55 protein-coding genes (1 of these 55 cut by a window edge) are annotated in these 55,975 nt (G+C 68.8%); 23 read left to right on the top strand and 32 right to left on the bottom strand.

Annotation, left to right across the window (positions count from 1 at the left end; genetic code table 11):
- The 11 genes from BOX37_RS30955 to BOX37_RS30905 form a co-directional block, all read right to left on the bottom strand.
- Positions 1-692, bottom strand: the 5' portion of a protein-coding gene (locus BOX37_RS30955) for a thioesterase family protein (RefSeq protein WP_071930698.1). The gene continues 103 nt to the left of window position 1, outside the view; only the first 692 of its 795 coding nucleotides appear in the window; it begins with the start codon at positions 690-692; the stop codon falls past the left edge of the window.
- A gap of 193 nt (positions 693-885) precedes the next feature.
- Positions 886-1,290 (bottom strand): response regulator transcription factor, encoded by a 405-nt coding sequence (locus BOX37_RS30950; RefSeq protein ID WP_071930697.1) that lies wholly within the window; start codon positions 1,288-1,290, stop codon positions 886-888.
- A complete protein-coding gene (locus BOX37_RS30945; RefSeq protein ID WP_071930696.1) occupies positions 1,265-2,383 on the bottom strand; it encodes a sensor histidine kinase in 1,119 nt (372 codons plus the stop codon). Before BOX37_RS30945 ends, BOX37_RS30950 begins: the two co-directional genes overlap by 26 nt.
- Entirely contained in the window at positions 2,347-3,270 is a 924-nt protein-coding gene (locus tag BOX37_RS30940) for a serine hydrolase domain-containing protein (protein WP_071930695.1), read from the bottom strand. The genes BOX37_RS30945 and BOX37_RS30940 overlap by 37 nt, the downstream gene beginning before the upstream one ends.
- 191 nt (positions 3,271-3,461) lie before the next feature.
- Complete coding sequence (gene thiC / locus BOX37_RS30935; protein WP_071930694.1) at positions 3,462-5,096, bottom strand: phosphomethylpyrimidine synthase ThiC; 1,635 nt, start codon at positions 5,094-5,096, stop codon at positions 3,462-3,464.
- A gap of 175 nt (positions 5,097-5,271) precedes the next feature.
- A complete protein-coding gene (locus BOX37_RS30930) occupies positions 5,272-7,539 on the bottom strand; it encodes an MMPL family transporter (protein WP_071930693.1) in 2,268 nt (755 codons plus the stop codon).
- 215 nt (positions 7,540-7,754) lie between these two features.
- On the bottom strand, positions 7,755-8,948 hold the full coding sequence (fahA, locus tag BOX37_RS30925) for a fumarylacetoacetase (protein WP_071930692.1): 1,194 nt from the start codon (positions 8,946-8,948) through the stop codon (positions 7,755-7,757).
- 37 nt (positions 8,949-8,985) lie between these two features.
- Complete coding sequence (locus tag BOX37_RS30920; RefSeq protein ID WP_071930691.1) at positions 8,986-10,185, bottom strand: homogentisate 1,2-dioxygenase; 1,200 nt, start codon at positions 10,183-10,185, stop codon at positions 8,986-8,988.
- A gap of 65 nt (positions 10,186-10,250) precedes the next feature.
- The gene (locus BOX37_RS30915) at positions 10,251-11,066 is read right to left on the bottom strand and encodes an exodeoxyribonuclease III (RefSeq protein ID WP_071932027.1); all 816 of its coding nucleotides are present in this window, start codon (positions 11,064-11,066) and stop codon (positions 10,251-10,253) included.
- Positions 11,067-11,211: 145 nt separating this feature from the next.
- Positions 11,212-12,159 carry an N-acetylglutamate synthase, CG3035 family gene (locus BOX37_RS30910; protein ID WP_167660013.1) on the bottom strand — a complete coding sequence of 316 codons (948 nt, stop codon included), beginning with the start codon at positions 12,157-12,159 and terminating at the stop codon, positions 11,212-11,214.
- 156 nt (positions 12,160-12,315) lie between these two features.
- A complete protein-coding gene (locus BOX37_RS30905) occupies positions 12,316-12,903 on the bottom strand; it encodes a peptide deformylase (protein ID WP_071930689.1) in 588 nt (195 codons plus the stop codon).
- A 180-nt stretch (positions 12,904-13,083) separates the two neighbouring features.
- Here BOX37_RS30905 and BOX37_RS30900 point away from each other — a divergent pair, with 180 nt between their 5' ends.
- From BOX37_RS30900 to BOX37_RS30880, 5 genes are all read left to right on the top strand, one after another.
- Positions 13,084-13,419, top strand: coding sequence for a DUF3263 domain-containing protein (locus BOX37_RS30900; RefSeq protein WP_071930688.1), 336 nt, complete (start codon positions 13,084-13,086; stop codon positions 13,417-13,419).
- Between the two features lie 114 nt (positions 13,420-13,533).
- Complete coding sequence (locus BOX37_RS30895) at positions 13,534-14,088, top strand: LytR C-terminal domain-containing protein (RefSeq protein ID WP_071930687.1); 555 nt, start codon at positions 13,534-13,536, stop codon at positions 14,086-14,088.
- 86 nt (positions 14,089-14,174) lie between these two features.
- Complete coding sequence (gene sodC / locus BOX37_RS30890) at positions 14,175-14,849, top strand: superoxide dismutase[Cu-Zn] (protein ID WP_071930686.1); 675 nt, start codon at positions 14,175-14,177, stop codon at positions 14,847-14,849.
- 10 nt (positions 14,850-14,859) lie between these two features.
- The gene (locus BOX37_RS30885; RefSeq protein WP_071930685.1) at positions 14,860-16,002 is read left to right on the top strand and encodes a glutamate--cysteine ligase; all 1,143 of its coding nucleotides are present in this window, start codon (positions 14,860-14,862) and stop codon (positions 16,000-16,002) included.
- A gap of 50 nt (positions 16,003-16,052) precedes the next feature.
- Positions 16,053-17,420, top strand: a complete 1,368-nt coding sequence (locus BOX37_RS30880; protein ID WP_084760413.1) for a phosphatase PAP2 family protein — start codon at positions 16,053-16,055, stop codon at positions 17,418-17,420.
- Positions 17,421-17,584: 164 nt separating this feature from the next.
- Here the strand turns inward: BOX37_RS30880 and mnhG are convergent, their stop codons facing one another.
- From mnhG to BOX37_RS30840, 8 genes are all read right to left on the bottom strand, one after another.
- Positions 17,585-17,887 carry a monovalent cation/H(+) antiporter subunit G gene (gene mnhG, locus BOX37_RS30875; RefSeq protein WP_071930684.1) on the bottom strand — a complete coding sequence of 101 codons (303 nt, stop codon included), beginning with the start codon at positions 17,885-17,887 and terminating at the stop codon, positions 17,585-17,587.
- Positions 17,884-18,144: a monovalent cation/H+ antiporter complex subunit F gene (locus BOX37_RS30870; protein ID WP_071930683.1), complete on the bottom strand. Its 261-nt coding sequence runs from the start codon at positions 18,142-18,144 to the stop codon at positions 17,884-17,886. Before BOX37_RS30870 ends, mnhG begins: the two co-directional genes overlap by 4 nt.
- Entirely contained in the window at positions 18,141-18,704 is a 564-nt protein-coding gene (locus BOX37_RS30865; RefSeq protein WP_071930682.1) for a Na+/H+ antiporter subunit E, read from the bottom strand. The genes BOX37_RS30870 and BOX37_RS30865 overlap by 4 nt, the downstream gene beginning before the upstream one ends.
- Entirely contained in the window at positions 18,701-20,299 is a 1,599-nt protein-coding gene (locus tag BOX37_RS30860; protein WP_071930681.1) for a Na+/H+ antiporter subunit D, read from the bottom strand. Before BOX37_RS30860 ends, BOX37_RS30865 begins: the two co-directional genes overlap by 4 nt.
- Positions 20,296-20,679, bottom strand: a complete 384-nt coding sequence (locus tag BOX37_RS30855; protein ID WP_071930680.1) for a Na(+)/H(+) antiporter subunit C — start codon at positions 20,677-20,679, stop codon at positions 20,296-20,298. Before BOX37_RS30855 ends, BOX37_RS30860 begins: the two co-directional genes overlap by 4 nt.
- A gap of 55 nt (positions 20,680-20,734) precedes the next feature.
- Positions 20,735-23,524 (bottom strand): Na+/H+ antiporter subunit A, encoded by a 2,790-nt coding sequence (locus tag BOX37_RS30850; RefSeq protein WP_071930679.1) that lies wholly within the window; start codon positions 23,522-23,524, stop codon positions 20,735-20,737.
- Positions 23,525-23,639: 115 nt separating this feature from the next.
- The gene (locus tag BOX37_RS30845) at positions 23,640-24,923 is read right to left on the bottom strand and encodes a hypothetical protein (RefSeq protein ID WP_071930678.1); all 1,284 of its coding nucleotides are present in this window, start codon (positions 24,921-24,923) and stop codon (positions 23,640-23,642) included.
- Positions 24,924-24,975: 52 nt separating this feature from the next.
- Positions 24,976-27,180, bottom strand: a complete 2,205-nt coding sequence (locus tag BOX37_RS30840) for an AAA family ATPase (protein WP_071930677.1) — start codon at positions 27,178-27,180, stop codon at positions 24,976-24,978.
- A 101-nt stretch (positions 27,181-27,281) separates the two neighbouring features.
- On the opposite strand from BOX37_RS30840, the gene BOX37_RS30835 reads away from it, so the two are divergent.
- Positions 27,282-27,659 carry a hypothetical protein gene (locus tag BOX37_RS30835; RefSeq protein WP_071930676.1) on the top strand — a complete coding sequence of 126 codons (378 nt, stop codon included), beginning with the start codon at positions 27,282-27,284 and terminating at the stop codon, positions 27,657-27,659.
- 1 nt (position 27,660) lies between these two features.
- On the opposite strand, the gene BOX37_RS30830 is transcribed toward BOX37_RS30835, so the two are convergent.
- The 5 genes from BOX37_RS30830 to BOX37_RS30810 form a co-directional block, all read right to left on the bottom strand.
- Entirely contained in the window at positions 27,661-28,014 is a 354-nt protein-coding gene (locus BOX37_RS30830) for a UBP-type zinc finger domain-containing protein (protein WP_071930675.1), read from the bottom strand.
- A gap of 138 nt (positions 28,015-28,152) precedes the next feature.
- On the bottom strand, positions 28,153-29,631 hold the full coding sequence (locus BOX37_RS30825; RefSeq protein WP_420811569.1) for an ATP-binding protein: 1,479 nt from the start codon (positions 29,629-29,631) through the stop codon (positions 28,153-28,155).
- Between the two features lie 52 nt (positions 29,632-29,683).
- The gene (locus tag BOX37_RS30820; protein ID WP_071930674.1) at positions 29,684-31,351 is read right to left on the bottom strand and encodes an NAD(P)/FAD-dependent oxidoreductase; all 1,668 of its coding nucleotides are present in this window, start codon (positions 31,349-31,351) and stop codon (positions 29,684-29,686) included.
- A 91-nt stretch (positions 31,352-31,442) separates the two neighbouring features.
- Positions 31,443-31,631, bottom strand: a complete 189-nt coding sequence (locus BOX37_RS30815) for a hypothetical protein (RefSeq protein ID WP_071930673.1) — start codon at positions 31,629-31,631, stop codon at positions 31,443-31,445.
- Between the two features lie 174 nt (positions 31,632-31,805).
- Entirely contained in the window at positions 31,806-32,834 is a 1,029-nt protein-coding gene (locus BOX37_RS30810; protein WP_071930672.1) for a beta-ketoacyl-ACP synthase III, read from the bottom strand.
- Positions 32,835-33,074: 240 nt separating this feature from the next.
- Here BOX37_RS30810 and BOX37_RS30805 point away from each other — a divergent pair, with 240 nt between their 5' ends.
- The 5 genes from BOX37_RS30805 (at position 33,075) to BOX37_RS30785 (ending at position 37,349) form a co-directional block, all read left to right on the top strand.
- The gene (locus tag BOX37_RS30805; protein ID WP_071930671.1) at positions 33,075-33,347 is read left to right on the top strand and encodes a GlsB/YeaQ/YmgE family stress response membrane protein; all 273 of its coding nucleotides are present in this window, start codon (positions 33,075-33,077) and stop codon (positions 33,345-33,347) included.
- 72 nt (positions 33,348-33,419) lie between these two features.
- Positions 33,420-34,133, top strand: coding sequence for a phosphatidylserine decarboxylase (locus BOX37_RS30800; RefSeq protein ID WP_071930670.1), 714 nt, complete (start codon positions 33,420-33,422; stop codon positions 34,131-34,133).
- The gene (locus tag BOX37_RS30795) at positions 34,130-35,011 is read left to right on the top strand and encodes a CDP-alcohol phosphatidyltransferase family protein (RefSeq protein ID WP_071930669.1); all 882 of its coding nucleotides are present in this window, start codon (positions 34,130-34,132) and stop codon (positions 35,009-35,011) included. Before BOX37_RS30800 ends, BOX37_RS30795 begins: the two co-directional genes overlap by 4 nt.
- 165 nt (positions 35,012-35,176) lie before the next feature.
- Positions 35,177-36,067 carry an RNA polymerase sigma-70 factor gene (locus tag BOX37_RS30790; RefSeq protein ID WP_071930668.1) on the top strand — a complete coding sequence of 297 codons (891 nt, stop codon included), beginning with the start codon at positions 35,177-35,179 and terminating at the stop codon, positions 36,065-36,067.
- An 82-nt stretch (positions 36,068-36,149) separates the two neighbouring features.
- Positions 36,150-37,349 (top strand): NAD(P)/FAD-dependent oxidoreductase, encoded by a 1,200-nt coding sequence (locus tag BOX37_RS30785; RefSeq protein ID WP_071932024.1) that lies wholly within the window; start codon positions 36,150-36,152, stop codon positions 37,347-37,349.
- Positions 37,350-37,485: 136 nt separating this feature from the next.
- Here BOX37_RS30785 and BOX37_RS30780 read toward each other — a convergent pair whose 3' ends face one another.
- Positions 37,486-38,742: a hypothetical protein gene (locus tag BOX37_RS30780; RefSeq protein ID WP_071930667.1), complete on the bottom strand. Its 1,257-nt coding sequence runs from the start codon at positions 38,740-38,742 to the stop codon at positions 37,486-37,488.
- 72 nt (positions 38,743-38,814) lie between these two features.
- Between BOX37_RS30780 and BOX37_RS30775 the strand changes: the two genes are divergently transcribed.
- Together BOX37_RS30775 and groL are read left to right on the top strand one after the other, a co-directional pair.
- Positions 38,815-39,555, top strand: coding sequence for a Clp protease N-terminal domain-containing protein (locus BOX37_RS30775; protein WP_071930666.1), 741 nt, complete (start codon positions 38,815-38,817; stop codon positions 39,553-39,555).
- 242 nt (positions 39,556-39,797) lie between these two features.
- Positions 39,798-41,423: a chaperonin GroEL gene (groL, locus tag BOX37_RS30770; RefSeq protein ID WP_071932023.1), complete on the top strand. Its 1,626-nt coding sequence runs from the start codon at positions 39,798-39,800 to the stop codon at positions 41,421-41,423.
- A 349-nt stretch (positions 41,424-41,772) separates the two neighbouring features.
- Here groL and BOX37_RS30765 read toward each other — a convergent pair whose 3' ends face one another.
- Positions 41,773-42,573: a DUF6585 family protein gene (locus BOX37_RS30765; protein ID WP_240505495.1), complete on the bottom strand. Its 801-nt coding sequence runs from the start codon at positions 42,571-42,573 to the stop codon at positions 41,773-41,775.
- A 151-nt stretch (positions 42,574-42,724) separates the two neighbouring features.
- Between BOX37_RS30765 and BOX37_RS30760 the strand changes: the two genes are divergently transcribed.
- A complete protein-coding gene (locus BOX37_RS30760) occupies positions 42,725-43,501 on the top strand; it encodes an alpha/beta fold hydrolase (RefSeq protein WP_071930664.1) in 777 nt (258 codons plus the stop codon).
- A 134-nt stretch (positions 43,502-43,635) separates the two neighbouring features.
- Here the strand turns inward: BOX37_RS30760 and BOX37_RS30755 are convergent, their stop codons facing one another.
- Positions 43,636-44,088 (bottom strand): SRPBCC family protein, encoded by a 453-nt coding sequence (locus BOX37_RS30755; RefSeq protein WP_071932022.1) that lies wholly within the window; start codon positions 44,086-44,088, stop codon positions 43,636-43,638.
- Between the two features lie 279 nt (positions 44,089-44,367).
- On the opposite strand from BOX37_RS30755, the gene BOX37_RS34490 reads away from it, so the two are divergent.
- From BOX37_RS34490 to BOX37_RS30745, 3 genes are all read left to right on the top strand, one after another.
- Positions 44,368-44,526, top strand: coding sequence for a hypothetical protein (locus BOX37_RS34490; RefSeq protein WP_156910635.1), 159 nt, complete (start codon positions 44,368-44,370; stop codon positions 44,524-44,526).
- 104 nt (positions 44,527-44,630) lie between these two features.
- Positions 44,631-45,263, top strand: coding sequence for a TetR/AcrR family transcriptional regulator (locus BOX37_RS30750; protein WP_240505118.1), 633 nt, complete (start codon positions 44,631-44,633; stop codon positions 45,261-45,263).
- The gene (locus BOX37_RS30745; RefSeq protein ID WP_071930662.1) at positions 45,263-46,132 is read left to right on the top strand and encodes an alpha/beta hydrolase family protein; all 870 of its coding nucleotides are present in this window, start codon (positions 45,263-45,265) and stop codon (positions 46,130-46,132) included. Before BOX37_RS30750 ends, BOX37_RS30745 begins: the two co-directional genes overlap by 1 nt.
- A 7-nt stretch (positions 46,133-46,139) precedes the next feature.
- Here BOX37_RS30745 and BOX37_RS30740 read toward each other — a convergent pair whose 3' ends face one another.
- Positions 46,140-48,203, bottom strand: coding sequence for a prolyl oligopeptidase family serine peptidase (locus BOX37_RS30740; RefSeq protein WP_071930661.1), 2,064 nt, complete (start codon positions 48,201-48,203; stop codon positions 46,140-46,142).
- Between the two features lie 78 nt (positions 48,204-48,281).
- A complete protein-coding gene (locus BOX37_RS30735; RefSeq protein ID WP_240505117.1) occupies positions 48,282-48,821 on the bottom strand; it encodes an AMIN-like domain-containing (lipo)protein in 540 nt (179 codons plus the stop codon).
- Between the two features lie 135 nt (positions 48,822-48,956).
- Here BOX37_RS30735 and BOX37_RS30730 point away from each other — a divergent pair, with 135 nt between their 5' ends.
- The 4 genes from BOX37_RS30730 to BOX37_RS30715 all read left to right on the top strand — a co-directional run bounded on the left by BOX37_RS30730 (position 48,957) and on the right by BOX37_RS30715 (position 52,985).
- Positions 48,957-49,937, top strand: a complete 981-nt coding sequence (locus BOX37_RS30730) for a dipeptidase (protein WP_071930660.1) — start codon at positions 48,957-48,959, stop codon at positions 49,935-49,937.
- An 88-nt stretch (positions 49,938-50,025) separates the two neighbouring features.
- Positions 50,026-51,429, top strand: a complete 1,404-nt coding sequence (gene lpdA / locus BOX37_RS30725; RefSeq protein ID WP_071930659.1) for a dihydrolipoyl dehydrogenase — start codon at positions 50,026-50,028, stop codon at positions 51,427-51,429.
- 486 nt (positions 51,430-51,915) lie between these two features.
- Positions 51,916-52,230, top strand: a complete 315-nt coding sequence (locus BOX37_RS35655; RefSeq protein ID WP_240505116.1) for a L,D-transpeptidase — start codon at positions 51,916-51,918, stop codon at positions 52,228-52,230.
- Positions 52,231-52,277: 47 nt separating this feature from the next.
- Positions 52,278-52,985 (top strand): polysaccharide deacetylase family protein, encoded by a 708-nt coding sequence (locus BOX37_RS30715; RefSeq protein ID WP_071930657.1) that lies wholly within the window; start codon positions 52,278-52,280, stop codon positions 52,983-52,985.
- Between the two features lie 120 nt (positions 52,986-53,105).
- On the opposite strand, the gene BOX37_RS30710 is transcribed toward BOX37_RS30715, so the two are convergent.
- Positions 53,106-53,531 carry a winged helix-turn-helix transcriptional regulator gene (locus BOX37_RS30710; RefSeq protein ID WP_071930656.1) on the bottom strand — a complete coding sequence of 142 codons (426 nt, stop codon included), beginning with the start codon at positions 53,529-53,531 and terminating at the stop codon, positions 53,106-53,108.
- A gap of 91 nt (positions 53,532-53,622) precedes the next feature.
- On the opposite strand from BOX37_RS30710, the gene BOX37_RS30705 reads away from it, so the two are divergent.
- Positions 53,623-54,471 (top strand): SDR family oxidoreductase, encoded by an 849-nt coding sequence (locus tag BOX37_RS30705; RefSeq protein WP_071932020.1) that lies wholly within the window; start codon positions 53,623-53,625, stop codon positions 54,469-54,471.
- Between the two features lie 40 nt (positions 54,472-54,511).
- Positions 54,512-54,898, top strand: coding sequence for a DoxX family protein (locus tag BOX37_RS30700; protein ID WP_156910634.1), 387 nt, complete (start codon positions 54,512-54,514; stop codon positions 54,896-54,898).
- Positions 54,899-54,901: 3 nt separating this feature from the next.
- Here the strand turns inward: BOX37_RS30700 and BOX37_RS30695 are convergent, their stop codons facing one another.
- Together BOX37_RS30695 and BOX37_RS30690 are read right to left on the bottom strand one after the other, a co-directional pair.
- Positions 54,902-55,279: a VOC family protein gene (locus tag BOX37_RS30695; protein ID WP_071930654.1), complete on the bottom strand. Its 378-nt coding sequence runs from the start codon at positions 55,277-55,279 to the stop codon at positions 54,902-54,904.
- 91 nt (positions 55,280-55,370) lie between these two features.
- The gene (locus BOX37_RS30690) at positions 55,371-55,916 is read right to left on the bottom strand and encodes a carboxymuconolactone decarboxylase family protein (protein ID WP_071930653.1); all 546 of its coding nucleotides are present in this window, start codon (positions 55,914-55,916) and stop codon (positions 55,371-55,373) included.
- Positions 55,917-55,975: the final 59 nt, after the last annotated feature.

The raw sequence follows: 55,975 nt of genomic DNA, 5'->3' as shown, positions 1-55,975 counted from the left end.
TGGGTGACCGCGTCCAGGCAGACCCATTCGCCGACCGGCTGACGGTGCAGGGTGACCGTCAGGTCGGTGTTGATGAACAGATACTTCGACCAGTCGAGGACCGCGCTCACGCCGTTGCCCGAATCGGCGGCCGCCAGGGTGCGTTCCAGCGGGCTCGGCATCGTACCGGCGACGATGGGGTACTTCAATCGAACCCAGCAGACCGCGGGTCCCGGTTCGCTGAACGAGCCGGTGCGGAACCAGTATTCGATGCCGGTGTGGAAGCCGATCGTCTGGGTGGAGGGGAACATCGCCGGTTCGGTCCCCGTGGGCATCGAGCGGTGACCGGTCGGCAGGAACTCCATCGGCAGGTCCAGCGCGGGCTCGGCCAACTTGAGCCGCCATGCGTTGGCTCGCATCACGGGCCCGCGTTCCGACGACAATGTCGCCTCGATCAGTTCCACGCTCCGCCCCGACCGCACCACTTTCGCCTGCGCGGTCAACGGCTCCAACGGCACCGGCCCGAGTATCTCCACCGCGACCCGCCCGACCTGGAACCCCGCGCGCGGCTCGCACCGCTCGATCACATGCCCGAGCAGGGCCGAAGGCGGTCCCGCGTGCTGAGCGTCGGGCGACCAGGGCCCGCGCGTCAGCTCGGTGGAGACGAACCGATTCGGGTCCGCCGGGTCGGGGAGATAGAAGGCATCGGCCACCCCGCCGACGCTACCCGCCTCGAGGTGAGGCCGACCACGGGACCGCCCACCGACCCCGGCCCCATGGGCGGGATGTTGGACCGTTGATCACCACGCTCTGCGGTAAGTATCGGCCGAGTGGCGGCGCCACCAGAGCGTGGTGATCAACGGTCCAGGTCGGGCTGGTACCCGGGCGACCCGACGCCGGTGCGCGCTACGAGTCGGAGAGGCCAGCTTCGTGGGCGAGGATGGCGGCTTGGACTCGATTGCGCAGCGCGAGGCGCCGCAGGATGGTGCTGACGTGGGCTTTCACCGTGGCTTCGGCGAGGAAGAGTTCGGTGGCGATGTCCTGGTTCGACAATCCTCGGCCAACGCGGGCGACCACCGCGATCTCGGGTGCCGCCGTACGCAATTCGGCGGCCGCCGCGAGACCGTCCAACCGGGGCATGCGCACATCCATCAGTACGACATCGGGCCGATGCGCCAACGCGGACTCCACCGCCGCATGCCCGTCCGCCGCCTCGGCGACGACCTCGATCCCCGGATCGGTACCGAGAATCGCCCGAATCCCCGCGCGGATCATGGCCTCGTCGTCAGCGAGCAGCACCCGGATGGTCATCGCTGCACCTCCTCCAGTGGGAACTGCGCCCGCACCACGAATGCCCCCTCCTCGACCCCCGCCGACAAGCTCCCACCCACGAGCCGGGCCTGTTCGCGCAGCCCCGCCAGTCCACTGCCGGCGGCGCTGTCGCACGCATTCGGTGCGCCGCCACCGCTCTGCGACGTGGGCGCCCGGCAATCCGTGCCGAGGTCGTGGCGTGGGTCGCCGGGGCCGGTCGGGGCGACGGCCCTCGCCTCATCGGCTGCCGGGATCGTGGGGCGGTTGGGTCGGTGGCGGCTGGATAGAACGCCACGCTCCTGAGCAGGGCGTCGTCGGCGATGGAGTGGGTCGCCGGATTGGCGACGGTAACGATGGCCGCGGTGGGTGTCGCGCCGAGCGCGACCGTGATCGGTGCACCAGGGGCAGGTCGGGCCGCGTTGGTGAGTGACTCCTGGACCACGCGATAGATCGCCCGATCGATCAAGGGCGGCAATGGTTTCCACGGTTCAGAGCGTTTGAGGCACACGGCCATCCCCGCGGCCTCGGCGCGCTCCACCAGCGCGGTGACCGATTCGTCGTGAGGCAGGTTCGGTGCGGATCCGGTGTCGCGCAGTACCGCGACGGTGCCGCGGAGGCGATCCGTGGCCATCACCGCGGATTCGCGAAGTCGCTGTGCGGCAGCCTGATACGTGCTGGGGAGATCTGGGGACAGTTCGAGAGCCCCGGCCTGCACGGCGATAAGCGCCAGTTCGTGGCCGAGGGAGTCGTGCATCTCGGCGGCGATGCGGGTCCGTTCACGCAGGGTGACCCGTTCGGCGATCAACGCCTGCTCCTGTTCGAGCTGAGCGACCCGATCCTGGCCCGCGGCGATCAGCGCGAGTACCCCCTCGGTCCACTGCCTGCCACCGCCGGGAATCTCGGGGTCCTCGCCTCGGCTCAGCGCCACCAGACCGCTGAGAATTTCGTAGGTGTCGTCATGGAGCGCGGCGCTGTTGGTGAGCACGGCGAAGCCGTAGCCGCTGGTGGGGTCGACGGCGGCGGCTGCGGTGTAGGTGAACAAGTTCCCGGAGTGGGTCAGCAGCGGGCCGCGTCGGCGGGTTCGAGCCCCCACCCCATCCCGTAATCACGCACCGGCGACGGCGTGTGCATGACGGTCAGGTTCTCCTCCGTCACCCGCTGCGGACCGCTGCCGGTCTGGCTGATCAGCCAGCGACCCCTGTCGGCAGCGGGGGTGATCACCCCGGCACTGCCACTCGCATCGAGAAGGCCCGGCAGTTCCCTCCGCGTGATCCACCGGCCGAACAGTGAATTGAAGCCCTGGGCAGGGTGGAGGGTTTCGTCACCGAGTGCGCTCTCGCTCATACCGAGTTGCGCGAAGATCCGCTCCCGTAGATAGTCACCGAACTCGCGCCCACTCACGACCTCGACCAGCCGCGCGGCCAGGTTGTAGTTGACATTGCTGTAGGCCCATCGAGTCCCGGGTTCGGCGGCGAGACGCGCGGTACGCAGCGTCGCGACGTACTGCTCGAGCGAGTCCACCGACTCGGTGGCGCGAATGTCGACGGTCGAATCGGCCAGCCCAGAAGTCTGATTCAGCAGGTGCCGCACGGTGATCCGATCCGAGCGCGAATCCCCGGTCCGAAAATCGGGAAGCTGTTCGACGACCGGCCGGTCGAGGTCGATCACCCCGTCCTCCACCGCGATCATCACCGCCATTGCCGTGAATGCCTTGGTCAACGAGGCCACCCGCATCGGCGTCCGCTCCGTCACCGCCGCCCCCGCCGAGTCGCGTCCGTACCCACCCGCGTGCACCACCTCGCCCCGGTGCGTGATCACCGCCGACACCCCGGGCAATCCCGTGGACTCGACTGCTCGCTCGAGGAAATCATCGAAGACCGAGGCGGACACCATCTCTCGCGTCGGCGCGGCCTGTCCCGTGGCCGCCGTCCCGAGGCCGATCCCGGCCATCCCCGCCACCACCATCGCTCTGATTCGCATGAGCCCAAGCTATGGTCGCCACGCTCCCCACCGAATCCGCCGATCGGAGCCGCCACCCCCGACGAAAGTCGATCGTCGCCCGAACAGCCCGAAGCCGAGTTGGGCGTTCGATCACCAGGCTCTGGTGCACGCGTCGGCCAAGAGGCCACCGCCACCCGAGCCTGGTGATCAACGGTCCAGGATGTCGACTGTCAGGAGACGACGGGCAGGTAGACCTGGCTGCCGTGGTCGGCGAATTCGGCGGACTTCTCGGCCATGCCCGCTTCGATGGCGGCCACGTCGGTGAGGCCCTGCTTTTCCGCGTACTCGCGCACGTCGGCGGAGATGCGCATGGAGCAGAACTTGGGGCCGCACATGGAGCAGAAGTGGGCGGTCTTGGCGGGTTCGGCGGGCAGGGTTTCGTCGTGGTATTCGCGGGCGGTGTCGGGGTCCAGCGACAAGGCGAACTGGTCGTGCCAGCGGAATTCGAAACGGGCCTTGGACAATTCGTTGTCGCGGTCCTGGGCGTGCGGGTGGCCCTTGGCGAGGTCGGCGGCGTGGGCGGCGATCTTGTAGGTGATCACGCCGACCTTGACGTCGTCGCGGTTGGGTAGGCCCAGATGCTCCTTGGGGGTGACGTAGCAGAGCATGGCGGTCCCGGCCTGGGCGATGATCGCGGCGCCGATGGCTGAGGTGATGTGGTCGTAGGCGGGCGCGATGTCAGTGGCGAGCGGGCCGAGGGTGTAGAACGGTGCCTCCTCACACAGTTCCTCCTCGAGCCGCACGTTCTCGACGATCTTGTGCATCGGCACGTGACCGGGGCCTTCGATCATCACCTGTACGCCAAAGGATTTCGCGATCTTGGTCAGTTCGCCGAGCGTGCGCAGTTCGGCGAACTGGGCTTCGTCGTTGGCGTCGGCGATGGAGCCGGGACGCAGGCCGTCACCGAGGGAGAAGGTGACGTCGTAGCGCGCCAGGATCTCGCACAGTTCCCGAAAGTGCGTGTACAGGAACGATTCCTGGTGGTGGGCCAGGCACCACGCGGCCATGATGGACCCGCCGCGCGAAACGATGCCGGTGACGCGCTTGGCGGTCAACGGGATGTAGCGCAGCAGCACGCCCGCGTGCACGGTCATGTAGTCGACACCCTGCTCGCACTGCTCGATCACGGTGTCGCGGTACATCTCCCAGGTGAGTTTGGTGGGATCACCGTTCACCTTCTCGAGAGCCTGGTATATCGGCACGGTGCCGATCGGGACCGGAGAGTTGCGCAGGATCCATTCGCGCGTCTCGTGGATGTTCTTACCGGTGGACAGATCCATGATGGTGTCGGCGCCCCAGCGCGAGGCCCACACCATCTTCTCGACCTCCTCGGCGATCGAGGACGACACCGCCGAGTTGCCGATATTGGCATTGATCTTCACCAGGAACTTCTTGCCGATGATGGTCGGCTCGAGTTCTGGATGCCTGTGGTTGGCCGGAATCACCGCGCGACCGGCGGCGACCTCCTCGCGCACCAGTTCGGCGGAGACGCCCTCGCGGGCCGCGATGAAGCGCATCTCGTCGGTGATGATGCCCTGGCGCGCCCAGTGCAGCTGGGTGCGCGGGCCGTCGACTTCCGGTGTGGTCCACTCGTCGCGCAGCTTCGGCAGCCCGGCCTCGAGATCGATCACCGCGTTGTCGTCGGTGTACGGGCCGGAGGTGTCGAAGACGTCGAACGTGTCGCCGTTGGTCAGGTTGATCCGGCGCACGGGAATCCGCAGGCCGTCGACCTCTTTGTAGTGCTTGACGCTGCCCTGGATCGGACCCGTGGTGACGGACTCGACCGAAGATATGGCTGTGCCCATGCTGTTTCCTCCCTACGCCGGCATTACCCGGTCAGGTTCATACGGTCGACGGCCCTGATCGCCCGAAAATGGGCTAGCCGTCCTCTCAGCCCGCTGGTGCGAGCCCCCGTTGGCGTGTGAAATTGTCCAGCCCGACCATACCTGCCCGCCCGGACAGCACCGGGCGGGCGGACGGCTACACCGACGCCTTGTCCAGCCGTGGCGGCTCGGCAGCTGCTGGTGCGGGGGTCGGATCGTCGTTCTCGTGCAGCCCGAACCTGTTGTGCAACACCACCAGTGGTTTGGGTGCCCACCAGTTCCAGCGGCCCATCATGCGCATCAGCGCGGGTGCGAGCAGTCCGCGGATGACGGTCGCGTCGCTGATCACCGCCAAGGCGCAGCCGAGACCGAACAGCTTCATCATCGACACACCGGAGGTGGCGACCCCGAGGAACACCACGCTCATCAGCAGCGCGGCGGCGGTGAAGATGCGTCCGGTGCGCGCCACGCCCATCGCGACGGCCTCGGTATTGCCCTCGGTGGTCTTGGGTCCGGCCAGCCATTCCTCGCGGATGCGCGAGAGCAGGAACACCTCGTAATCCATCGAGGCGCCGAAGGCCAGCGCGAACATGAGAATGGGCATGGCCAGGTTGAGCGTGCCGGTGGCGGTGAAGCCGAGCAGCCCTGCCAGGTTGCCCTCCTGGAAGATCCACACCATCGCGCCGAAGGTCGCCGCCAGCGACAACATGTTGAGCACGAGCGCCTTCACCGGCAGCACCACACTGCCGGTGAACAGGAACAGCAGAATCAGCGTGGCGACCGCGATGAGCGCACCGGCCAGCGGCAGCTTGCCGGTGATCGCGGTGACCGAGTCCTGGTTCAGCGCGGCCGGGCCGGTGACCAGGACATCCGAGGGCGCGGGAACAGCGCGCAGCGCTTCGAGCTGGGCGCGGCCCGCGTCGGAGTACGGATCGAGCCGGGTGCCGACAGAGAGATAGGCCCCGGCCTGCGGGTCCGACATCTCGGGGACTCCGGCGGCCACTCGCAGCCCGCCGCTGTACACCGCCTCGCTGCTGAGCACGGCGGGCACCTCTGGCACGGTGGACAGCTCGCGCGCGTAGGCGTCCAATTCAGCTGGGGCACCGTCGAACTCGGGCAGCACGATGGTCGCGCTCGAGGCGAGGTCGGCGTCGAACTCGGTGCGCAGGATGTCACCGACCGAGCGGCTGGCCACGTCGGTGGGCAGCGAGCGGTCGTCGGGGTAGCCGAACTGCACGCCGAGGAACGGCGAGCCGAGCAGCAGCAGGAACGCGGTGGTCGCCAGCGCGACCGGCAGCGGTCGCTTCATCACCGCGGTCACCAGCCGGTACCAGAACGTCTGCTGCGGCAGCTTCTCGCGCGGCGGCGGCCGCCGCAACAGCTTGCGCAGCGGGGCGCGCAGGTCCAGCGCGTTGATCCGGTCACCGACCAGGATGAGCAGCGCGGGCAGCACGATCACCGCCGCGGCGGTGGCGGCCGCGACCACGGCGATGCCCGCGTAGGCGAAGGACTTGAAGAAGTACTGCGGGAACACCAGCAGGGCCGACAGCGACAGCGCCACCACCAGCGCCGAGTAGACCACCGTGCGCCCCGCGGTCTGGATCGAGCGGATCACCGCCGCCGTCGGGGTGGCGCCGCCCGCGAGTTCCTCCCGGTACCGGCTGACGATGAACAGGCTGTAGTCGATCGCCAGCGCCAGCCCGAGCGCGGTGGTCATGTTCAGCGCGAAGATCGACACATCGGTCACCATGGTCAGCACCCGCAGGATGCCGAGGGCCGCCGCGATGGCGAACAAGCCGATCGCCACCGGCAGCGCGGCCGCCACGACGCTGCCGAACACCAGGGCGAGCAGCAGTCCGGTGATCGGAATGGCGATGGCCTCGGCCAGGATCAGATCCTTGCTGATCTGAGTGTTGATATCGGAGAAGGCGGCGGCGAGACCACCGGCCTTGATCGTGACCGGCCCGTCCTCGACCTGCAGTTCCTCGCTCAGCTTGCCCGCACGATCCGGCAGCTCGGCGTCATCGCCCTCGATGCTGGCCAGGATCAGCGCCCGCTGCCCGTCCTCGCTGCGCAGCGCCTGTTTGAGGTCGGGCCGAGCGGTCCAGTACGACTGCACCCCGCTCACGTCGGGATCGGCGTCGAGCTTGGCGACCACGGCATCGGCGGCGGCGCGCGCGGCGGGGGAGTCGGGGCCGCCCTCGGCGGTGACCGCGAGGACGTAGTTCGGCTCGCTGCCGGGAAAGTGCTCGCTCAGATACAGGCTGGCCTGGACCGATTCGAGATCCTCGGTGACGAACCCGCCCGACTTCATGTGCGAATGCACGGTGGCGCCGATCGCGCCGCACAGCACCATCAGCAACAGCGCGACCGCGACCACCAGGCGTGGGCGGCCCACGGCGGCGCGGGCGATTCTCGTCAACATCGTCGCGGACTCTCTCCTCGGTGAAACCTCGGAGGTCACCGTAGCCTGTGGGCAAAGCGGGTCGACACCGCCTGTGGGTGGAGCCACGGGCCGGACAATCTCCGCCCGTCGGTGGATTCGGACGGCTGGCTGTGCACTATCGGGAAGCTGTGCGCCGATATCGCCGGAAATTCCCGAAAGTGCCCGCGCGGTGCGGGCGGCTGTGGTGAAGGGGGTCAGCGGGCGGGCAGGATCAGGCCGCCGACCTCGCCGAGGCCGATGGGCCGGCCCGCGGTACCGGGGGCGGTGGCGGTGATCCGCACGCGGTCGCCGTCGGCGAGGAAAGCGCGGATCTCCCCGCCGACGGTGACCGGTTGTGTTCCGCCCCAGGACAGTTCGATGAACGAGCCGCGCTGGTCGGGCGCCGGTCCCGAGATGGTGCCCGAGGCGTAGAGGTCGCCGGGGCGCACCGACGCGCCGTTGGCGGTGAGATGGGCGAGCATCTGCGCCGGGGACCAGTACATGCGCGCGTACGGCGGGTGGGCGACGACCTCGTCGTTCCAGCGGACGGTCAGGTCGATGTCGAGGCCGTGGTCGTCGGAACCGCGCAGGTAGGGCAGCGGTGCCGGGGTCTGGGTCGGCAGTGGGACGCGGGCGTCGGCGAGCGCGTCCAGTGGGGTGATCCAGGCCGAGAGCGAGGTGGTGAACGACTTGCCGAGGAAGGGGCCGAGCGGCTGATACTCCCAGGCTTGGATGTCGCGGGCGGACCAGTCGTTGACCAGACCGACGCCGAAGACGTGCTCGGTGAACTCGTCGACGGTCACCGGCACGCCGAGAACCGAACCCGTGCCGACCACGAAGCCCAGTTCCGCTTCGATGTCCAAGCTGCGCGACGGCCCGAAATCCGTTGCACCGGAATCTGTTCGGCGCTGTCCCTTCGGCCGGACCACCGGAGTGTCCGAGACGACGACGGTGCCGGCCCGGCCGTGATATCCCACCGGCAGGTGTCGCCAATTCGGCAGCAGCGGTTCAGTGTCCGGTCGGAACAGCCTGCCGAGATTGGTGGCGTGATCGATGCTGGCGTAAAAGTCGACGTAGTCACCGATCCGAATCGGCAGCTTCATACGCACCGCGTGCAGTGGATGTTGCGCGTGGACCGGTAGCGCGGTCTCGGCGAGTTCGCGCACGCGGTCGCGGACCTCGCGCCACCGGGTCGGACCGGTGGCGAGAAGGGCGTTGAGGTCGGCGCGGAAGAATATCGGATCATCGAGCAGCGCGGCGAGATCGAGCACGGTGTCGCCCAGCCGGGCCCCGACCCGGTACCCACCCGCTGCCGGCGCGAAAACGCCGTACGGCAGGTTCTCCGGCCCGAACAGCGAGTCCTCGGGAATCGCGACTCGACTCGCCCCGCCCCGCCCGCCGCCGGTCATCGGCTGCGCTCGCTGCCGGAGCGCACTGCGCGGCAACTCATCCGAAGCCCGGCCCACGGCCCGACCACGTCCACGCGTACGCGGGGTCTTCACAGGCCAGCGCCCCCTCGCCGAGCTGCAACGGCCGGAAGGTATCCACCATCACCGCCAGTTCGTCGAAGAACTCCGCACCGACACTGCGTTCGTAGGCACCCGGTTGCGGGCCGTGCGCGTACCCTCCCGGATGCACCGACACCGACCCCTGCGCGATCCCGGAACCCTTGCGCGCCGCGTAGTCTCCGCCGCAATAGAACATGATCTCGTCGGAATCCACATTGGAGTGGTAGTACGGAACTGGAATCGACTGCGGGTGATAGTCGACCTTGCGCGGCACGAAATTGCAGATCACGAAATTGGTGGCCTCGAACGCCTGATGCACCGGCGGCGGCTGATGCACGCGCCCGGTGATCGGTTCGAAATCGGCGATGTCGAAGGTGAACGGATACAGGCAGCCGTCCCAGCCGACGACATCGAATGGGTGCGTCGCGTAGACCATCCTGGTGCCGACCACCTCCGCGCCCGCCCGGTGCTTGACCAGCACCTCGACATCGGAACCCTCGGCCACCAGCACCTCGGTCGGGCCGTGGATATCGCGCTCGCAATAGGGCGAATTCTCCAGTAGCTGACCGAATTTCGACAGATACCGCTTCGGCGGGGTGATGTGGCTCGACGCCTCGATGACATAGGCCCGCACCGGTTCCTCCCCGGTGGGCAGCCAGCGATGGGTGGTCGACCTCGGCATGAGCAGTTGGTCGCCCTTGCGCACCGGTAGCGCGCCGAACACGCTCTCCACCACGGCCGCACCGGATTCCACGTACACCAGCTCGTCGCCGATCGCATTGCGGTACAGCGGCGAGGCGGCCTCGGCGACCACATACGAGATCCGCACATCGGCATTGGCCAGCAGCAGCCTGCGCCCGGTCACCGGATCGGTGGCAGCCGGGGTGTCGCCGGGAAACAGCTCGGGCAGACGCAGGTGGCGGTGGCGCAGTGGATGATTCGGTGTCGTCGACTGGTCGGGCAGTTCCCAGACGGTCGCGTCCACGATCGCCGGGGGCAGCGCGCGGTGATAGAGCAACGAGGAGTCCCCGGAGAACCCCTCCTCGCCCATCAACTCTTCGTAGTAGAGGCCGCCGCGCTCGTCCCGATGCTGTGTGTGCCGCTTCGGCGGCACCGCTCCCATCGACCGATAGAACATGAGCACACCTCCCGCATCGTCGCAGGCCGGAAAGGTCCTGCTCCCACGGTACCGCTCGGGGCAGGTCAGTCGGTGAATTCGGCGATCACCGGGGCGTGGTCGCTGGCGCCCTTGCCCTTGCGTTCCTCCCGGTCGACGCAGGCGTCGGTGACCTGGTCGGCGAGGGCGGGGGAGGCGAGGATGTAGTCGATGCGCATGCCCTCCTTGCGGGGGAAACGCAGCTGGGTGTAGTCCCAGTAGGTGTAGACGCCGGGGCCGGGTGCGAACGGACGCAGCACATCGCGGAAGCCGGTGTCGAGCATGGCCGCGAAGGCGGCGCGTTCGGGCTCGGAGGTGTGGGTCTTGCCCTCGAAGAACTCCGGGGACCAGACGTCGTCGTCGGTGGGGGCGATGTTCCAGTCGCCGACCAGGGCGATCTTGGCGGCGGGGTCGTTGGTGAGCCAGTTGGTCGCGTTGTCGCGCAGGGCCGAGAGCCAGTCGAGCTTGTAGGCGTAGTGCGGGTCGGCCAGGGCCCGGCCGTTGGGGACATAGAGGCTCCACACCCGGACCCCACCGCAGGTCGCGCCGATCGCCCGCGACTCCACCACCGGCGAAGCGATCAACGACTCACCCGCGTTCTTGTCGAAACCCGGCTGCCCGGAGAAGGCGGTCTCCACATCGGTGAGCCCCACCCTGGACACGAGGGCGACACCGTTCCACTGATTGAGCCCGACATGAGCGACCTCGTACCCGGCCTCGTCGAACCGCTCGAAGGGGAACTGGTCGTCACGGCACTTGGTCTCCTGTAGCGCCAGCACGTCGATGTCGTGGCGGTCCAGGAATTCGATCGCCCGATCGACGCGGGAGCGGATCGAATTGACGTTCCAGGTGGCGAGACGCACGGTCGCGTGTCCTTTCATAGGGTTCATCGGTGTTCCCTGTCGGCTCCAGGCTGACCGGAGGGTGCGGCGAAGAAGTGCCAGCGGGGAGGAGGAGCCGGGCCACAGAGCCGAGAACAGCGGCGCCGACCGTATTCGACACCGCGATTCAATGCTGCGGCGCGGCGTAGCGGTAGGAGTGGTGTTCCAGGAAGCCCAGGTCGCGGTACAGAGCGAGAGCGGCGGCATTGCCGACCTCCACCTGAACATAGGCGTGGGTCGCGCCGTGCTCGGCGCCCCAGCGGATCAATTCGGCGCACACCAGCGAGGCGAGGCCGTTGCGGCGGTGGGCGGCCGCGACCGCGACGCAGGTGAGGCCGACCCAGCGCCTGCCGTCGGGTGCGGTGGTCACCGCGCCGCGCCCGATGGCCAACGGCTCGGGCAGCCCGAGCGAGGCGAAACCGAGCGCACCGTCCAGCACCGAGGTGAGGACGGCTCGGTCCGGCACGCGGACACCGGGGTCGACCGGGATCTCGCCGCGGTAGCGGTGGGCCGTGAGCCAGCCGTCATCGGGCTCGGGGGCCACCCGCACCATCGACGGGCCTTGCGGCAGCACGAAATTCGCGACATCGAGCCCGAGTACGACGGTCTCGCTCCAGGTGTTCCACCCCGGCGGGACCGGGGCGAGCCGGTCGGGCAATTGCAGGAGCAGGGGCAGCCCGCGGTCGGTGTACCAGTCGGCGATCCGGCGCATCGTCTCGATCGACAGCACAGCGGGCACACCCGATTCTCCCAGCGGCACCGCCGAATTCGCGCGCCCGGTATATCCGTTCCCGGCCCGGACCAGCCAGCCGTCGATCCACAGGTGCGCGCTGCCCGGCCACGCCGCCGCGGCCGCCGTTTCCAGCGACCGGATCTCCTTGGTTCGAATCGGCCTCGGGCCCAACGCTTTCAGCGCCACCACCCGATCCGCCGCGACCTCGACCAGCTCGCCCTCGGCGGTCCGCACCGAGGGCGGAGACAGCGACACCAGCTCACCGATCACATCGGTGAGCGGCTGTGGATAACCCTCCGGCAGCTGATACCGCATCACCACGCGGCGACCGAGGGGAATCATCGTTGCCGAGGGAACAGGCCGAGGACCCGCGGCGCCGGTCGCCATGGTTCTCGGCCGCCTCGATCTGGACTGACCAGAGGGTGCGACGAAGGAGTGCCCGGCGGGAGGGAAGATCGAGGGAACAGGCCGAGAACGCGCGGCGCCAGCCGCCATGATTCAGTCATTGCCGAAGGGGTCGGGGACGGTGCCGGGGATCCAGCTCAGACCCGGTGTGCCCCACCCGTTGCGCTTGATCGCCTTCTTCGCGGCGCGGGCATTGCGCCCGATCAGCACGTCGACGTAGAGGAAGCCGTCGAGGTGGCCGACCTCGTGCTGCAGCATCCTGGCGAAGAAGCCGGTGCCCTCGATGTCGACCGGTTCGCCGTGCTCGTCGGTCCCGGTGACCCTGGCCCAGTCCGCGCGCCCGGTGGGGAACTGCTCGCCCGGCACGGACAGGCAGCCCTCCTCGTCGTCGTCGGGATCGGGCATGGTCTCGGGGATCGCCGAGGTCTCCAGGACCGGGTTCACCACAGTCCCCCTGCGTCGGATCGGCGTGCCCGCGGCGTCGAAATCGGGGCAGTCGTAGACGAACAGCCGCTTGCCGACGCCGACCTGGTTGGCCGCCAGGCCGACACCCTTGGACTCGGCGAGGGTGTCGTACATGTCCGCGATCAGCTCGGCCAGCTCCGCGGGCGACTCCGTCACCGTGGCAGTGCGGTTGTGGAGGACGGGGTCACCGACGATCACGATCGGGAGAATTGCCATGGGCGCCATTATCGCCGCATCCGCCGGTGGTCGAGCGCCGACCCCTGTGGCCTGCGACACGCTACTGGCCCGCAGCCAACACGCCGGGACATCGGTCGGACGATCCGCCCGCCGCGTGGTTCAATGATCCGCGACGTGCAAGCGTCATTTTCATCTCGTGATACTCGGCGAGGGAGCAAGATGGACGGCGCAGCGGCTCGGCACATCTCCGCGATCCAAGACGGTTCACCAGCGGGCGAGCAGGCCTCGGTCATCGACGAGACGACCGGCCTGAGTCGGCGTGAGCTCGATATCCTGGACTTCGAACGCAAATGGTGGAAGTACGCGGGCGCCAAGGAAGACGCGATCCGCGAACTGTTCGCCATGTCGGCCACCCGCTACTACCAGGTGCTCAACGCGGTCGTCGACAAGGACGAAGCGCTGGCGGCCGACCCCATGTTGGTCAAACGGTTGCGCAGGCTGCGGGCGAGCAGGCAGAAAGCGCGTGCCGCGCGCCGACTCGGTTTCCAGGTCTGAGTGCTCGATGGCGCCCCGCATCGGCCCTACGTGGTCACGCAAGCCACCGACCCCGGGTCTCGGGTTCGCGTCGCGGACAGTCACCGAACCGTCGATGCGACTAGGGTTGCGCGGGTGAGCAACCCGAATCCCACCCCCGGCGGCCCCCCGCTGCGCGCGCTGGCGATGGTGTTGATCGCCCTGGCCATCGTTTTCGCCGGGCTGGGTGCGATGTCGTTGTCGAACTCCGGCGCCGATGCCTCGGACGCGGCCGAGCAGACCGAGACCACCACCAGCGCGGTCGCGCAGGCGCCGGTCACCACAACGGCCGTGCCGACCACCACCGAGGTCGCCGAGCCCACGACGACCACCGTCGAGCCGACCACGACCACCCCGACCACCACCCCGGCCGTCGCCGTCGATCAGGCGGTGCCGGTGCGCGTGCTGAACAACAGCCTGGTCGTCGGCTTGGCCGCCCGCACCGCGAGCGAACTGGGCGCGGCGGGCTGGAGCAATGTCAGCACCGGCAACTACAGCGGTTCGAACCTGACCGCCACCACCGTGTTCTACGGCAGCGGCGCGGGTGACCGGGCCGCAGCCACCGAGATCGCCGAGCAGGTCGGCGGGACGGTCGTGCCCAAGTCCGGTGACACCTCGCCGGGCGTCGTGGTGGTACTGACCGGTAGCTGAGTCGCGGTACTCGGTGCCGGGACCGTCGACCTCGCTGTGGCATCATCTTCACCGGTACAGCCCTGTCCACGAAGGAGAGTTCCCCGATGGCCTCGTCGACCACTCGTCGTCCGTCCTGGCGCACTGTCACCCCGGTGCTCGCAGTCGCCGCGTTCGGGCTCGCCGCCTGCACGAGCAGTCAGGAATCGAGTGACGTCGCGGGGACCACGCCGCCGGTGTGGACCAGCTCGCCCGCACCCGCGGGCGAAGCGGGCGGACACGGCTCGACCCCGGGCGGCCGCGAGGGCGACGATCACGGCGCCTCCGCGGAGGCGCTCGAGGTCGAACTGAAAGACGGCGCGGGCGCCGATGTCGGCACCGCGACCATCATCGCCGAGGGCAACCACCTGGTGGTCACCGTCGAGGCACAGGGCCTGACCCCCGGCTTCCACGGCCTGCACTTCCACCAGAACGGCACCTGTGAGGGCGATTTCACCTCCGCCGGTGGCCACCTGCAGGTCGGCGCCGCCGACGCGCATCCCTCCAGCGGTGACCTCACCTCGCTGCAGGTCGGCGCGGACGGCACCGCCAAACTGGTCACCCGGACCGACACCGTCACCCTCGACCAGGTCGAAGGCAAGTCGCTGATCGTGCACTCCGGCGCCGACAACTTCGGCAACATCCCGCCTCGCTACACCCGCGAGGGCGGCACCGGTCCGGACGAGACCACGCTGTCCACCGGTGACGCCGGTTCGCGGGTGGCCTGCGGCGTGGTCGGTTAGCGAGACGCGCATGGCCGGGGTAATCCAATCGGTACCTTTCAGCGGTTCACCCCGGCCTACCATCGGCATCGAATGGGAGATCGCGCTCGTCGACAAGGTGACGCGCGATCTGTCCAACACCGCCTCGACGGTGTTCGACGCCGTCGGTGAGCGGCGGGCCCACGACGGCACCCCGCAGGTCACCAAGGAGCTGCTGCGCAACACCGTCGAATTGGTGACCGGGGTCCACGACACGGTCGGCGGGGCGGTGGAGGATCTGCGCGGCACCATGGACGCGGTGCGGCGCGCGGCCGATCCGCTCGGTGTCGACCTGTTCTGCGCGGGCACCCATCCGTTCGCGCCGTGGTCGGCCCAACAGCTCACCCGCTCACCGCATTACGACGAGCTGATCGAGCGCACCCAGTGGTGGGGCCGCCAGATGCTGATCTGGGGCGTGCACGTGCACGTGGGAGTCTCACACCGGGACAAGGTCTTCCCGATCCTGAACTCGCTGCTGCTGTCGTATCCGCATCTGCTCGCGCTCTCGGCGTCCTCGCCGATGTGGTCCGGCGACGACACCGGCTACGCCAGCAATCGCGCGCTGATGTTCCAGCAGTTGCCGACCGCCGGACTGCCCTTCCAGTTCGAGAACTGGCGTCAGTTCGAGGGTTTCGTGCACGACCAGCTCAAAACCGGTGTGTTCGAACAACTCGGTGGCATGCACTGGGACATCCGGCCCGCGCCCAAGTGGGGCACCATCGAGATCCGGGTCTGCGACGGATTGTCCAGCCGGGCCGAGCTGGCCTCGGTGGCCGCGCTGATCCACTGTCTCGTGGTGGATCTGGAGCAGCGACTCGACAACGGCGAGGACCTGCCGACGCTGCCGCCGTGGCACGTGCAGGAGAACAAGTGGCGGGCCGCGCGGTACGGGCTCGACGCGATCGTGATCGTCGATGATGCCTCGAATGAGCGTTTGGTCACAGACGATCTGATGGATCTGCTCACCCGATTGGAGCCGACGGCCCGGCGTCTGGGCTGCGCCGACGAATTGGCCGCAGTCGCCGAGATTCCCCGCCACGGCGCCTCCTACCAGCGGCAACGCCGAGTGGCCGCGCACTCGCAGGGTGATCTTGTCGCGGTGGTCGATTCGCTGGTGCGCGAACTGGATCAGTAGCGTTCAACCACTCGGTGAGGTGGTGTTCACCCGCCGTTTACGATGTCTGGATGCTTGTCGAACACCCGCGCGGCGTTGCGGGGGGTGCCACCCGCCGCGACCATCTGCGCGAGCCACGCGTTCTGGCGATCTCCGCGGTGTCCGCGGTGCTCGCGCTGCTGATCGGATTGCAGGTCGCCGCGTGGATCAGTGGGTTCGACGGACCGCTGGCAAGTTTGGCGCGCGACTACATCGGTACGCCCAAGTCGATGTCGGTGCCGTGGGCGGGGTTCGTGCTCGCGCTGGTCGGTGTCTCGGCGCGGCGGCGGGTGATCGCGGCGGCCGCAGCGATCGGGATCGACGCGGTGTGGGCGGCCCTGCGGCTGCTCGACGGCCAGCCGTTCGCGGTCGGCAACGGGCCGACCATCGTGCTGACCGCGCTGGTCGTGATCGCGGCCGTGCGCTGGCACGGTCGGGAACGCACCGACGCGCTGCGGGCCGCGGCGCTCGGCGTGCTGCTCGTGCTCGCCACCAAGGTCGGTGACGTGTGGTTGCACGTCACCTCGGCGGTGCATCCGGCCGTGCTCGACGAATTCCTGCTGCTGGCCGATCACGCGCTCGGTGACCCGTCGTGGGTGATGGGCCGGGTGCTCGATGTGCTCGGGCCCGAGGTGTACGCAGTGCTGCACTGGGTCTACATCGAGTTGCCGGTGGCGGCGATCGTCGTCGCGGTGTGGCAGTTGCGCCGGGTGGTCCCGACCGGGATCTGGCCCAGCCACTACCTCGTTCGCACGTTCCTGGTGCTCGGGCTGATCGGGCCGCTGTTCTATGTGCTGTTCCCGGTGGTCGGGCCGATGTTCGCCTACGGGGCGGACGGCCAGGGCTTCCAGGTGGGCGACTTCTGGCCCACCGCGTTGCCGCCGCTCGAGCACAGCCCGGCCGCCCTGCCCTTCGACGAGGTCACCCCGCGCAACTGCATGCCCTCGATGCACACCGCCTGGGCACTGGCGCTGTTTCTGCACACCCGCCGCGACATCGACGGTTCCCGCGCCCCCGCCTGGCTGCGCTGGGGCGGTGCGTTCTGGCTGGTCGCCACGATCGCCGCGACCCTGGGCTTCGGCTACCACTACGGCGTCGACCTGGTGGCCGGCGCCATTCTGTGCCTGACCGTCGAATCCGCCCTGCGCGACCCCGAACGCGGCTGGGGCGCCTTCCGTGTCCGCCTCGTCGCCTTCGGCACCGTCACCTTCGCCGGCCTCCTGCTGTCCTACCGCTACCTGGCGGTCCCGATGGCCGACTACCCCATCACCGCGGGTGCCATCGTCCTCGGCCTCCTGGCCGCGGTATCCATCGCCTTCCACACCACCTGGTTCGCCACCGCCCCGGAACCGGCGAAAGACCGCTCCGGCCTCACCACGAAATCAGCGACCGCGATCTGACTCTTCGGCGCCACGGGTGTGCACCGCGGCCGTCCGACCATTACTGTTCCGATCTCGCTCGACATCCAGCTGAACGAGCTCACACGCTGAGGGCCATTCGCCTGAACCCACGCCGCTGCGCTGGTACGCGCGCGATCGAGTCGGCGGCACCGTCGAGGACGCGGTCAGAACAGCCCGTCGCGGTGGCGTTGTTCGCGGTAGGCGGTGCGGCCGATGAGGTGGGCGACGACGGGGGCGGTGATGATGGTGAACAGGCCCGTCAGGACCAGCATCCAGACGTTGATGTCGTGCCTGATGTCGATGCCGGTACCGATGAGGATCAGCACCAGCCCGACCACCTGCGGCTTGGTCGCGGCGTGCATGCGGGTGAGGGTGTCGGGGAATCGGACGATGCCGATGGCGGCGGTGAACGCCAGGGCGCTGCCGCTGAGGATCAGGACGGCCGAGATCCATTCCCATACGCTCATCGGTCGTCCCTGACGCGGAAGCGCGAGACCGCGGCCGAGCCGAGGAACCCGACCAGCGAGAGGGCGACGATCGCCGGGATGACCGAGGTGTCGTTGCTGTAGGCGGCCCAGACCGCGAGCCCGGCGGCGGCGATGGCCATCAGCGAGTCGATGCCGACGACTCGGTCGAGGGTGCTCGGTCCGGCCAGCACCCGGTAGCTGGTGATCACCGCCGCGGCGGTGAGCAGGACGCCTGCGATGACGGCGACGACGGTCATGGGCGCACCTCCGTTTCGGGATCGCTGCGACGCCGTTCGCCCGGTCGTTCGAAGGCGTTGATCATCAGGTGTTCCAGGCGCCGGGTGATGCGATAGAAGTTCACCACCGCCTCCTCGCTGCCGACATCGAGCACGTGGACATAGACCACACATCGGGCCCGATCGACCTCGAGCGCCATCGTGCCCGGGATCAGGTTGAGCAGGTCGGTACACATCACCAGGACCAGATCGGACTGGATGCTCAGATGCACCCGCAGCACACCCGAGACCGGCGGCGGACCTGGCCGGATCGCGAACCAGGCCACCTGCAGGCTGGATTCGAGCGCGTAGTAGGTGCTGACGGCGATCAGCTGAATGAACGACAGCGGATGGAACCGCCCGGCCACCGGCACCTTCGGTAGTGGAAGCGCGAACACGACGACGAGCGCGACCAGGAGTCCACCGAGCAGGTTGGCGACGCTGGGCGGGCCCCAGAGCGCGAGCCAGACAGCGGTCAGCCAGATCACCACGCCGATCCGCAGGACGTTGTTGCGATTGACGAGATGGCGCAGGGTGGTCATCGCGGCTCCGGGGTGCCGAGAACGGCGTCGATGTAGACCGTCGGGTCGTGCAGGTCGGCGGCCGCGCGTTCGGCGAACCCGAGGGTCGGCCCGGCCAGGACCGTGAGGGCCAGGCCCGCGGTGACGAGAGCGACGGTGGACAGCACCATCAGCGCGGGCATCCGGCCGGGGTCGGTGCGGTCCTCGTAGTGCACGTAGGTCGAATCCTCCACCAGGGTCGGCGGTTTCGCCGCGGTGAGATGGCCCTCGGGCGCTTCGGCGCGCGGGCGCCAGAACGCCTTGCTCCACACCCGCGCCACCGCGTACAGGGTGAGCAGGCTGGTGATCACCGAACCGGCCACCAGCACCCAGGCCAGCACGCTGCCGTCCTCGGCGCCGGCCTCCAACAGCGCGACCTTGCCGATGAATCCCGAGAACGGTGGAATGCCACCGAGATTCAACGCTGGGACCAGGAACAGCACACCGAGCAATGGGCTCGCCGCCGCGAGCCCGCCGATTCGGCGAAGCGACACCGACCCGGCTTGTCGCTCGATCAGGCCGACGACGAGGAACAGCGCGGTCTGCACCAGGATGTGGTGGGCCACGTAGTACACCGCGCCGGTCAGTCCGGCCACGGTGGCCAGCCCGATGCCGAAGATCATGTAGCCGATGTGGCTGATCAAGGTGAACGAGAGCAGTCGGCGGATGTCGGTCTGCGCGATCGCGCCGAGGATGCCGACGACCATCGTGGCCAGGCCGCAGACCAGCAGGATGTTGCCGAATGTGCCGTCGGGGAACCACAGCGAATTCGTCCGGATGATCGCGTACACACCGACCTTGGTGAGCAGGCCCGCGAACACCGCGGTCACCGGCGCGGGCGCGGTGGGATAGGAGTCGGGCAGCCAGCTCGACAGCGGGAACACCGCCGCTTTGATGCCGAACGCCACCAGCAACACGGCGTAGCCGGCGGTGCTCGCGCCGCTGGGCGCCGCGTCCAGTCGCAGGGCCAGCTGCGCGAAGTTCAGTGTGCCGGTCGTCCCGTAGATGAGGCCGATGCCGATCAGGAAGATCATCGACGACAGCATCGAGACCATGACGTAGGCGATGCCCGCGCGGATGCGTTCCTCGGTGGCGCCGACGGTGAGCAGGACGAAAGAGGCGGCGAGCAGGATCTCGAAGCCGACGAACAGGTTGAACAGGTCGCCGGCGAGGAACGCCATCGACACCCCGGCGGTCAGCACCAGGTAGGTGGGTCGGTAGATGGAGGTCGGCTGGTTCTCGTCGCCGTCGGAGATGTTCTGTCCCGCACCGTAGATGGAGACGAGCAGCAGCACGAACGCCGAGACCAGGAGCATGCCCGCCGAGAGCCGGTCGACCACCAGGGTGATGCCGATCGGGGTGGGCCAGCCGCCGACTTGCACCGCGGTGGTGCCGTCCCGATCGACCAGGTAGAGCAGCAATCCGCTGATCACCAGCACCGTGGTCAGCGCGCTCAGCGAGATCATCGCCTGCAGGCGCGGACGACGACCGAAGACCAGGGTGAGCGCGGCCCCGAGCAGCGGGACGAGCACCGGCAGCGCGACGATGGCGGGCAGGAGATCCTGGGACAGGGTCACTGTTCGGGATCCTCCCGCTCGCGCCGGGTGGCGATGTGGGTGTCTTCGGGATCGTTGACCACGTCTTCGGTGGTGGTCAGCATGTAGGCGCGATAGGCCAGCGCGAGGATGAACGCGCCAAGGCCCATGGTGATGACGATCGCGGTGAGGATCATCGCCTGGGCCAGCGGGTCGGCGGTGTCCTCGTGCGCGGTCTCGGCGCTGCCGAGGATCGGCGGCTGGCCGTCCGGGCCGCCCATGGTGAGGATCAGCAGGTTCACCGCGTTGCTGAGCAGGAGAATGCCGAGCAACATCTTCGAGACAACGCGCTCCAGCAACAGGTAGACACCGCACGCGGTGAGCACGCCGATCGTGATCAGCAAGAACAGATTCGCTGTCATGCCCGCACCTCGCCGTCGCTCGGCTCCAGCGGGGTGGAGTTCCGCTGCCGCTCGCTCATGTCAGTTCCTTGTCCAGGCGGGCGCCGAGGCTGCGCAGGACGTCGAGAACGAGCCCGACGACGACCAGGTAGACGCCGAGGTCGAAGAACAGCGCGGTGACCAGCTTGATGTCACCGAGCACCGGCAGTGTCACCTCGAGGATCGCCGAGGACAGCGGCGGGGCGCCGAGCAGCAGCGAGACGGTGGCGGTGCCGGCGGCCAGGGTGAGTCCGGCGCCGAGCAGATGTCCGGCGTCCACCGGCAGTGCTTCGCCCAGTTCGTAGCGTCCGCCCGCCAGGTAGCGCAGCGTCAGCGCGAGGCCGGCGATCAGGCCGCCCGCGAAACCGCCGCCCGGCGCGTTGTGGCCGGAGAAGAAGAAGTACACCGACAGGACCATGATCGTGGGGAAGATCAGCCGGGTCGTGATCTGCAAGACCATCGAGCGGTCCCGGCGGTCGACCAGCCGGGCCGCGGGCAGCCAACTGATCTTGTTCGGGTCGTAGAGCGGTGACTCGGCGGCACGCGGCGCGCCGCCGAAGCGGCGACTGCGGAACACCAGCGAGGCGACACCGGTCGCGGCCACGGTGAGCACCGAGATCTCGCCCAGGGTGTCCCAGGCGCGGATGTCGACGAGCAGGACATTGACCGCGTTCTTGCCGCCGCCCAACTCGTAGGCGGCGTCGGGGATGCCCCGCCAGATCGCCTCGCCGCGACGGGCCGCGGTGGCGAACGCGGCCAGCACCGGCACGGCGACGCCGACCGCGATGGCCAGCATCGCCCGGCGCACCTTGAACGCGGTGGCCTGCCCGTCGGCGATCTCGGCGGGGAACGCGCGCAACACCAGCACGAACACCACCAGCATCAACGTCTCGACCAGGAACTGGGTCAAGGCGAGATCGGGGGCGCCGTGCAACGCGAAGATCACACCGCAGCCGTACCCGGTGACACCGACGACGAGCACGCTGGCCAAGCGGTTGCGCAGCACGGTCGCGGCCAGCGCCATCGCGATCATGATCGCGCCGATGGCGGCCTGCAGCGGGGAGTCCCACAGCCGCAACTCGACACCCTGGCGGGTGCCGACGGCGAGCAGCACCGTCGGCAACACGATCAGCGTGCCGAGGATGACAGCCTGGCTGGCGGGCAGCGAACCGGACTGGGTGCTGCCGGTGATGCGCAGCGAGAGCCGGTCCATCGCCCGCAGGGCCGCGTCGTAGTTGCGGTCGGCGTTGCCGAGGCGTGGATGCTCGGGTTCGCCGATCCGGCCGCGGATCACGAACAGCGCGAAACCGGCGGCGATGATGAACACCGTCAGCACCAGCGGCCCGTTGACGCCGTGCCACAGCGCGAGATGTTCGTCGAGTACCCCGGGCAGTGTCTTGGCGTAGGGGCTGAGCAGCCGGTCGAGCAGCGGCGCGCCCAGGCCCGCGGCCAAGCCGGCCACCGCGAGCACGGCGGGCGGGCCGAGCAGCAGCGGTCCGGGCGCGTGCCAGCTCAGGGTGTTCTCGGCGTTGGGCTTGTCGGCGAAAGCGCCCCAGACGAACCGGGCACTGTAGGCGACGGTGAACGCCGAGCCGATCGCGGCTCCGGCCACCAGCGCGACCCGTGCCGGGGTGGCCAGGTTGTCGGCCGACCACAGCGCGCCGAGCGCGGTCTCCTTGCCGACGAAGCCGAGCAGCGGCGGCAGTCCGGCCATGCTGAGCGCGGCCAGGGCCGCGATCCCGAACAGCACCGGTTCGCGTCGGCCGAGACCGGAGAGTTTGCGCAGATCTCGGGTGCCCGCGCTGTGATCGATGATGCCGACCACCATGAACAGGCAGGCCTTGAACAGGCTGTGCGCCAGCAGCAGGGTGATGCCGGCCAGCGCCGCGTAGGGGGTGCCGACAGCCATCATCGTGATCAGCAGGCCGAGCTGGCTGACGGTGCCGAACGCCAGCACCAGTTTCAGGTCGGGGACCTGCATCGCGCGCCAGCCGGCCAGCAGCAGGGTGATGATGCCCAACGGCAGCAGCATCACCTGCCAGATCGGTGTCTGCGCGAACGCGGGCGCCAGCCGGGCCACCAGGTAGACGCCCGCCTTGACCATCGCGGCGGCGTGCAGGTAGGCACTGACAGGGGTGGGCGCGGCCATCGCGCCGGGCAGCCAGAAGTGCAGTGGCACGATCGCGGATTTGCTGATCGCGCCGAGCAACACGAGCGCGATGCCGACCGAGACCGCCGTGCCGCCCGGTACCGAGTCCGCCGCGAGGACCTCCGAGAGCAGGAAGCTCTGGTATTTCAGGCCGAGGATGACGATGCCGACCAGCATCGCCAGCCCGCCGGCCCCGGTCACCAGCAGCGCCTGGATCGCCGCTCGGCGGCTGTTGGCGCGTTCGGCGTAGTGGCCGACCAGCAGGAACGACAGGACGGTCGTGATTTCCCAGAAGACGAACAGCAGCAACATGTTGTCGCTGATCACCAGGCCGAACATGGCACCGGCGAAGCCGACGAGCTCGGCGGCGAACAGCCCGAGCTTGGCCTCGTCCCGGTCGAAGTACCTACCGCAGTAGGCGAGTACGAGTGCGCCGACGCCGAGTACGAGCACCGACATCACGGCGGCGAGGGAATCGAAACGCAGGTCGATGTCCATCGAGATCTGCGGCGCCCACTGCACGTGGGTGTTTACCGTCTGGCCCCAGTGGGCAATCACCCAGCCGAGGCTGCCCAGCGGTACGAGGGCGAGCAGATAGAAAGCGTTGCGGCCCAGTGCTCGTACGCACAGCGGGGCCGCTAGTGCGGCCAGCGCGTGGCCGAGCAGTACGGAGAGCAACTCCTCCTCCGTCGGGGTAGGTGGCGGTCGAGTAGCGCGATCCGATCCTACGGGCGCGCACGGGGCGCACTGTGCTCCCCCGGATCTTGCGTGTGCCATGTCACGTCATGCGTCACTATGACGACACCACCGTAGCGGACTCGTCCGGCCGGATTCGGTACAGCAGTGCCAATCCGGCCGCGGCGCCGATCGTGATGGCCAATGCGGCGCGGCCCGGCGTCGACTCCGCGGCCGTGATCCCGCCGACCGGCCAGTTGCGCAGCCGGGTGGGAATCGCCCACAGGATCGAGGGCAGATACAGCGCGCCGAGCCCGAGCACCGCGCTCGGCAGATAGCTGACCCGGATCGAGGCGAAGGTGTATCCGGCGACGCAGGCGAGCAGCCCGACCCCGATGGTCCAGACGAACGACCAGGAAAGCTGGGAGGCGCCGATGGCGTACAGGCTGATCGCCGCGATACCGAGCAGCGCGAGCCACGGTGTGGACCAGCGCGCACCGGTCAGCATGCCCGCCGTCGAGAGTGCGACGACCAGCACGACGCTCCACCCGAGGTCCGGCGCGTCGCCGAGGGAATCGGCCGCCGCGGCCAGACTGACCGCGAGCAGCACCCCCGCGCCGTCGCGGCCGGGGAGCAACAGGGCGGCCACGAACGCCGCGACCACCGACACGACCACGGCGATACCGACTTGCCAGGCAGAGGCGCGCCGACCGTCGAATTCGTGCGAGAGCCATTCGGTCGCCAGCAGCGCCGACAGCGCCAGCACCGTCGCGGCCACGATCGGGGTGATCGGCAGGTCGGCCGCCAGCCTGGTCTGGGCGGGCAGCATGACGCCGTGCCGGTGCCGCAGGGTGCTCACCACCAGCAGCACGACCACCACGATGACCAACGCCGGCGGGGTGTGCATCGTGGTCTCGGTCATCGCCGAGTCCGTACTGAACACCGCGACCACCTCGCCGTACACGAAAACCACCACCGTGCCGAGTGCGAAGCCGAGCGCCCCGAGCGCGGGCCAGCGCATCCGCAGCGCGCAGATGCCGAGCGCGCCGTAGATCACGCCGCCACTGAGCGAGTCGATGTAGTTCTGGGTGGTGAGCACGTCGGCCGAGGTCATCGTGGCGGCCACGAAGTAGTTGATCGCCAGCACCAGCGCACCACAGGTCGCGGTCAACCAGACCAGCCCCGGCCGGTTGACCGGCCGTACCAGGACCGCGATGACGACGGCGACGATCAGCCCCAGCGCGGCGGCGCGTGGAACACTGTTGACCAGACTGGTGACCCGATACGGCGAACCCTCCAGGGACGCGGCGCTGAAGGCGAACGGCAGGAACAATGCCATCCCCGCGACCGCGGCCCCGGCGAAGGCCGTGACCGCGTCCACGCCATCCCCGATCTTGGGCACGGCACGACGATACCGGCGAAAACCCCGCCCACCTGGGAGGTAGGCGGCGCGTTCAGGCCCGGTTCTCGGCGTAGCGGCGCAGCGACTCGACCTGATCGGGGTCAAGGGAAGGCCGGACGGCGCCGCGGGCCACGGCGACGTCCTCGACGGTGACATCGGCGGCGGCCATGTCGCGGCGCAGCGCCGAGAGCGCGGCCTCGCGCAGCAGCGCGGCGCAGTCGGCGGCGGAGTAGCCGTCGAGATCCTCGGCCAGCGCGGCCAGGTCGACGTCCTCGGCGAGCGGCACCGAGCGACCCGCGGTGCGCAGGATCTCGAGCCGGGCCGGGCCGTCCGGCGGCGGCACGAACACCAGCCGGTCCAGCCTGCCCGGCCGTAGCAGCGCCGCGTCGATCAGCTCGGGCCGGTTGGTCGCGCCGACCACCACCACATCGCGCAGCGGTTCGACGCCGTCGAGCTCGGTGAGCAGCGCCGCGACCACCCGGTCCGCCACCCCGGAGTCGCTGCTCTGGCCGCGGCGCGGCGCCAGCGCGTCGACCTCGTCGAGGAAGATCAGCGAGGGCGCCGAATCGCGGGCGCGCTGGAACAGCTCGCGCACCGCACGCTCCGAGGAGCCGACCCACTTGTCCATCAGCTCAGCGCCTTTGACCGCGTGCACGCTCAGCTGACCGGTACCCGCCAGCGCGCGAACCAGGAACGTCTTCCCGCACCCCGGCGGCCCGTAGAGCAGCACGCCGCGCGGCGGCTCGATGCCGAGGCGGGCGAAGGAATCGGGGTGGCGCAGCGGCCACAGCACCGCTTCGGTGAGTGCCTGCTTGGTCTCGATCATGTCGCCGACATCGTCGAGGTCGAGCGATCCGATCGCCAATTCCTCTGTCCCCGAACGCGACAGTGGCCGGATGACCTCGAGCGCGCCCACCAGATCGGCCTGAACGAGCTCGGGTTCGATCTGCTCGCGACTGGCTCGTCCGGCCGCTCGCACGGCCGCCTCCCGGCACAGCGCGGCCAGGTCGGCGACGACGAAACCCGGTGTGCGCGCGGCGATCGCGTCGAAGTCGAGTTCGCCCACGGGCACCTTGCGCAGCAGCTGTTCGAGCAGCGCGCGCCGGATCACCGCGGTCGGCAGCGGCAGCGCCAGTTCACGATCGCACAGGTCGGGGGCTCGCAGCCGCGCATCCACCTGCCCCGGATGGGCGGTCGTGGCCAGCAGCGCCACGCACGGTGCCCGCATCGCGGCCCGCAGCTGATCGAGGACCAGGGTGGCGACCGGTTCGGCCTCGGCGGGCAGCAGCGCGTCGATATCGGTGATCAGCAGGATGCCGCCCTGCCCGGCGGCGATGTCGGCCACGGCCTCGGCGACCGCGCGCAGCCGGGTGCCGCTCTCGGTCGCGCCGACGCTCGGCCCGTCGAGTTCGACGACGCGACGCGGCGCCGCGACCGCCCTGGCCAGCGTCGCCTTGCCGACCCCGGCCGGTCCGGTGACCAGCACTCCGAGACGCGCGGGCGCACCGAGGGTTTTCAGCAGCTCTGGTTCGTCGAGGGCCAGGCTCAGCCATTCGGCCAGCTTCGCGGCCTGGGCCTGCACCCCGGCCAGATCCTCGATCTGCACCGGCGCGCTGCCCACGGTCACCGACACCGGGTGCGTGTCGAGATCGGGCGGGGCCTGGCCGTCGCCGCGTTCGACCGCGTGCTGGACCGCCGCCGCGCCACTGCCCCAGCCCACGGCCGAATTGGGTTGCACGCTCACCGGTCCCGGCATCGGCTCGATCGCGGTGACGGTGAGCAGTTCGGTGGTCCAGGCGATGCCGAAGGTCCGCGAGAGCGCCTGCGTCGCCGCCGCGGAGCTGATGTCGGGACCGAGATCGCGGGGCAGCAGCGAGACCGTGTCACCGACGGTCACCACTTTGCCCAGCAGCGCCTGGCGCAAGGTGGCCGCCGGAATGCTGGCGGTCGCGTGCGCCGAGCCGCTCAGCGAGATCTGCTTGGCGCCGAAGACCGTCACCGGGGCGACGGTCACCGCCGCGTTCTCCCGCAGTCCCGCGTTCGACAGGGTCACGTCGTCGAGCAGGGCCACACCGGGCGGACTGTCGGCGGGGGCCTTGGCGACCACGGCGGCGGTCCGGCGCGCGCCGATCAAGGCGATGCCGTCCCACTCGCGCAGGCCGAGCGCGGTCAGGGTCTCGGGGTGCAGCCGCACGACCCCGCGTCGTGCGTCGGCTGCCGACGGGTTGAGCCGGGCGGTGAGCGAAAGTTCTGCCACTGTGCCATTCTGCCGTGTCCGCGCCGAGCCGACCGGACTCGGTAGGCTGCCCCGGACGCGCCGGAGGTGCCGGCGCCGCGATCCACCGGGGAAAACAGCAGATGAACCGAATCTCCCTCGTCGTCCTGGCCACCGGGACGCTCACCCTGGCGCTGGCCGGATGCGGTTCCGGCGACGAGTCCGCCGAAGCGAGCGGGCTGCGCAAGGGCACGCCGACCTCGAGCGCGATCGCGACGGCCGCGACGGCCACGGCGGCGCCGACCACCGCGGCCGCCGCCGGCTCGGCGATCACCTGCACCGAGTTCCGGGCATTGGACTCCGACGGCGAGAAGCGGGCGATCGAACAGATCTTGGCCGACAATCCGGGCAGTCAGTTCGAGGGCAGTCCGAATGTGGCGCTCGGTACCGCCAAGCTGGTGTGCCTCGCGCCGGGCTACGCGGACAGGACCGTCGCCGAGGCGATCGGGATCGGCGCGTAGCTCAGTGGATGAGTGACTGCCAGTCGGCGGGCACCCGGTCGGCCGGGCCCGGTACGGGCTGGTCGGCCGGATGACTGGTCGGCGGCGCGAGCGCGGGCCCGCCGCTGTACATCTCGCCGGTGGCGAAGTTCCAGAACCAATCCTCGCCCGGTTCGTAGCTCTGCGTGAACGGGTGCCCGGTGCTGCCGAAATGCTTGGTCGCGTGCTGACTGGGCGAACTGTCACAGCACCCGATGTGCCCGCATTCGGCGCAGCGGCGCAGGTGCACCCACCAGCCGCCGCTCGCGTCGCACTCCACACAACCGGGCCCGCTGGGCGGCACGCTCGGTTCGATCCCCGCGATCTCCTCAGCCATCTTCACTGACCTCCGTAGTCATGGCGGCTGGCGCCGCGGGTTCTCGGCCTGTTCCCTCGATCTTCCCTCCCGCCGGGTACTCCTTCGCCGCACCCTCTGGTCAGTCCGGATCGAGGCGGCCGAGAACCGATCGTTGTTCTACTGCTGGTCAGTGTCCACCGTCGGCTCCAACGGGAGGCGGACGATGAAGCGCGTGTCGCCGGGTTCGGATTCGACCCGGATGTCGCCCTCGTGCTTGTTCACCACGATGCGGAAAGAGATGTCGAGGCCGAGGCCGGTGCCGTCGCCGACCGGCTTGGTGGTGAAGAACGGTTCGAAGATCCGGCCCTTGGCCTCGGGGGCGATGCCGGGGCCGGTGTCGCCGATCTCGACGACGGCGCAGTCGTTCTCCTGATACGTGCGCACGGTCAACGTGCCCGCGCCGCCCATGGCGTAGACGGCGTTGTCGATCAGATTGGTCCACACCTGGTTGAGCTCGGCGGCGAAGCAGGGGACCGGCGGCAGCGTGCGGTCGTAGTCCTTCACGACCCGCACGCCGTCGCCGAGCTTGCGGTTGAGCATCACCAGCGTCGAGTCGAGCAGTTCGTGCAGGTCGACGACCTGGTAGGGGGCGCGGTCCATCTGCGAATACTGTTTGGCCGCGACGACCAGCGTGGAGATGCGGGTGGTCGAGTCGGCCACCTCGTTCATCAGCAGCTCGGTCTCGATGGTGTAGTTCAGCCAGCGGATCGCGCCCTCGAAGACCTGGGCCTGGCAGGCTTCCAGCGTCGCGTGCACGCCGTCGAGCCAGTCGAGGTCCAGCCCCGCCTGCACGAAGGTCGGGGCCAGGTTCCAGCCGTCGGCGATGCCGTGGTCGTCGAACCAGTCGGCCAGCGCGTCCTCCCGATCGGCGGCCTCGAGCGGGGTGAGATCGGGTGCCTTGGCGACCTGCTCGGCCGCCTGCTCCTGCAACTCGATCAGTTTCACCAGCGCCTCGGGCGAGAACTTGCCCTCGGCCATCATCTTGAGTTTGTGCCGCATCCCCGCGACCCGTTCGCGCAACCCCGCGGTGGCGCGGACCGCGGCGGCGGCCGGATTGTTGAGCTCGTGGGTGAGCCCGGCCGACAGCGAGCCGAGCGCGAGCAGCCGTTCCCGTTCGGCGATGCGCTGACTCGACCGCTGCCCACCGTAGAAGGCGCCTTCGAGCAGATGCACCGCCATCGGGAACCAGTGCTTGACCATGCGCCCGAAATCGGCGGCCCGCAGCACGAGGAACCGGGAGCGTCGCTGCACGTACATCGAGCCGGGATAGTCCTGGCTCACCTTGTCGCCCAGGTAGGCCATCCAGGCGCCCGCGTACACCCCGCGCTGGTCGGTGCGGTTGATCTCGATCTCGGTGCCACCGGAGAGCTTTGTCAGCCGCACCTCACCATCGATCAGCACGTAGAAGCAGGTCGCCGGTTCGCCCTCGCGGTACGCCAGCCCCGGCTCGAGGTACTCGATGTGGCCCGCGGCGCACAGTTCGGCCAGCTGGTCGTCGTCGAGCTTCTCGAACAGGAACAGCGTCCGCAATTCGTCGGGATCGCAGATCAGCGCGTGGTCGGTCATCGTCGCCTCCTGGGCGGTGCCGGTGGGCATGATCGGGGGCCTGCGTGGTTACGCTCCGCTACCGCCTCCGGCCGCTGACCGCTCATGCCAGATACCGGTGGACGAGCATCACGGCCATCGCGCCTTCGCCGACGGCGGAGGCCACCCGCTTGGCGGAGTCGGCGTGCACATCGCCGGCGACGAACACTCCGGGCACGCTGGTCTCCAGGTGGTGCGGTGGCCGCGGCAGCTCCCAGCCCGGTGGACGCGCGCCATCGACCATCAGGTCGGGCCCGGCGAGCACATAGCCCGCCGCGTCGCGGATGACGACGCCGTCGAGCCAGCCGGTCTGCGGTGCCGCGCCGATGAACAGGAACAACCGCTGGGCGTCGACCTTGTCCTCGGCGCCGGTGCGGTTGTCGCGCAGCACGATTCGCTCCAGGTGATCGTCACCGTCGACGCCGGCCACCTCGGTCTCGGTGTGCACGACGATGTTCGAGATCTGCGCGATCTGCTGGATCAGATAGTGCGACATGGACTTCTCCAGCGAGTCGCCACGAACCACCAGGTGTACGCGACGGGCGTTGCGGGACAAGAACACCGCCGCCTGCCCGGCGGAGTTGGCCCCGCCGACGATGTAGACCTCCTGCTCGGCGCACTCGGCCGCCTCGGTCATCGCCGAGCCGTAGTACACACCGCGCCCGGTGAATTCGTCGACTCCCGGCGCGTTGTGCCGGCGATAGTCGACACCGGTCGCGATGAGCACCGTGTGCGCGCACAGTCGACCGCCGTCGGCGAAGCGCACCGTGCGCGCCGACCCGTTGATCTCGAGCCCGACCACATCGCGGGTCGTGATGATCTCCGCGCCGAATTTGGTGGCCTGCCGCCGGGCCCGGTCGGCCAGTTGCGAACCCGACAGCCCGTCGGGGAAGCCCAGATAGTTCTCGATCCGCGAGCTCTGCCCGGCCTGGCCGCCGGTCGCGGTGCGCTCCACCAGCACCGTGCGCAGGCCCTCGGACGCGCCGTACACCGCCGCGCCGAGCCCAGCCGGTCCGCCGCCGACCACGATCAGGTCGTAGAAGTCGCCGCTGGGCTGCACGGTGAGGCCCACGTTCTCGGCCAGTTCGCTGTCGGAGGGCTGGATCAGCGCGGCGCCCTCGGCGGTGATCACCACCGGGCAGGTGGTCGGATCGGCGCCCGCGGCTTCGAGCAGCCGGGTGCCCTCGGGTTCGTCGACCGGATACCAGCGATACGGCAGCTGATTGCGGGCCAGGAATTCGCGCACCTGCGAGGAGCGCGGGGACCACCGATCGCCGACGACCTTGGTCTCGTGCACCGGCCGATGTTCGGCGCTGCGCCAGGCGTCGAGCAGCCCGTCGAGCACCGGGTAGAGCTTCTCTTCCGGCGGATCCCAGGGCTTGAGCAGGTAGTGGTCGAGGTCGATGACATTGATCGCCTCGATCGCGGCATTGGTGTCGGCGTAGGCGGTCAGCAGTACGCGCCGCGCGTAGGGGTGCAGGTCCATCGCCTGCTCGAGGAATTCGATGCCGTCCATCCCGGGCATCCGGTAATCGGCGATCAGCACCGCGACCGGCTGCCCGCGCAGCTTCAGCTCCCGCAGCGCCTCCAGTGCCTGTTGCCCCGAATCGGCGCGCAGGATCCGGTAGTCGGCGCCGTAGCGGCGGCGCAGGTCACGCACCACCGCCCGGGACACACCGGGATCGTCGTCAACGCTCAGAATGGCCGGTTTGGTTACCGCGGGAGTGCTCACGTGTCGAGTATCCCCTGCTTGTGGCGGCTGGCGCCGCGGGGTTTTCGGCCCTGTGGGCCTCAAAACCCGTGGTGGTGGTCGGCGGGGGTGTTCAGAGTTGCTGGTGCAGGACCAGGTCGAGCTCGGTGGGGGTGAGCAGGCGTTCGAGGCGTTCGTCGCGTTTGAGTTCGGTGGTGCGCGGGGCGAACGCGTTGCGGGGGAAGCTCTCGTCCGGCTCGATGGTGGGCAGCAGCGGGACCTCGTTGATGTGCCTGCGTGGCAGGAATGAGCGCAGTTTCACGGCCGATCACCTCGGGTTGACGACTTGGTGGCTGAGCGTCTTCGGTCAGCGACGATAGCGAAGAGTTTGCCAGCGGCTAGCGGATGGTGCAAGCGGGACAGGGTGGACACGGCGAGCCCACCGTGGGCGGCCTGCTCCAGTGCGGGCCGCCCCGGGCGAACGGGAGTTGCTGAGCTACCGCCAGGCGGGCAGGGTGACGACCTGCGCGGCGTAGGACAGCCCGGCGCCGAAGGCGATCAGCAGTGCGGCGTCCCCCGGCTCGGACTCGCCCTTGCGCAGCAGCGCCTCCATGGCCAGCGGGACCGAAGCGGCCGAGGTGTTGCCGGTCTCCTCGATGTCATTGGCCAGCGCGCAGTCCGCGGGCAGTTTCAGCACCCGGCTCATGATCTCGATGATTCGGCCGTTGGCCTGGTGCGGGATCATCGCGTTCAGATCGTCGGTGGTGAGCCCGGCACGGTCGATCGCCTCCCGGCAGACCTTCTCCAGTGAGTGCGCCGCCCACCGGAACACCGCGGTGCCCTCCATCGTGAGGTAGGGCCGCACCGCGTCGGTGCCCTTCTCCTCGATCTCGGTGAAGAACTCCATCCAGTCCTTGGTCTGGCGGATGGCGTGGTGCTGTGTGCCGTCCGAACCCCACACGGTCGGGCCGATGCCCTGCTCCTCGGCCGGGCCGACGATCACCGCGCCCGCGCCGTCACCGAACAGGAACGCTGTCGACCGGTCGGTGAAATCCAGTGTGTCGGTGAGTTTCTCGACGCCGATCACCAGTGCGTGGTGCGAGGTGCCCGCGCGGACCAGATCCGAGGCCATCGCCAGCGCGTGACAGAACCCGGCGCAGCCCGCCGAGATGTCGAAGGCGGCGGCGCCGGTCATGTCGAGATCGGTGGCGATGCGCGGCCCGATCGCCGGGGTGAGCAGCAGGTGGGTCGAGGTCGCGACGATGACGCAGTCGACCTGGTCGGCGGCGACGCCCGCCGCGGCCATCGCGTCGCGCGCCGCGGCCACGCTCATGCTCTGCACGGTTTCCTCGGCGGAGGCGAAGTGTCGTGTCCTGATCCCGGATCGGGTGCGAATCCACTCGTCGCTCGAGTCGATCGGGCCCGCGATCTCGTCGTTGGTGACCACCCGGGCCGGGCGGTAGACGCCCAATCCGAGGATCGCGGTGTGCTCCACCCCGGTCGTCTGGGCGATTCGAGCAGCCATGGTGCGTCTCCTATGTACCTGTCAACCTGCGGTCGCCCGCTGGGTGTACCTGAAGCATCGAAATCTGTCCCTCATCGCCCATGACCCCCGTGTGGACAACATGTGAACGGGCAGACATGAGGCGTCCTCATATTAGCGCCTGTCGCCGGAAAGTTCGTGGCTATTGTCACAACCGATCCGGGGTATACCTTGGTAGCAAGGTGATTGCCAGCCCCACCCATTCGAGGGATCGAGGACATCATGCTCGGACTCGGGATCATCAGTTGGATCATCATCGGCGGCCTCGCAGGCTGGATTGCCAGCAAGTTCATGAAGACCGACGCGCAGCAGGGCATCCTGCTCAACATCGTCGTCGGGATCGTCGGTGGTTTGCTCGGCGGTTTCCTGCTCAATCTTTTCGGCGTGGATGTCGAAGGAGCGGGCTGGATATTCAGCTTCTTCACCTGCCTGGCGGGCGCCTGCGTGCTGCTGTTCCTGGTGAGGCTGTTCACCGGGCGCAAAGCCACGCACTGACCACCGGTGGAAGCGGCGGGGTTCCCGTAAGGTGTGATCGCTCGAGTTGTCGTCACACGAAAGAGGGAGCCAGTGGCACGCCGCCCCACCCCGCCCGGCACGCCCGAGACCACCGGCGTCGGCCATGTCGTCGACCTGGTGCGGGCCGCTGTACCTCCGCTACACCCCGCCGGCCTGCCGTTCGTCGCGGTGCCGTTGGCGGTGGCGGTCGTCGGTGGCCGGAACAAATGGGTGCGCCGGGCCGGTCTCGCCGCGGCCGCCGCCTGCGCCACCTTCTTCCGTCACCCGCACCGGGTGCCGCCGAACCGGCCCGGCATCGTCGTCGCGCCCGCCGACGGTGAGGTGGCGCTGGTCGACACCGCGGTGCCACCCGCCGAGCTCGGACTCGGTGATCGGCCGCTGCCCCGCGTCAGCATCTTCCTGACCGTGCTCGACGTGCACGTCCAGCGCGTGCCCGTGTCCGGGACCGTGCGTGAGGTGCTGCATCAGCCCGGCAAGTTCCTCTCGGCCGATCTGCCCGAGGCCAGCGACGCCAACGAGCGCGCCAGCATGGTCATCGACACCGCCGACGGCAAGCAGGTCGTCGTGGTGCAGATCGCGGGCCTGCTGGCCCGGCGCATCATCTGCGAGGCCCGCGTCGGCGATCAGCTCACCATCGGTGACACCTACGGCCTGATCCGGTTCGGCTCGCGCGTGGACACCTACTTCCCGGCGGGCACCGAATTGCTGGTCGCCCCCGGCCAGCGCACGATCGGAGCCGAAACCGTGCTGGCTGTGCTGGGATGATCGACCAGGCGCACCCCGCCTCGCGCCGCAAGCGCCCCCGCTCGGTGCGGTTACTGCCAAGCGTCGTCACCATCCTGGCGCTGTGCGCGGGTCTGTCGGCGGTGAAGTTCGGTCTCGACGGTGAGCTCGGCATCGCGCTGGCCATGGTCGGCGCCGCCGCCGTGCTCGACACCCTCGACGGCCGCCTGGCCCGCATGCTCGACGCCACCAGCAAGATGGGCGCCGAACTGGACTCGCTCTCGGACGCCATCTCCTTCGGCGTCGCGCCCGCGCTGATCATCTACGTCACCCTGCTCGACGGCAACAGCGCGGGCTGGATCGTGGCCCTGCTGTTCGCCGTGAGCCTGGTGCTGCGCCTGGCCCGCTTCAACACCCTGCTCGACGACGATTCCCGCCCGAACTGGGCGCGCGAGTACTTCGTCGGTGTCCCCGCGCCCGCGGGGGCGTTGATCGCGTTGGTGCCGATCGCGCTGACAGTGCAGTTCGGCGACGGCTGGTGGGGCGGGTTCGCCTTCGTCGCCGCCTGGACCATTTTCGCCGCGCTGCTGTGCGTGAGCACCATCCCGACCCTGGCGATGAAGTCGGTCTCGGTGGCCCCGCAGGCCGCCGCCGGTCTGCTGGTGCTGGTGGCGCTGGCCGCCGCGCTCCTGGTGACCTACCCGATCGTGCTGCTGCTGATCCTGGTCGGGCTCTACCTCGCGCACATCCCGTTCGCGTGGCGGTCGGCGCGCTGGGTCGCGGCCCGCCCGGAGACCTGGCAGCACAAGCCCGCCGAGCGCAGGGCGCAGCGGCGTGCGCAGAGCCGGATGCCGCAGATCCGCCGCCCGGCGATTCGCGGATCGGCGCGTTTGCGGTTACGTCGTCCGCGCGAGGACTGAATCCTTGGCGGCTGGCGCCGCGGGGTTTTCGGCCCTGGGGGCCTCACACCCGAAGGACGATACTGCGCCTTCGGCGTTCCGTCTCGCCCTTCGGGTGCGAGGCGGCCGAAAACCCGTGGTGGTTACGGTGGGGCCGGGTGCGGCGGCTGAGCGAAGGGGGTTGTGATGGAGTCCGGTGAGGTCGGGGAGTTCCTGCGGCATCGGCCGCGGCTGTTCGCGCTCGCTTATCGCATGCTGGGGGCGGCGGGTGAAGCCGAGGACGCGGTGCAGGAGGTCTACCTGCGGTGGGATGCTGCCGACCGGGCCGGGATAGACAATCCGGAAGCGTGGCTCACCACCGTCACGGTGAACCTGTGCCGGACCTGGCTCGTCTCGGCGCGGGCCCGCCGCGAGAGCTATGTGGGCCCCTGGCTGCCCGAACCCGTGCCGACCGGCGACGGCGGGGCCCTCGGCCCGCTCGAGACCGTCGAGGCGCGGGAGTCGGTGTCGCTGGCCCTGCTCACCGCGTTGGAGCGGCTCAATCCGGTCGAACGCGCGGTGTTCGTGCTGCGTGAGGCCTTCGGGTATCCGCACGGGGAGATCGCGGCCATGCTCGGCCTCACCGAGGCCAACTCCCAGCAGATCCTGCACCGCGCGAGTCAGCGAGTGCGCGCCGGTGAGCGGCGGTTCGCGGTGCCCGCCGAGCAGGCGCGTGCGCTGATCGACCGGTTCCTCGCGGCCGCGGCGACCGGTGACGTCACCGGCCTGCGCACCTTGCTCGCCGACGACGTGGTCGCCATGGCCGACGGCGGCGGCAAGGTCAACGCGGCCCGGCGCCCGGTGACCGGTGCCGAGCATGTCGCGCGCTACCTGGTCGGCCTGACCAGGTTCCTCACCCCGGCGAGCACCTTCGGCGTCGACGAGATCAATGGCGAGCCGGCGTTGCTCGTGCGCGAGGACGGCGTGGTGCCGAGCTCGGTGCTGTTCTTCGAGGTCGATGCCGAGGACAAGGTCGCCACTGTGCGCATCGTGGTGAACCCGGACAAGCTCGGATTCGTGGTGGCCGCGCGGGCGTGAGCCGGATCACCCCGCGCGGCTGTCAGGAACCCGGTGGCTGTTCGGTCTGGTGGGTGTCGGCATTGTCGAGAGGAGCCACACCATGACCGAGCAGCATCGGATCGTCGTCCTCGGCGCGGGATACGCGGGCCTGGCCGCGGCCCGCCGCTTGGCGAAGAAGTCACGCGACACCGCGATCACCGTGGTGGACGCGCGGGCGGAGTTCGTCGAGCGGGTACGCCTGCATCAGGAGGCAGCCGGGCAGTCGATCAAACACTGGGACCTGCGTGAGCTGTTGGAGCGCAAGGGTATCGAGTTCGTGCGGGCACGGGTGGTCGAGCTGGACCCGGTCGCCAAGCGGATACGGCTGGCGGACGGGGCGGTCACTGACAGCGGTCCCCAGCACGCGGTCGACGGCTTGTCCGGCGAGCGCGACAACGACCGCGACAGTGCGCACGGACGCGCCGACGCGCATGGCCTCGATCAGCCGGTTCGTGTTCTCGACTACGACACCCTCGTCTACGCGCTCGGCAGCGCGGCCGATCGCCGCGGTGTGCCCGGGGTCGCTGAGCACGCCCGCTCGGTCGCGACACCCGAGGAGGTCCGTGCCGTGCCCGCCGGGCCGGTGGTCGTGGTGGGCGCGGGTGCGACGGGGATCGAGCTCGCCGCGGAACTGGCGGAGGCGCAGCCGGATTCACCGGTCACACTGATCAGCGCGAACGAACCGGGTGCCTGGCTGTCCCCGCGGGCGGTCGACAGCATCCGCGCCACGCTGACCCGGCTCGGCGTCGACATCCGGGCCGACGCCAAGGTGGTCGAGGTGCTGCCCGATGGCGTCCGTCTCGCCGACGGCACCACCATTCCCGCCGTGACCACCGTGTGGACCGCCGGTTTCACCGTCCCCGACCTCGCCCGGCGCGCCGGTCTCGCGGTCGACGACCTCGGCCGCGTCCGCACCGACGCCACGCTGCGCTCCCTCTCGCACCCCGACATCTACGCCGCGGGCGACGCTGCCCTGATGGCGGGTCCCGGTGACCGTGAGCTCCGAATGGCTTGCGCGACAGCTATTCCCGCCGGCGGCTATGTCGCCACCGCGATCATCGCGCGAGCGCGCGGCCACGAACCGGAGCCGATGAAGTTCCGCTACTACCTGCAGTGCATCAGCCTCGGCCGCCGCGACGCCGTCATCCAGATCCTCCAGCCCGACGACACCCCGGGCGCCCGGGTACTGACCGGTCGGACCGGGGCATGGGTCAAGGAGCTGGTCGTGCGCGGCGCCGGAATATCGGTCAGGATGCGCTGATCGGACAGCGCGGCACGACTCCGACGCGCGGTGCGGACGCCGACTCGCCATGACGGGAGTTGGACCGTTGATCACCAGGCTCCCAGGTAAGTATCGGCCGAGAGGCGAACGCCACCAGTGCCTGGTGATCAACTGTTCAGTCGGGGGTGGGGAGTTGTCCGGGTGCGTGTCGGCGTAGGCGGGTGAGGAGTGCGGGCGTCCACGGTGCGAGGGCGAGGAGGCCGATCCCGATGAGCCACGGCAGGCGCCACCACCAGCGCAGGTCATGCTCGATTGGCGAGTGGGTCGCGGTCAACAGGCGAGCGGTCGAGGACCACACGACGAACGCGTCTCCGATCGGCAGCGCTCCGAACGCGTACCGCTTGGTGCCGGGGAGGCTGATGGGCAGGCCGAGCAGTTCACCTTCGGCACCGATCGCGGCGGCCAGTTCGCCGTCACCGTTGACCCGCGCGGCACCGAGCCCGACCACGGTGGCGGACAGGCTGACTCCCGCGACGAGCGGTCCGGAGTCGACATCACCGCGGCCGTCGACGCCGTGCGGATACTCGCGCACCGCGGGTCCGAATCCGCCCGGATACGCGACGAACAGGTCGCGATAGCGGGCGTACTGCGCAGCGGCGAACGCCGGGTCGATCTCGGGTAGGAAGCGGTGGATCATCGCTTGCGAGGTCGCCCGGGCGCCGGTGCGCGGCGACCCGTCCTGTGGCGAAACCTGGTGGGGGATCAGGTTGGTCGCCGGGTCCAGCCGCTCCTGGACCTGTGCGACCCACCGGTCGGTGACCCGCGTGAATCGATTGCCGAGCAGGTGATCGTGCAGACGCAGCGAGGCGATGGCCACCGTGGAGTCGACCGGCCACGCCTGACCTGGATACGCCTGCAGGAACGGGGTTCTCGCTTCGGTGAACGCCTGGGCGAGCGCTGTGCTGTGCTCGGAGAAGCGCTGTACCTCAGCCGAGTCCGTCGCGTCCAGCGACAGGATCGCGCCACGCAACCAGTTCGTCCACCCGGCCCAGAACACGCCATGGGCAGGCTGCAACTCGGCGCTGAACACCGCCTTGCCTTCCTCGGATTCCATTCTGTCCAGCGCCCAACGGGCTTCGCGAAGCGCCTCCTCGCGAAGCTGTGGGTCCGTATGCGCGGCCTGGACCCAGGCGATTCCGTACAGCGCGTTCAGGAACAGATGACCCTCTGGAAACTGGCGTTGCGCGGCGGTATCGGCACCGTCGTCGAGCGCGGCGCGCACAAAGGCCAGCTGTCGTTCGGTGGCGCCGGGCTGGGCCTCGATTCCGGGTTGTGGCCACAGGAATCTGGCCGCCGCGAGCACGAACGCCAGCGTCACGACCATACCGACGGCGCCCAGCGCCCACCGGCCCCCACGATGAAGTCTCCCCATGGGAACACTGTGCCACCACGCATCGTCAACTGATGGTTGACGATGCGTCATGCGTCAACCTATGGTTGACGCATGAACCTCCCGAATGTCCGCCTCGACGATCTGATCGACGGCATCAAGAAGGCCCGCCCCGGCAATGTCCTCGACCAGCTCTCCGACGCCGTCGTCGTCGCCGGCCGCCTCGACGAGGTGGCCGACCATCTGATCGGCCATTTCGTCGACCAGGCCCGCCGCGCCGGCGCCTCCTGGACCGATATCGGCACCAGCATGGGCGTCAGCAAGCAGGCCGCGCAGAAGCGATTCGTCCCCAAGCAGCCCGGCGACGCGGCGGCCGCGATGGACCCGCAGGCGGGCTTCGCCCGGTTCACCGACCGGGCCCGCTCGGTCGTGGTGGCCGCGCAGGAGTCCGCGCGCGGGCTGGGCAACTCCGAGATCAGCACGGCCCACCTGATTCTCGGTCTCCTGAGTGAGCCCGACGGTCTGGCCGTGCGGGAGATCATCGCGCGCGGGATCGCCATCGACGCGGTGCGCGAGGCCGCGAACGCCGCGGTGCCGCCCGCCGGGGGTGAGATTCCGGCGCTGATCCCGTTCGACGGCGATACCAAGAAGGCACTCGAACTCACCTTCCGTGAGGCGGTTCGCCTCGGCCACAACTACATCGGCACCGAACACATCCTGCTGGCGCTGCTCGAGCAGGAGAACGGTACCGGCGTGCTCAGTGGGCTCGGGCTGGAGAAGACGGTCGTCGAGGCCGATCTGGTCGAACTGCTCTCGGCGTTCCTGGCCGCGAACTCGCCGCAGGCCGACGACTGAACTCGGTGGCGCCCGGTGCGGCCCTGCTCGCCGGGCGCTACCTTGCACTCTCACCCGTCGAGTGCTAAAAATGGCTTTGGCACTCGCGTCTGTTGAGTGCCAGGTCGGGACGGTGAGATCGGGTTCCATCGACACCCTCGGTCGTCCGTCGCGGGCACCGCACCTGGCCAGCGTACTTTGGGGCGATCCAACCTGTGGTCGTCTCGTGTGTCAGCCATAGACATGTGGAGGATCTCAACGCAATGGCCAAGACAATTGCGTACGACGAAGAGGCCCGTCGCGGCCTCGAGCGGGGTCTGAACGCCCTCGCCGACGCTGTCAAGGTGACGCTGGGCCCGAAGGGTCGCAACGTCGTGCTCGAGAAGAAGTGGGGCGCCCCCACGATCACCAACGATGGTGTGTCCATCGCCAAGGAGATCGACCTCGAGGACCCGTACGAGAAGATCGGCGCCGAGCTGGTCAAGGAAGTTGCCAAGAAGACGGATGACGTCGCCGGCGACGGTACGACCACCGCCACCGTGCTCGCCCAGGCGCTCGTTCGTGAAGGTCTGCGCAACGTCGCGGCCGGCGCGAACCCGCTCGGCCTGAAGCGTGGCATCGAGAAGGCCGTCGAGGCCGTCACCGCCAAGCTGCTCGACACCGCCAAGGAGATCGACACCAAGGAGCAGATCGCTGCTACCGCTGGTATCTCCGCGGGCGACCCGGCCATCGGCCAGCTCATCGCCGAGGCGATGGACAAGGTCGGCAAGGAAGGTGTCATCACCGTCGAGGAGAGCAACACCTTCGGGCTCCAGCTGGAGCTGACCGAGGGCATGCGCTTCGACAAGGGCTACATCTCCGGTTACTTCGTGACCGACCCCGAGCGTCAGGAAGCGGTCCTCGAGGACCCGTACATCCTGCTCGTCTCGTCCAAGATCTCGACTGTCAAAGATCTTCTGCCGCTGCTGGAGAAGGTCATCCAGGCCGGCAAGCCGCTGCTGATCATCGCCGAGGACGTCGAGGGCGAAGCCCTCTCGACCCTGGTCGTGAACAAGATCCGTGGCACCTTCAAGTCCGTCGCCGTCAAGGCGCCCGGCTTCGGTGACCGTCGCAAGGCCCAGCTGGCCGATATCGCCATCCTCACCGGTGGCGAGGTCATCAGCGAAGAGGTCGGCCTCTCCCTGGAGACCGCGGGCATCGAGCTGCTCGGCACCGCGCGCAAGGTCGTCATCACCAAGGACGAGACCACCATCGTCGAGGGCGCGGGCGACGCGGAGGCCATCAAGGGCCGCGTGGCGCAGATCCGTACCGAGATCGAGAACTCGGACTCCGACTACGACCGTGAGAAGCTGCAGGAGCGCCTGGCCAAGCTGGCCGGTGGCGTTGCGGTGATCAAGGCCGGTGCCGCGACCGAGGTCGAGCTCAAGGAGCGCAAGCACCGCATCGAAGATGCCGTGCGCAACGCCAAGGCCGCCGTAGAGGAGGGCATCGTCGCCGGTGGCGGCGTGGCCCTGCTGCAGGCCGCGCCCGCGCTGGACGGCTTCGAGGGCCTGACCGCTGACGAGGCGACCGGTGTCAACATCGTGCGCGTCGCGCTGTCGGCTCCGCTGAAGCAGATCGCCTTCAACGCCGGCCTCGAGCCCGGCGTGGTGGCCGAGAAGGTCTCCAACCTCCCCGAGGGCGAAGGCCTCAACGCCGACACCGGCGTGTACGAGAACCTGCTGGCCGCCGGCGTTGCCGACCCGGTCAAGGTCACTCGTTCGGCCCTGCAGAACGCGGCCTCCATCGCGGCCCTGTTCCTCACCACCGAGGCCGTCGTCGCCGACAAGCCGGAGAAGGCCGCCCCCGCGGGCGACCCCACCGGTGGCATGGGCGGCATGGACTTCTGATCCCCCGGATCAGCTAGCCCCCGCAAGACCCGAAGGCCGGTCCACTTCCGAGTGGACCGGCCTTCGTCGTGGCGTGCAAAGCCAGTGTGTTTCCCGCCCTTGCCGATGCGGAGGTCATCCTCGAACGTCGCGATGCTGAGAACCTCGTGCTGATGCGGTCAGAGCGTTTCGACGCGATGGTCAAGGGACTGAGCCTCGCGGCGCGCTCACTCGCGATCATCGCGAAGGGCGAATCGCCCTCTCGTGGAGGAAGTGTTCGCCGAGGAACTGCCGTGGCTTACATGGCTGCCTGCCGAGGCCCGCCCCGACTGCATCCGTGAGCTGCGCGGTCCATTCGCCGAAGGGATCGCTAGCCCACCGGGGTCAGGCGCAACCTCTCGGCGAGTTCGTTGAAGATGTAGAAGTTGGGGATGGTGCTGACCGGGGTGAGGGAGCGCCAGGTGCCCGCGGTCTTGATGCGGATGTGGCCGCTGCGGGCGTCGATGAGGTGGATGTTCTCCCAGCGGAAGGATTCGGCGCGGAAGGTGAGGGCGTCCAGGGAGAGGGACAGTTCGCCGAAGGTCACGGTGTCACCGTTGTCGATGGTGGCGACGGCGGCGGGGAGCTGGGTCGCGGTGATGGCCGATTGGATGGCGCGGGCCCATTCGCGGGCGCGGGCGAAACCCTCTTCGTCGAGGGTGGCCTCGACGCCGCCGGGGCCGGTCAGCTGCAGCAGGTAGGTGACCGCGACGGTGTCGTGGAAGGGGATGGTCTCCTGGCGCACTTCGGTGCTGTCCCAGCGGAATCCGGCGACCCGCTGACCGGAGCGATACACGGTGACACCGTGGTCGAACAGGTCGATGCGCGCGGCGCGGTTCTGCCGGTTGATCACGCCGCGCCGCAACGCCAGCAGCACCGGGAGCGCGGCGAGGGCCAGCAGTGAGACGCCGCCCTGCCATGCGCCGACGGCAGTACAGATCACGCCGATGACGGCGATGGTGCCCGCGACGATGCCGCAGCCACGCACGAAGGTGTCGTCGGCCGGGGTGGCGAGGAAGGTGTCACGGTGCGCGCCGAGATGCTGATACTCCGCCATCAGGTGTATCAGTTGGGTCAACGGCACGGTGTGCCGGGCTTCGGTCGCGTCCTCCGGCCTGTTCGGAGTGATCACTCGTCCCTCCATGAGGCTTTTTCATCCGCGGCGAAGCGTATGCGAACCGAGGGGAAATCGCCACCGCAATGCGGCAATCCGAGCAGCGCGAATCCGTGCGCCGACCGGCCGGGAAGCGAGTTGGCGGCGGCGGCGTGGATACGCTGACTGGGTGGAGTTTCTGGACGAGGGCCTGCGAACCGGCCCGGCGATCGTGTTCGTCCACGGCATCCCGGGTTCGGTCGACTGGTTCGCCGGGGTGGCCGAGCGGCTGACCGGTGCGTACCGGGTGATCCGGGTGGATGTCCACGAACAGGGCGCGCGCACCGCCGATTTCGGTGCCGAGTCCAGGGCGACGCCGATCATCGAGCTGCTCGACGAGCTCGCGCTGACCGGGGTGGCGATCGTCGGCCATTCCTTCGGCGCGGAACTCGCGCTTGCCGTGGCGGCCCGCTCGGCGCGGGTGGCCAGGGTGGTGGTGGTCGGCCAGGCGCCCGACTACCGGGCCGCGAGCATCCCGTCCGCCGCGCGCTGGGTGGTCCGGCCGTGGTCGGTCCGGCTGGCCCAGCGCTGGACTCCCGGACTCGTGATCCGCCTCGCCAACCGCGCCGTGTTCGCCCCGCGCTTCCGCTGGAGTTCCGCGCCCGGCTTGGCCGAGGCGGTGGTGCGCGATTTCCGTTCCGCGGCCCCCGCCGGCCTGGCCTACGCGGTCGGCGCGCGCGCCGCCGACCTCGCCGTCGACCCGCTCGATGCCCGGGTGGCCGCCCTCGACCTACCGGTCCTGGCCGTGCACGGCCGCCACGACCAGCTCTACGACAGCACCGAAACCCTGTCCCGCTTCGCCGCGGCGGGCGCGCGCGTTCACCTCGTCGAGCACGCGGGCCACGCGCCACAGGTCGAGCAGCCCGACGAATTCGTCACGGTACTGCGGGAATTCCTGCGCGACTGATCGGAATCCGTCCGCCCCGAACGGCCCCGGCGTCTCGCCATCGGATGGTCGTGCCGCTCGACGAGATCCGCGCCCAGCCTGCAACGCCGAGCGCCCGCCGGAAGGTCCGGCGGGCGCTCGGGAAGAACGAACGACTAGCGCTCGGCGGCGGTCTTCACCCGAGCGAGGGTCTCCTGCATTCCGGCGACGAGCGCGGCCTCGAACTCCTGCTCGTTGCCCATGGCGGTGTTGATCATCGCGCGCACCGGCGCGGGGATGCCCTTGGGGTCGACGACGCGGGTCTCGACCACGCGGGTGCCCTGCGCGGTCGCGGTGAGTTCGTAGCGCCACACGGTCCGGTTCTCGTTCATCCGGAAGGCGAGGGTCTTGTTGGGCTCGAAGGCGACGATGCGCGAGGAGGTCGGCCAGACCCGCCAGCCGTCCTTGTTGACATTGACGGTGAACGTACCGACCCGGACGCCACCGAGGGCGAGCACCTTCCAGGTGGTCGGGCTGAACTCGGGCATCCGTCGCAGGTCGGCCAATACCGACCACACCTTCTCCGGCGCGGCGGCGATATCGATGCTGGCTTCGAGATTGTTGGGCAACGGTGCCTCCAGATATGTGTGACGGTCGGTTGCGCTCAGCATAAGCACTGGTGATCCCCCGATCCTCCGCCCGTGGTCGGATTCTTTCACGATGCTCCGAACGCTGTCCAAAATGAGTGCGCCCGAATAATTTTCGGTGGACGGTCCTGTGTTCCGACATCGAGGCGGCGGCGGCGGTCGCGCGGCGGGGGTTCCTCGCGACCGGACCAAAAAAGTTCTAGGGAATTCCTGTAAAACACTCCCTGTTCACATTTGCCTCGGTATCGTCCGAGACGGCAAATGGCCGGTGACGACGACGTCACAGAGCAGCAAAATCTGGAGTGGCACATGCTTTACAACATCACTGACAACGACAGCGACGGCAACATTCTCGCCCTGCTGTTGGGCCTTCTCACCAGCTCGCTGAGCACCGGTTCGGTGCAGGGCTCGGGCAACTGAGCAGACTGTAGCCAACTTTCGGCTAACGCGCGGTAAGCCGGAAGGGCGGCCGTTGGGCCCGATCCATGACGAGGGGATCGGGCCCTTCGGTATTGTCAGCGACAATGTCACAGGATGCGAATACGGGACGAATGTATGCCGGGCAGCCCGTAGAGGACCGGCAACGCCAGCGGCGTGCGCGTTTTCTGGAGTCAGGCCTGACGGTCTTCGCGCGCGACGGGTACGCCAACAGTTCGGTCGGCGCCATCTGTAAGGACGCCGGACTCTCCTCTCGGCAGTTCTACGAGGAGTTCACCGGCCGCGAATCGCTACTGCTGGAGCTGTACGAACAGATCGACCGGGAATCCCGCGAGGCGGTGACCCTCGCACTCGAAGCCGACCCCGACGCCACCGTGCTCGACCAGATCAACACGGCCGTGCGCGCCTACGTCGAGTCGATCGGTTCCGATCCCCGCAAGGCGCGCGTAGCGCTGGTGGAAGTGGTCGGCGCCGGACCCAAGGTGGAGAAGTACCGCCTCGAGCTGCGACGCGTATGGGGCTCGCTGCTGGCCAGCGCCGCCGAGGACGCGGCCATGCAGGGTGAGATCCCTTCCGGTGACTACGAATTGCGGGTGCTGGCGATCATCGGCGCGGTGAACTACGTCGTCGACGGCTGGAGCGGCACCGAACCCCGGCCCCCGCTCGACGATGTGATCCAGGTGCTGAGCCGGGTGATCCTGGGTGCGGTAGGGGCCTGATGGCCCGGGTCGAGATCGTCGAGATCCAGGTACCCGACGGCAGTACCCTCCCGGTCCGCCTGCTCCCGGCGCGCGGCCCACATCGTCATCCGGTGACCCTCGACGCCCCGCGTCCGGTGGTCGTCATCGTGCCCGGCCTCGCCGTACCGGGCGAGTTCTACGAATACTTCGGTTCCCAGCTGGCCGCGCGCGGCTTCGACGTCGCCATCGGTGAGCTGCGCGGCAACGGTGACAGCTCGCACCGACCCGACGCCGACAGCACCTACGGCTACCACGAACTGGCCTCGGTGGATTTCCCGGCGATGCTGCAGGTGGTGCGCGACCGCTTCCCCGGCTCCACGCCGTACCTGCTCGGCCACAGCATGGGCGGCCAGCTCGCCGCCATGTACGCGGCGCGGGTGCGCGGCAGGCTCGGCGGGCTGATCCTGATCGCCTCGGGCACGCCCTACTTCCGCGGCTACCGCGGGGTGTTCGGGCCCGGCATGCTGGTCGGCACCGCGGCGGTCGCGGTCGCCGCGAACCTGGCCGGCTTCTGGCCGGGGGACCGGCTGGGCAAGCGGGCCTTCGGCCGCCAGTCCAAGGTGCTCATGTCGGACTGGGCGCGGCTGGCGCGTACCGGCCGCTTCGTGCCCGTCGGCGCCGACATCGACTACGACGAGCGGATGTCGCGGCTGAAGTTCCCCGTCCTGTCGATCACCGTCGCCGACGACGACCTGGCCCCGCAGACCTCCGCCGACCATCTGCTGAGCAAACTTCCGGCCGCGCAGCTCACCCGGTGGTTCCAGCCGGAGCCGTTGGGCCACAACGGCTGGATCACCAACCCGGACACCACCGTCGATCAGGTGGAGAAGTGGCTGCGCGACCGGTGAGCTCGGCTCAGGCCGAGCGGCGTCCCTCCATCAGCATCTGGATGAAGAACTCGTAGCCCAGCGCGCCGAGGTAGGCGGCCTGCTTGTTGTCGGCGGCGCCGCCGTGCCCGCCCTCGATGTTCTCGTAGTACCAGACGGTGCGGTCCTGGGATTCCAGCAGCGCGGCCATCTTTCGCGCGTGGCCGGGATGCACCCGGTCGTCGCGGGTGGAGGTGGCCAGCAGGATCGGCGGGTACTGCTTGTCGGGATCGGTGTTCTGATACGGCGAGTACTCGCTCAGGTAGGCCCATTCCTCCGGCTTGTCCGGGTCGCCGTACTCCGCGATCCAGGACGCGCCCGCCAGCAGCAGGTGGTAGCGCTTCATGTCCAGCAGCGGCACCTGGCACAGGATCGCGCCGAACAGTTCCGGGTACCGGGTGAGCATCACGCCCATCAGCAGGCCGCCGTTGCTGCCGCCGACCGCGCCGAGGCGATCGGGGGTGGTGATGCCGCGCGCGACCAGGTCGCGCGCGATCGCGGCGAAGTCCTCGAAGGCGCGGTGGCGGTGTTCTTTCAGTGCGGCGGTGTGCCATTCGGGGCCGTACTCGCCGCCGCCGCGGATGTTGGTCATCACATAGGTGCCGCCGCGCGCCAGCCACGCGGCGCCCGCGCCACCCAGATACCCCGGCGTACGGGAGATCTCGAAGCCGCCGTAGCCGCTCATGATCGTCGGCGTCGGAGTGCCGCGCCGATCTCGATGGCGAATCACGAAGTAGGGCACCGAGGTTCCGTCATCGGAGGTGGCGAAGAACTGCTCGGTCTCGATGCCCTCGGCGTCGAAGTACTCCGGCGATTCCTTCAACACCACCGGGCTCTCGCCGACGGCGGTGCTCAGCAGGGTGGTCGGCGTGGTGAAACCCGTGGTGGTGAGCATGAATTCGTCGCCGCCCTCGAGCGGGTCGAGATTGTTGATCGAGGTGGTCGACATGGCGGGGGTGTCGGGCAGTTCAGTACTGGTCCAACCGTCGGGGCCGGGTGTGAGGACCCGCAGTTCGGTCTGCACATCGCGCAGGGTGGTCAGGATCAGGTGGTGCTCGGTCCAGCCGTAGGTGTGCAGCGAGGTGTGCGGGTCCGGCGCGAACAGCACCTCGAATTCCCGGCCACCGCCGAGGAATGCGGGTAGATCGGTGACGAGCAGGCTGCCGGGCTCGTAGGTCGTGCCGCCGACCTCCCATGCGGTCTTGAGCCGCACCGTGAGCCAGTCGCGGTACCAGCCGACATCGGCGTCGGTCGGGGTCTGCACCAGGCGCCATGAGCCGTCGTCGTCGAGCAGGTAGACCTCTTCGTTGAAGAAGTCGGTGGACCTGGCCACGTAGTGGCGCTCGAAGCCCGGGTGACGGTCGTAGCCCGCGCCGATCGACACATCGCTCGCCTCGCCCTCGTACACCGTGTCGGCCGTGGCCAACGCGGTGCCGCGCGCCCAGCGCTTGGCGATGCGCGGATACCCGGAGTCGGTGAGCGAGCCCGGCCCGAAATCGGTGCCGACGTAGACGGTGTCGGCATCGATCCAGCCGATCCGCGACTTCGCTTCGGGAAGGAAGAAGCCACCGTCCTCGGGAGCGATGAACGTCCTTGTCGTCATGTCGAATTCGCGTTCGACGGTCGCGTCCGCACCACCGCGGGACAGATGGATGATGGCGCGTTCCTGCGAGGGGCGAAGCACCGCCGCGCCCGCCCACACCCAGTTCTCGTCGTCGGCCTCGGCCAGGGCGTCGACATCGATCAGCACGTCCCAGTCGGGCTCGTCGGTGGCGTAGGACTCGAAGGTGGTCCGGCGCCACAGCCCCCGCTTGTGCTCGGCGTCGCGCCAGAAGTTGTACAGCCACGGTCCGCGCCGCCCGGGGAAGGCGATTTTGGTGTCGTCGTCGAGCATCGCGAGTACGTCTTGCTCGATATCGGCGAATCGTTCGGTCGAGGCGAACCGCCGCGCCACCACCTCGTTGCGGGCGCGCGCCCAGTCCAGTGCGCCCTCGTCGGTCACGTCCTCGAGCCAGAGATAGGAATCGGTCACATTCTGCTCAACGCCGGTCATCCCCACATTGTTGCCGATGTGGTGGATCGCATCAGCGGGCGGAGGTGCCGACCAGGTCAGAACGGCCAGGGTGGTGGGTCACCAGTGGTGGGCGACGTCGATCACCACGCGCGATCCCGCACCGGGACCGTCGAGCGTCATGACCCGGAACGGGAGCCGGGCGCGGACGCCGAGGCCGAGGCCGGACTGGCCTTCGAACGAACCGGCCCAGGATGCCTGCCGGAAGGTCTGGTAGCCGCGCATGTCGACGAGTTCGGTGCGGTCGGCCGGGCGGTAGGTGCTGTTGCCGTCCTCGTCATAGGCCGGGGCCTGGACCATGACGTGCAGGAACGCGCCACCGCGCAGCGGGACCGGGTCACCGGAACCGTCCTGGGTGACCCGGTCGGTGTAGGCCACCCGGTAGCCGCCCGCCGGACCGGTGAGGTCGACGACGAGCCGGTCGAAGCAGTGGTGGCGGCCCGCGCGGACATCGCCCACGGTGGCCGGGGCATAGTCCGAGGCGAGCTTGTCCAGCGAGCCCCAGCTGTTCCCGCAGGAGGACGGGGTGGCCGCGGCGGGCAGGGTCGACAGGCTCGCACAGGTCGCGAGGGAGGCCAGGAATATGAGGAAGCGACGCACGTCGCACCGCCTTCGGGCAGTGGGTGAAGTTACTTGTTGATCGGACAGATCGGGCAGCGCGTTAGCGTCGGTCCGGTTCCGGGACGGCCGCGAAACGTAGAATCGCTGGTCACGAACGAGAATCGGAGGTGATCGGTGCCGCCACGGCTGTGGGAACAGCACTGCTGTCTGCCGCTGCGCCAGACGGCGCGGATCGCGGAACTTGCCAGGTACCCGCTCGGGTCCTACCTGTCGGTGAACGTCGGCTACTCGGCGCAGAACACCGCGGATTCGCTGGCGCTGCTGCACCAGTTCCGGGACGAGGCGGCGGTCGATCCGCGGTTCCGGTTGGTCGAGTCCCTCGCCGATGTCGGCCGCGACGATGTCATCGCCCTGGCCTTCGACCTGGAGGATTCCGCGCCGCTCGGCGGCGATCTCGACACTGTCGAGCTGTTCCACCGGCTCGGCGTCCGCTCGCTGCTGCCCACCTACAACCACGCCAACGCGGCGGGCTGTGGATGCCTGGACGCGCACGACACCGGCCTCACCGGCTACGGAAAAGACTTGGTGCGCAAGCTCAACGAGGTGGGGGTGTTCGCCGACGGCTCGCACTGCTCGCGCCGCACCGGCCTCGACATCGCCACCCACACCGCGGTTCCGATGATCTACAGCCACTCCAATTTCGCCGCGCTGTGGGAGCATCCGCGCAACATCACCGATGACCAAGCGCGGGCGTGCGCCGCGACCGGCGGTGTCATCGGTATCAACGGCGTCGGAATCTTCCTGGGCCACAACGACCCCGACGACCATCAGGGCCGTCTCACCGCCATGGCCGACCACCTTCGCTACGGTGTCGACCTGGTCGGCATCGACCACATCGGCATCGGCTCGGACTACTCCTTCGACGGCGAGGAATTCAACGACGAGATCCGCGACAACCCCGCGGCGTTCTCCGACTCCTACACCCGATGGGGCCCACTCCAATGGGTCTCGCCCGAAGAACTACTGGGCGCCCGTGGACTGGACGACCTCCTCGCCACCCGGGGCTTCACCCCCGGCGAACGCGCCGCCCTCTTCCACGGCAACTTCGCTCGCGTCGCGCAGCAGGTCTGGCGCACCCCGGAAAGGGCCCGGTGATCACCGGGCCCAGGGAGGAGTCGGGTGTATCTCACCTATGTGGGGGACGGGTGGGTGAAGTGTTCGAAACAGAGTTAGGCTCGGTGCCGTGACTTCCCACTACGATGTCGTCGTTCTCGGCGCTGGTCCCGGCGGATATGTCGCCGCGATCCGCGCCGCTCAACTCGGCCTGCGAACAGCGATTGTCGAGCAGAAATACTGGGGTGGCGTGTGCCTGAACGTGGGCTGCATCCCGTCCAAGGCACTGCTGCGCAACGCCGAACTGGCCCATATCTTCCACAAGGAAGCCAAGACCTTCGGCATCTCCGGTGAGGTCAGCTTCGATTTCGGCGCGGCGTTCGACCGCAGCCGCAAGGTGGCGGACGGGCGCGTCAAAGGCGTGCACTTCCTGATGAAGAAGAACAAGATCGACGAGTTCGACGGCCTCGGCACCTTCACCGGCCCGAACTCCCTCGATGTGGCCCGCACCAAGGGCGGCGTGGAGACGATCACGTTCGACAACGCCATCATCGCCACCGGCACCACCACCAAGCTGCTGCCGGGCACCCAGCTCTCCGACAATGTCGTGACCTACGAGGAGCAGATCCTCACTCGCGACCTGCCCGGCTCGATCCTCATCGTCGGCGCGGGCGCGATCGGCATGGAGTTCGCCTACGTCCTCAAGAACTACGGCGTCGACGTGCGGATCGTGGAATTCCTCGACCGCGCGCTACCCAATGAGGACATCGACGTCTCCAAGGAGATCACCAAGCAGTACAAGAAGCTCGGCATCACCATCACCACCGGTGCGGCCGTGCAGACCATCGACGACGACGGCTCCAAGGTCACCGTCCAGATCAAGGACAACGCCTCCGGCGCGGTCGAGACCGTCACCGTCGACAAGGTGCTGCAGGCCGTCGGCTTCGCGCCCCGCGTCGAGGGCTACGGCCTGGAGACCACCGGTGTCGCCCTCACCAACCGCGGCGCCATCGAGATCGACGAGTACATGCGCACCACCGTGCCGCACATCTACGCCATCGGTGACGTCACCGCCAAGCTGCAGTTGGCGCACGTCGCCGAGGCCCAGGGTGTGGTCGCGGCCGAGACCATCGGCGGCGCGGAGACGCTGACGCTCGGTGACTACCGGATGATGCCGCGGGCCACGTTCTGTCAGCCGCAGGTCGCGAGCTTCGGTCTCACCGAGCAGCAGGCTCGCGACGAGGGCTATGACGTGAAGGTCGCGACCTTCCCGTTCACCGCCAACGGCAAGGCGCACGGCCTGGCCGATCCGACCGGCTTCGTGAAGCTGATCGCGGACAAGACCCACGGTGAGCTCCTCGGTGGGCATCTGATCGGGCCTGATGTGTCCGAGCTGCTGCCGGAGCTGACGCTGGCGCAGAAGTGGGATCTGACGGTGAACGAGCTGGCTCGGAATGTGCACACGCATCCGACGTTGAGCGAAGCGCTGCAGGAGGCCATCCATGGCCTTGCTGGGCACATGATCAACTTCTGATTCGCGGGTTTCGGGGCCCGGTGCCGGTTGGCACCGGGCCCCTTTCTGTGTGCGGGCAGGTTTTCTTGTATTTCTTTTCGGTCAAATTGCCGGGGAGAGATTTGGTTAATCGGTGTCGGTAGCCGATGATCTTCGTAGCTCGTTCGCTTGTTAGTCGCTCCACCTGATCTCGTGAGTACATGGGTAACTCGCCGGGCACGCCCACAAGCTGACTTCCTCGCATCCGCCGGCCCGGCACCCTGCTGTTGCCGTGCGCAACGACCGGCAGAAGTCGCGGGGAGGCGGACAGAGAGGCAACTATCGATGGTGAGCAAACGCGTTCTCGGTTGGGTGGCACGAGGTGCCGCGGTGGTGGCGGTGGCTGGGTTCAGCTCCGTGGCGCCAGCGGTGGCGGAGCCGCTTTTCCCAGGTGGCCCAGATGTCCCCGGCATCCCCTCCATCATCGCGACCCCGTCTCCGTGCCCGGTGGTCGAGGCGCGGGCCTGTATGCGGCTGTCGACGAACGAGGCCTGGCTGGTCGACAACGGGCGGGTGGTGTTCGGGCCGACGCCGATCTCGCACGGGAAGGCCGGATTCGAGACGCCGCCCGCGGTGACCCGCGTTTCGTTCAAGCGGGAATTCCACTGGAGCACGATGCACAACGCGCCGATGCGGTGGGCCACCTTCTTCAATGGGGACATGGCATTCCATGTGGGCCCGATCCAGGCGCAATCGCACGGTTGTGTGCGAATGACCGAGGATGGCGCGCACCGATTCTTCGACTACCTGAACCCGGGCGACATCGTCCAGGTCATCGTGTGAGGTAGCGCAATCTCGCACCGCGCTCCCGGCTCGGGTATACAGCGGGGGTGCGTCGTCAGTGGTTGGCCGGTGGGGTTGTCGGCATCGTGGTGATGCTCGCGGTGACCACGGGGCTGTACGCGCTGATGAATTCGCGGACCTACCAGCTGGCGGGGCGACTGGTGGATCGGGTCGAGACGAACGAGAAACTGGTCGCGCTCACCTTCGACGACGGCCCGACCGAGCGCACCCCCGAGGTGCTGCGCATGCTGGCCGACCTCGACGTGCCCGCCACCTTCTACCTCGTCGGCGACGACTTGGCGGAGCACCCCGAGTACGGCGCGGCCATCGCGGCAGCGGGTCACGAGATCGGCAATCACACCTATTCCCACCCCCGGATGGTGCTGGTCTCCGGCGACACCGTGCGCAGCGAGGTCGAACGCACCGACAGCGAGATCCGTCGTACCGGCTACCAGGGCGCGATCACCTTCCGCCCGCCCTACGGCAAGAAACTCTGGGCCCTGCCCAAATACCTCGCCGACCATGACCGCACCACGGTCACCTGGGACGTCGAGCCCGATTCCCAGGGTGGCGTCACCCGTGAACAGATCGTCACCGACACCCTCGCCAACACCCGCCCCGGCTCGATCATCTTGCTCCACGTCATGTACGGCCAGGAGTCAGCCGCCGCCGTTCCCGGCATCGTCACCGGCCTGCGAGCCAAGGGCTATACCTTCACCACATTCGCCGACCTCGTGCGGCGAGAACACGGGTAGCTCCCGCGCAGTTCTGAGTACATCCCGGTCCCCGCTCTCGGCCGTTGAGTCGCGGTATTCGGCGGGCGCGTGGGGTAGGGCCGAGCATCGCCGCCCTCCTCGGCGGGCACCGACGCGGGCCTACATCTGGCCAGAAGCCTCGGGTTGGCGGGCGCGGGGCCGGTAGCTTTCCTGGGCCTCGCGGATGACGTCGATATTGGTCTCCAGCACCACGATCAACGACTCCAGCCGGTCGGCCACCTGCGCACCCAGTTCGGTGAGGGTGTACTCCACCCGCGGCGGAATCGCCTCCAGCACCTCGCGGTGCACCATGCCGTCGCGCTCGAGCGACTGCAGGGTCTGCGAGAGCATCCGTTCGCTCACTCCGTCGACCCGTCTGCGCAGCGCGCTGAACCGGTACGGCCCCTCACGCAGCGCCACCAGAGCGAGAACTCCCCAGCGGCTGGCGATGTTCTGCAGTACCGGCCGGGACGCGCAGTCGCGCGCGAAGACGTCGGCTTCCAGCGTCTGATCGTCCTCGGTCGACGGGGGACGCTGCGTGCTCATGGTCACGATGGTACCGCTCTTGACCAGAGCTGATGATGAATGCATAGTACTAACAAATAGTTAGTGCATGAAAACCAGTATGGAGGAACTCATGGCTGTCGCGGTAACCGGGGCGAGTGGACAACTGGGCAGGCTCGTCGTCGAAGCCCTGCTGGCCGACGGGGTCGAGACCGTCGCCATCGTGCGTGATCCGGCCAGGATCGAGGATCTCGCCGAACGTGGTGTGCGCGTCCGGCAGGCTTCGTACGACGACCCCGCCGCCCTCGACGCGGCACTGGCCGGCGTCGATCGGCTGCTGCTGATCTCGGGCAGTGAGATCGGGCAGCGAGTCGCCCAGCACACCAACGTCATTCGCGCCGCCGAGCGGGCGGGCGTGGATCTGCTCGCCTACACCAGCATCCCGCTGGCCACGGAGAATCCGATGATCCTCGCGCAGGACCACCGGGGCACCGAGGAGGTTCTCGCCACCGCGACCGTGCCGACGGTCCTGCTGCGCAACAGCTGGTACTGGGAGAACTACGCGGCCGGTGCGGCGCACGCCGCACAGACCGGCGTGCTCACCGGCGCGTCCGGCGAGGGCAAGGTCTCCGGTGCGACCCGCGCCGACTACGCCGCCGCGGCGGCGAAGGTGCTCACCACTGACGGCCACGAGGGTCGCGTCTATGAACTCGGTGGTGACGACGCGCTGACCGGCGCCGATCTCGCCGCGGTGATCGCGCAGGTCACGGGCGAGCCGGTGCGCTACGAGAACCTGACCGAGGCCGATTACGCGGCCGTCCTGCGTCAGGCCGGACTCCCCGACGCCGTGGCCGCGACCCTGGCCGACGCCGATACCGGCATCGCCGCGGGATTGCTCGAGGTCGACACCGGCGACCTGCGCACACTGCTCGGCGCGGCGCCCACCTCGCCGGTCGAGGCCCTGCGCGCGATCCTGAGCTGAGGGGTGGGCGGGGGCGTTGCGGTGTGGCAGAGTGCGGGACGTGGCTACTGAAACTCCCCGTCGGCGCGCCCATTCCTGGTTGAGCGGGCTGCTGTTCGTGGCGGGTGTCCTGCACTTCGTCTCGCCCCAGTTCTTCGACCGCATCGTGCCGCCGAAGCTGCCCGGCAACCCGCGGACCTACACCTACGGGTCCGGGGTCGCCGAGCTGGGCGTGGCGACGGCGCTGGCGGTGCCGCGTACGCGTCGGCTGGGTGGCTGGCTGGCCGCGGCGCTGTTCGTCGGCGTCTTCCCGGCCAATGTGCAGATGGCCGTCGACGTGGTCGGCAGTCCGAAGGCCTCGCCCGCCTTCAAGGCCGGGGTGCTGGCCCGACTGCCGTTGCAGATCCCGATGATCGTCGCGGCGCTGCGGGTCGCCCGGCGCGACTGAGCCTCACACCCACTGCACGAGCTGGATGACGATCCCGTTGGGGTCGGTCATCTGGAAGTAGCGCTCGCCCCATTCCTCGGTCTCTATCGGCGTCTCGATCGGGACGCCCTCGGCGCGCAGTCGCTCGTACTGGCCGTCGATGTCGTCGACGACGAACGCCAGCAGTAGCCCCTCACCCGCGCTGCCCGCGATTCTGGCCGGTTTGAAGGTGGCGAGCCCGGTGCGCAGGTAGATGACATTCACCCCCGCATCGGGCCTGGTCAGCGAGACGAACCCGTCAGAAGCCATCTGCTCGACGAAGCCGAGGTGGTCGATCAGGAACCGCGCCGAGGCCCGCGGGTCGGCGACGTTGAGCGAGATGGCGGAACCGGTGATCTGCATGGGCTCTCCTCGAAGGCGATGAACTCTGTACTTTGTACGTCTTAACTGTGCGCAGAATTCCGCCGGGCCGCCCTATGGGATGGATCACACCTCAGAAGGTGTCGCGCTCGATGCGCAGTGTCGTGATGGTCGAGGCCAGCCCCTCGTACTGGTTGATCAGCAGCACGATCTCGATCAGCAGCCGCTCGTCGTAGTGCGCGGCCAGCTCGGTCCAGGCGGGGTCGTCGACGTTGCGGGTGGCCACCAGCTGGTCGACGGCGGCGAGTAGGGCCCGCTGCCGCGGCGTCCACCCCTCGGCCTCGGGGCCCGCGCCGACGCGATCGATCTCGACCGCGGTCAGGCCCGCCTTGCGGCCGAGGCGCCGATGGTGGTCGGTCTCGTAGTCGCAGTCGCGCAGGTGGGCCACCCGCAGGATGACCAGCTCGGCCTCCGCGCGGGGCAGTCTGCCGCCGGGCATGAGCTTGCCGGAGAAGTGCAGCCAGCCGCGGAACAGGCCGCGGGTGCGGCCCAGTGTGCTGAACAGATGCGCGTCCTCGGTGCCCGCGGCCCGGGAAAGCGCCTGCCAGACAACCCAGTTGATCGGTCCGAGCTCGGCGAACCGTCCCGGCGAAACGCGTGGTAGGGGCGCTGAATCCATCGTTTCTCCACCTGTCGTCTAGATCTCGCCCGGCCGAGTCGAAAGCGTACCCGGCGGTA

This window comes from Nocardia mangyaensis (genome assembly GCF_001886715.1).
Lineage (GTDB): Bacteria > Actinomycetota > Actinomycetes > Mycobacteriales > Mycobacteriaceae > Nocardia > Nocardia mangyaensis.
This window is presented reverse-complemented; position numbering and strand designations above follow the sequence as displayed.

Coding starts and splice junctions, on each gene's coding strand:
- BOX37_RS30805 (WP_071930671.1), top strand. CDS start 33,075: ATGCTCGGACTCGGGATCATCAGTTGGATCATCATCGGCGGCCTCGCA.
- BOX37_RS30775 (WP_071930666.1), top strand. CDS start 38,815: ATGAACCTCCCGAATGTCCGCCTCGACGATCTGATCGACGGCATCAAG.
- BOX37_RS30690 (WP_071930653.1), bottom strand. CDS start 55,916: ATGGATTCAGCGCCCCTACCACGCGTTTCGCCGGGACGGTTCGCCGAG.
- BOX37_RS30880 (WP_084760413.1), top strand. CDS start 16,053: ATGCTTGTCGAACACCCGCGCGGCGTTGCGGGGGGTGCCACCCGCCGC.
- groL (WP_071932023.1), top strand. CDS start 39,798: ATGGCCAAGACAATTGCGTACGACGAAGAGGCCCGTCGCGGCCTCGAG.
- BOX37_RS30780 (WP_071930667.1), bottom strand. CDS start 38,742: ATGGGGAGACTTCATCGTGGGGGCCGGTGGGCGCTGGGCGCCGTCGGT.
- BOX37_RS30785 (WP_071932024.1), top strand. CDS start 36,150: ATGACCGAGCAGCATCGGATCGTCGTCCTCGGCGCGGGATACGCGGGC.
- sodC (WP_071930686.1), top strand. CDS start 14,175: ATGGCCTCGTCGACCACTCGTCGTCCGTCCTGGCGCACTGTCACCCCG.
- mnhG (WP_071930684.1), bottom strand. CDS start 17,887: ATGAGCGTATGGGAATGGATCTCGGCCGTCCTGATCCTCAGCGGCAGC.
- BOX37_RS34490 (WP_156910635.1), top strand. CDS start 44,368: ATGGCCGGTGACGACGACGTCACAGAGCAGCAAAATCTGGAGTGGCAC.
- BOX37_RS30835 (WP_071930676.1), top strand. CDS start 27,282: ATGAACCGAATCTCCCTCGTCGTCCTGGCCACCGGGACGCTCACCCTG.
- thiC (WP_071930694.1), bottom strand. CDS start 5,096: ATGGGCACAGCCATATCTTCGGTCGAGTCCGTCACCACGGGTCCGATC.
- BOX37_RS30910 (WP_167660013.1), bottom strand. CDS start 12,159: ATGATTCCCCTCGGTCGCCGCGTGGTGATGCGGTATCAGCTGCCGGAG.
- BOX37_RS30870 (WP_071930683.1), bottom strand. CDS start 18,144: ATGACCGTCGTCGCCGTCATCGCAGGCGTCCTGCTCACCGCCGCGGCG.
- BOX37_RS30900 (WP_071930688.1), top strand. CDS start 13,084: ATGGACGGCGCAGCGGCTCGGCACATCTCCGCGATCCAAGACGGTTCA.
- fahA (WP_071930692.1), bottom strand. CDS start 8,948: ATGACCGGCGGCGGGCGGGGCGGGGCGAGTCGAGTCGCGATTCCCGAG.
- BOX37_RS30830 (WP_071930675.1), bottom strand. CDS start 28,014: ATGGCTGAGGAGATCGCGGGGATCGAACCGAGCGTGCCGCCCAGCGGG.
- BOX37_RS30795 (WP_071930669.1), top strand. CDS start 34,130: ATGATCGACCAGGCGCACCCCGCCTCGCGCCGCAAGCGCCCCCGCTCG.
- BOX37_RS30695 (WP_071930654.1), bottom strand. CDS start 55,279: ATGCAGATCACCGGTTCCGCCATCTCGCTCAACGTCGCCGACCCGCGG.
- BOX37_RS30740 (WP_071930661.1), bottom strand. CDS start 48,203: ATGACCGGCGTTGAGCAGAATGTGACCGATTCCTATCTCTGGCTCGAG.
- BOX37_RS30705 (WP_071932020.1), top strand. CDS start 53,623: ATGGCTGTCGCGGTAACCGGGGCGAGTGGACAACTGGGCAGGCTCGTC.
- BOX37_RS30710 (WP_071930656.1), bottom strand. CDS start 53,531: ATGAGCACGCAGCGTCCCCCGTCGACCGAGGACGATCAGACGCTGGAA.
- BOX37_RS30930 (WP_071930693.1), bottom strand. CDS start 7,539: ATGTTGACGAGAATCGCCCGCGCCGCCGTGGGCCGCCCACGCCTGGTG.
- BOX37_RS30810 (WP_071930672.1), bottom strand. CDS start 32,834: ATGGCTGCTCGAATCGCCCAGACGACCGGGGTGGAGCACACCGCGATC.
- BOX37_RS30855 (WP_071930680.1), bottom strand. CDS start 20,679: ATGACAGCGAATCTGTTCTTGCTGATCACGATCGGCGTGCTCACCGCG.
- BOX37_RS30905 (WP_071930689.1), bottom strand. CDS start 12,903: ATGGCAATTCTCCCGATCGTGATCGTCGGTGACCCCGTCCTCCACAAC.
- BOX37_RS30865 (WP_071930682.1), bottom strand. CDS start 18,704: ATGACCACCCTGCGCCATCTCGTCAATCGCAACAACGTCCTGCGGATC.
- BOX37_RS30790 (WP_071930668.1), top strand. CDS start 35,177: ATGGAGTCCGGTGAGGTCGGGGAGTTCCTGCGGCATCGGCCGCGGCTG.
- BOX37_RS30940 (WP_071930695.1), bottom strand. CDS start 3,270: ATGCGAATCAGAGCGATGGTGGTGGCGGGGATGGCCGGGATCGGCCTC.
- BOX37_RS30750 (WP_240505118.1), top strand. CDS start 44,631: ATGTCACAGGATGCGAATACGGGACGAATGTATGCCGGGCAGCCCGTA.
- BOX37_RS30885 (WP_071930685.1), top strand. CDS start 14,860: ATGGCCGGGGTAATCCAATCGGTACCTTTCAGCGGTTCACCCCGGCCT.
- BOX37_RS30950 (WP_071930697.1), bottom strand. CDS start 1,290: ATGACCATCCGGGTGCTGCTCGCTGACGACGAGGCCATGATCCGCGCG.
- BOX37_RS35655 (WP_240505116.1), top strand. CDS start 51,916: ATGCGGCTGTCGACGAACGAGGCCTGGCTGGTCGACAACGGGCGGGTG.
- BOX37_RS30920 (WP_071930691.1), bottom strand. CDS start 10,185: ATGTTCTATCGGTCGATGGGAGCGGTGCCGCCGAAGCGGCACACACAG.
- BOX37_RS30825 (WP_420811569.1), bottom strand. CDS start 29,631: ATGCCCACCGGCACCGCCCAGGAGGCGACGATGACCGACCACGCGCTG.
- BOX37_RS30745 (WP_071930662.1), top strand. CDS start 45,263: ATGGCCCGGGTCGAGATCGTCGAGATCCAGGTACCCGACGGCAGTACC.